This is a genomic window from Pectobacterium versatile, from assembly GCF_020166435.1.
Taxonomy (GTDB): domain Bacteria; phylum Pseudomonadota; class Gammaproteobacteria; order Enterobacterales; family Enterobacteriaceae; genus Pectobacterium; species Pectobacterium versatile.
The window spans coordinates 346,029-403,699 of sequence record NZ_JAINZP010000001.1 but is presented as its reverse complement, the minus strand read 5'-3'; the positions used below and the strand labels follow the sequence as shown (position 1 = coordinate 403,699).

Below are 57,671 nucleotides of genomic sequence, written 5' to 3'. Positions count from 1 at the left end.
TCAATCAGCGCCGCACGAGCCAGATCGTCCTTATCTTTACGCAGCGCCAGCTCGGCTTTTTCCTGCCACTGCTCCTGCTGACCGTGCGCTTGTTCAATTCGGCGGGCAATCTGTTTCTTTTCTGCCAACGCCCGCGCTGAGGTTGAACGCACTTCAACCAGCGTATCTTCCATTTCCTGAATCATCAGCCGCACCAATTTCTGCGGATCTTCAGCTTTATCCAGCAAAGAATTGATGTTGGCGTTCACGATGTCGGCAAAACGAGAAAAAATACCCATAATTACATCCTCTTCATGATTTCCAGCGTCTGATTTATCACCGTGACCAACCGAGCCAGTCGCGATCTCACTATAGATATATCAATAAGCATGCCAACTTTTAATTTCATTTAACCGACTGAAAATAAAAGAATAGATAATTTTGACTATTTTTCCCTTTCCGTTAGATTAGTCAAATATGCTAACAGTTAGTAAAAATAACACGGTGGAACATCATGCTTCAGGAAAAAGAGAACCTGCTCGGCGAAGCCAACAGCTTTCTGGAGGTACTGGAACAGGTGTCGCAGTTGGCACAACTGAATAAACCTGTGCTGGTGATTGGCGAACGCGGTACCGGTAAAGAACTGATCGCCAACCGTCTGCATTATCTTTCCCCGCGTTGGCAAGGGCCGTTCGTTTCCCTCAACTGTGCGGCGCTCAACGAGAATCTGCTCGACTCCGAGCTATTTGGTCATGAGGCGGGGGCTTTTACAGGGGCGCAGAAACGCCATCTGGGACGCTTCGAACGCGCTGACGGCGGAACGCTGTTTTTGGATGAACTGGCTACTGCGCCAATGCTGGTGCAGGAAAAATTACTGCGAGTGATCGAATACGGCATGCTGGAGCGTGTCGGTGGCCGAGATCAGCTACAGGTTGATGTGCGTCTGGTGTGCGCAACTAACGACGATCTGCCTGCGCTTGCCGCCAGCGGTAAATTCCGTGCGGACCTGCTCGATCGTCTGGCCTTTGATGTTGTGCAACTTCCGCCGCTGCGTGAACGCCAACAGGACATCATGTTGCTGGCGGATAACTTTGCCATTCAAATGTGCCGCGAATTGCATCTGCCGCTGTTTCCCGGTTTTACGTCTGCCGCGCGCGAGACGCTGCTGAATTACGACTGGCCGGGCAATATTCGTGAGCTGAAAAACGTGGTTGAACGTTCGGTGTATCGCCACGGCGACAGCGAGCAACCTCTCGATGCCATCATTCTGAACCCCTTCCGCCAAACTCCAGCTGTTCAGGAAACGCCATCGCGTACGGTAATCGGCCAGCCGGATTTACCGCTGGAGATGAAACCGTGGCTGTTGGAACAAGAGAAAGGCTTGATCGATCGGGCATTGAATCAGGCAAAATTTAACCAGCGTAAGGCTGCTGAACTGCTGGGATTAACCTATCACCAACTGCGTGGATTGCTAAAGAAACACGATATTGTGGTGAATGAGTAAGAGGCGGGAAAGAAAATGCGGGCGAATTAACGCCCGCACGATAATCAATAGCTTAATAAGTTAACAACTCACGATTACGGTTCCACACCCCATACCAGCGTGCCTTTATCGTGCACGGTGATCTTATCCCAGTTAGCGTAGCTCGTGACGTTAGCGCCGTATGAATAGTCGTTGGTTTCATTCACATTGCTCCAGTCACCGGCGTGGATACGCACCTGCACTTCACCAGTTTCCGCGCCCGGCTGAAGGGAACCGGCTCCGCTGCTGAAGGTCACCAGAACATAGCGGTTGGCTTTGTCGGTGCTGGCGGCTGGCGTCCCTGTGCTGGTCACGATGTTGTTAGGGCCGACGTTCGCCCAGTCAACAAAGAGGTTCGCGCCGGGTTTGCCATCATCATGGAAGTAGTAACGTACTTGCAGATCGCTCAGTTTGATCGGCGTACTGCCGGTATTTTTGATGTTGACGGCCATACGAATCGCATCATCGGACGGGTTGTTATCCACATTACGATATTGCAGCACGACGTCACCCGTTGTTCCGTTACCCGGGTTAGTTGGCGTGGTCGGGGTAGTCGGCGTATCGCCACCGTTATCGCCATTAGTCAGATCAGCACCCGCACGAGTCTGCTCTCTGACAAATTTGCCTGACGTAGACAGATTCTGCTCCGTCCAGCCACCTGATTTGCTCGCCCCCGGTGCCAGCGCGGCGGACGCTTCTGACTTATCGGTAAGCGACCAGTTCACCCAGCTTACGCCACGGTTATTCAGGAAATCGATCCAGGTCTGCGATTCAGGCAGGAACGGTCCGCCGTTGCCGGATGCATCGCTTGTGCCCCACTCGCTGACGAAAATCGCAGCGCCACGGCTTTGTGCATAGTCAATACGGTCGCGCAGGAACTGCCCGTGCGTACCCGCATAGAAATGCAGCGCGTAAAGGGTATTAGGATCGGGTAGCTGATTATCCGCTGCATCGTGGATATCCTGACTCCAGGTGCCCGTACCAACGATAATGAGGTTATCGGGATCTTTGCTACGGATGGTGTCAGTCACTTCCAGCGCATAAGGCCGAATCTGTCCGTTCCATGTCACGCCACCGTTTGGCTCATTGGCGATTTCATAAATCACGTTCGGCGAGCTGCCATACAGCCCAGCCATTTCGGCAAAGAAGGTTTTTGCCTGTGCTTTATAAATATTAGGATCGTTATCCGACAAGATATGCCAGTCGATGATGATGTAAACGCCGAGGCTTTGCGCCGCCGCAACGGCCTCTTTTACCTTATTGGCGAGGGAGGGATTCGAAATATAACCATCCGCCGCCGTGTACATGGCGACGCGGAATACATTAATCCCCCAGTCATCGCGCAGCCACTTCATCGAATCTTTGTTGACATAGTCGCCAAACCACTGCAAACCGTGTGAACTGACCCCTCTCAGTTGCACCCTTTTCCCCTGTTCATCCACCAGTCGCCCGTTTTCGATGGACAGCTGACCATGCGTTTCTACCGGCGTAGCGGATAATGCTGAAAAGCTGAGTGACATCCCCAGCACCGTTGTTACCACACCTAACGTCAATTTCCTGACGATTTGATTCCTTCTCATCCACATATTCCTTATCTCCATTGTGAACCCATGATCTTGGGTATAAGCATGATAAGGGAGATTTCCGTTACCGCAAATCATTTAGGAAGTATTCAAACCATATTGATTTAATTAATTATTCACAAAAAAATAGAAAGCAGAGTAAGTATTTAGCAACGTGAGTTTGGCGGAAAAAAAAGCCAGCACGTAGGCTGGCTAAAATAATACTGGAAGCAATGTGAGCAATGTCGTGCTCTCCTTCAGTGCCTGCGAGAAGCTACTGCTGAAGTGCGAAAAAGATGATAATAGTTATCAATATCACCTGTAAAGCATTTTGTTGAGAATTTTTCTCATTCCCATGCTGGTTATGGGGTTCCTAGCCGTTGCATCCCTATCGATAACGACCTTAATACCCTGCTAGGTTAAATAACCTATGGCTGTAAAAATTTGAGATCGCCTTAATCACTCCGGCTGGCTCAAACGGTTGGAAAGTCGCCAGATGCGCATAACAAGAGTGGGGGAGGATGCCAAGAGTGCGATACACTCTATATATAACCGTCTTGACTGAAAAATCCCGTATGTTCGGAAAAACCTGTTTCGCACTGGCACTCACCTGGCTGGCTTTGCCTGCACTGGCCGCACCACCGTCCGTGCCAACGCCGCCTGCTCCGCTGGAAAATATTCGCCAGAGCGGTTTTGTTTATTGCGTCAATGATGTCCTGAACACGTTTAACCCGCAGATGGCGCGCAGCGGCGTCACCATTGATACGCTGGCAGCGCAGCTTTACGATCGCCTGCTGGATGTCGATCCTTATACCTATCGTCTGATGCCAGAACTGGCTCAGCGCTGGGAAGTCTTGGATAACGGTTCGACATACCGTTTCTACCTGCGCCGCGATGTGCCGTTTCAAAGTACCGCGTGGTTCAGCCCCACACGAAATATGAATGCCGACGACGTGATATTCAGTTTCCAGCGCATGCTGGATAAAAAACACCCGTATCATGATGTCAACGGTGGCGAATACCCCTATTTCGACAGTCTGCAATTCGCCGATTCAGTGCAAAGCATTCGCAAGCTGGGCGAATACAGCATTGAGATCCGGCTCAACAGCCCTGATGCCTCTTTTCTCTGGCATCTGGCCACCCACTACGCGCCGATTCTGTCCGCGGAATACGCACAACGTCTGGCAAAAGAAGACAAGAAAGAGCTGCTGGATCGCGAACCAGTTGGCACCGGCCCTTATCTGCTCAATGAATACCGCAACGGACAATATATCCGGCTGACACGCAACGCCGACTATTGGCGCGGCCTGCCACGTATGCCGCAGGTGGTTGTCGATCTTGGCTCCGGCGGGACAGGCCGCTTATCCAAGCTGCTGACAGGTGAATGTGATGTCCTCGCCTATCCGGCAGCCAGTCAGTTGACGATCCTGCGTAACGACCCGCGCCTGCGTCTCTCGCTGCGTCCCGGCATGAACGTCGCCTATCTGGCCTTCAACGTGCGTAAACCGCCGTTGGACGACCGCCGCGTGCGGGAAGCCATCGCACTGGCGATCAATAACGACAGGCTGATGCAGTCGATCTATTACGGCACGGCGGAAACGGCGGCGTCTATTTTGCCTCGTGCTTCGTGGGCGTACGACAATGAATCGCAGGTTACGGAATATAATCCGAAGAAAGCGCGGCAAATCTTGCAGGAACTGGGGCTGACTAACCTAAACTTGCGCCTGTGGGTACCCAGTGCCTCACAATCCTATAACCCCAGCCCGTTGAAAACGGCAGAACTTTTACAGGCCGATCTGGCGCAAATTGGCGTCACCGTGACCATCGTTCCGGTGGAAGGCCGTTTTCAGGAAGCGCGGCTGATGGAGCTCAGCCACGATTTAACGCTGGCAGGCTGGGCAACGGACAGTAACGATCCAGACAGCTTTTTCCGGCCGTTGCTAAGTTGCGCTGCTATTCGCTCCCAGAGCAACTACGCGCACTGGTGCGATCCTACTTTTGATGAAGTGCTGCAAAACGCGCTCTCGTCACAGCAGCTTTCTAAGCGGATTGACTATTATCAGCAGGCACAGCGTATTCTGGCAGAACAGTTACCTGTTCTGCCGCTGGCGTCGTCATTACGGCTGCTGGCCTACCGCTATGACATGAAAGGGCTGGTATTGAGTCCCTTCGGCAATGCCTCGTTCGCGGGTGTCTTCCGCGAGGACCAACAGGCGCAGCAGAAGCCTTCTGCACCGGAAACCGTGGAGGAAGCACAGCCGTGATTATCTTTACCTTGCGACGCCTGGTGTTACTGATTGTGACCTTGTCACTGCTGACGCTGGTTGGCTTTAGCCTCAGTTATTACACGCCTAACGCCCCGCTCAACGGCGCAGCGCTGTTTGATGCCTATCACTTTTACCTCACCAGTCTGCTTCAGGGGGATTTCGGTCGTTCCAGTATTAACGGACAGGCCATCAGCGAATTGCTGAAAGAAGTGTTCCCGGCCACGATCGAGCTTTGTCTGCTGGCCTTTGCGCTCTCGCTGCTGGTCGGTATTCCGCTGGGCATTACCGCCGGCGTAATGCAGAATCGCGGCGCGGACATTGTAATTAGCACGTTGGCGCTCATCGGCTTTTCCCTACCGGTGTTCTGGCTGGCGCTACTGTTGACGCTCTTCTTCTCGCTGCACCTCGGCTGGCTGCCGGTTTCAGGCCGTTTCGACCTACTCTATCAGGTAAAAACCGTCACCGGATTTGCGCTGATTGACGCTTGGCTGTCAGATGCGCCACATCGCGGTGAAATGATCGTCAGCGCCATCCGCCACCTGATTCTGCCGATTACCGTGCTAGCCGTCGGGCCGACTACCGAAGTGATTCGCCTGATGCGCGTCAGCACTACGGAAATTATCAGCAAAAACTACATTAAAGCGGCAGCCACCCGCGGACTGTCGCGCTTTACGATCATTCGTCGCCACCTGATTCATAACGCGCTGCCGCCGATTATTCCCAAATTGGGATTACAATTTTCCACCATGCTGACGCTGACGATGATTACCGAAGTGGTCTTTAACTGGCCGGGCGTCGGTCGCTGGCTGGTGAACGCCATTCGTCAGCAGGATTTTGCTGCAATTTCTGCAGGCGTGATGGTGGTCGGCGCAATGGTCATCACAGTCAACATCCTGTCCGATATTTGGGGTGCCATGGCAAATCCGTTGAAACACAAGGAATGGTATGCCCTACGATAACGTTTATAGCGAAAAGCGGCTGCCTAGCCGACTAGGCGATACCTGGCGGGCATTCCATCAGGATATGCTGGCGATGATCGGGCTATACGGCTTTCTGATCCTGATCGGTTTGTGTCTGTTCGGCAAATTTCTCGTACCTTATGAAGTTGACCAGCAATTCTTGGGCTATCAGTTGCTGCCCCCTTCCTGGTCTCACTACGGTGAAGTCTCGTTCTTTCTCGGCACCGACGATTTAGGTCGCGACCAGCTAAGCCGCCTGCTGAGCGGTGCAGCACCGACCGTCGGTGCCTCGCTCATCGTCACCTACGCGGCAGCGCTGTGCGGCATCGTGTTGGGCGTTTTTGCGGGCGTCACACGCGGGCTTCGCTCTGCGATGCTCAACCATATTCTGGATACGTTGCTGTCTATTCCGTCGCTGCTGCTGGCGATTGTAGTCATCGCCTTTATCGGCCCTAAACTCGAACACGCGATGCTCGCCGTCTGGCTGGCGCTGTTGCCGCGTATGGTGCGCACCATCTACAACGCTGTGCACGATGAAATGGACAAAGAGTACGTGATCGCTGCCCGCCTCGACGGCGCTTCCACGCTTTATCTGGTCTGGTACGTCGTGCTGCCAAACATCGCGGCGTTGCTGGTCTCCGAATTTACCCGCGCGTTGTCGATCGCCATTCTGGATATCGCCGCACTGGGTTTTCTCGATTTGGGCGCGCAGTTACCGACAACCGAATGGGGTGCCCTGCTTGGCAACTCGCTGGAGCTGGTTTATGCCGCACCGTGGACCGTTATGCTGCCCGGCGCGGCTATCGCACTGAGCGTGTTAATCGTCAACCTGCTGGGCGACGGCATCCGCCGCGCGCTCGTTGCGGAAACGGAATAAGAGGCGACGACTCCCTATGCCATTACTTGATATCCGTAACCTGACGATTGAATTTCTGACCGCAGACGGCGCGGTAAAAGCCGTCGACCGCGTCAGTATGACGCTGAGCGAAGGCGAAATTCGCGGGTTGGTAGGCGAATCCGGCTCCGGTAAGAGCCTGATAGCTAAAGCCATCTGCGGGATCACCAAAGAAAACTGGCGCGTGACCGCCGACCGCTTCCGCTTTGATGATATCGACCTGCTGCAACTGTCGTCACGCGAGCGACGTAAGCTGGTCGGCCATAACGTCTCCATGATTTTCCAGGAGCCGCAATCCTGTCTCGATCCGTCCGAAAGTGTCGGTAAGCAACTGGTGCAGGCGATTCCCGGCTGGACGTATAAAGGCCACTGGTGGCAGCGATTTAACTGGCGCAAGCGCCGCGCGATCGAACTGCTGCACCGCGTCGGGATTAAAGATCACAAAGATATTATGGGCAGCTATCCCTATGAGCTGAGCGACGGCGAGTGTCAGAAAGTGATGATCGCCATCGCGCTGGCAAATCAGCCGCGTCTGCTGATTGCCGATGAACCAACCAACGCGATGGAATCGACCACGCAGGCGCAAATTTTCCGCCTGCTGTCGCGCCTAAACCAGAACAATAACACCACGATTCTGCTCATCAGCCATGACCTGCAAACCATGAGCAAATGGGCTGATCGGATCAACGTACTCTATTGCGGTCAAACGGTGGAAAGCGCCACCAGTGAAGATTTGATCACCGCGCCGCATCATCCTTATACGCAGGCGCTGATTCGCGCAATGCCCGATTTCGGCCGCTCGCTGCCGCACAAAAGCCGGTTAAACACCTTGAACGGTGCGATTCCCTCGCTGGAACACCTGCCGATTGGCTGCCGGCTCGGCCCACGTTGCCCTTATTCACAAAAACAGTGTATGCAAACGCCGCCGCTGCTCTCCGTTAAGAACCACTTATATGCCTGCCACTTTCCGCTCAACATGGAGGAACCGTGATGGTTGAGATGCTGCTTGAAGCCCGCAACCTGACCAAGACGTTCCGCTATCGGACCGGGCTGTTCCGTCGTCAGCATGTTGAAGCGGTGAAATCCGTCAGCTTTACGCTGCGTGAACGGCAAACGCTCGCCATCATCGGCGAGAACGGATCAGGGAAATCAACGCTGGCTAAAATGCTGTCGGGCATGATCGCACCGACGTCCGGCGAGCTGGTTATCGATGACCATCCGCTGCACTACGGCGATTACCGCTATCGCAGCCAGCGCATCCGCATGATCTTTCAGGATGCGAGCAATGCGCTTAATCCGCGTCAGCGCATCGGGCAACTGCTGGATGTCCCGCTGCGACTGAATACCGATCTCAGCGCCGAAGCGCGTGAAAGAGCGATTAATCAGGCGCTGCATCAGGTCGGGCTACGTCCCGATCACGCCTATTACTATCCGCATGCCCTCGCGCCGGGGCAAAAACAGCGTGTCGGTCTGGCGCGTGCGCTGATCCTGCAACCGAAAGTGATTGTCGCCGATGAGGCGCTGGCGTCACTGGATATGTCTATGCGGTCACAGATTATTAATCTGATGCTGGAGTTACAGGAAAAGCACGGTATCTCTTATATTTACGTGACACAGCATCTGGGCATGATGAAACACATCAGCGACCAGATTCTGGTGATGCAGGCAGGCGAAGTGGTCGAACGCGGCAGTACCGCCGATGTGTTGTCCGCCCCGCTACATGACCTGACGAAACGTTTGATTGCCAGCCACTTCGGCGAAGCGCTCAGCGCCGACGCCTGGCGACGCGACGGCGCACAACGTTAATCTCCGCGCACCACGGCAGCATCCCCGCGACGGCCACAGGACTGTGGAAAAAGGGGGATACTGCTCGGAGTACCCCTACCGTCCCCAACATGGTAGAATCGCGCGGTTTATTCATCTCGGTCGTCACTTGCCGCGTACGTTTACGGGCACAGAAGTGGCGATCGCAGCAACAATGATCACAAGGATTACTGCTATGGGTTTTCTTACCGGTAAGCGCATTCTGGTAACAGGTGTTGCCAGCAACCGTTCTATTGCCTACGGTATTGCACAAGCAATGCAGCGCGAAGGTGCCGAACTGGCCTTCACGTATCAGAACGACAAATTGAAAGCACGCGTTGAAGGCTTTGCCAGCGAACTGGGTTCCAGCATCGTTCTGCCGTGTGATGTCGCTGAAGATGCCAGCATCGAAGCACTGTTTACCGAACTGGCTAACGTATGGCCGAACTTTGATGGCTTCGTGCACTCCATTGCTTACGCACCGGGCGACCAACTGGACGGTGACTACGTTGATGCCGTTACCCGTGAAGGTTTCAGCATTTCTCACGATATCAGCTCTTACAGCTTCGTCGCGATGGCGAAAGCCTGCCGTAAGATGCTGAACCCGAACTCTGCGCTGGTTACCCTGTCCTACCTGGGTGCTGAGCGTGCTATCCCTAACTACAACGTGATGGGTCTGGCAAAAGCGTCTCTGGAAGCAAACGTACGTTACATGGCGAACGCCATGGGTGCTCAGGGCGTGCGCGTCAACGCCATCTCTGCGGGCCCGATTCGTACACTGGCTGCCTCCGGCATCAAAGACTTCAAGAAAATGCTGTCGCATTGCGAAGCCGTTACGCCAATCCGCCGTGTCGTTACCATTGAAGATGTGGGCAACTCTGCCGCGTTCCTGTGTTCCGATCTGGCTGCCGGCATCTCCGGTGAAGTCCTGCACGTTGACGGCGGTTTCAGCATCGCCGCAATGAACGAGCTGGAACTGAAATAACGTGAATAAGGAGGCAGCCTTCTTTTCAGAAGGCTGCCTTATTTCTTATACACTTCCATAATGGTGGAATAGCCTACTATAGACCAACATAGATTTAGCTATTCATCAAAATTCGTATGAATCCTCATAGAATAAGCATAAAAAATTAACGATCTTTCGTGTTCTATGAAAATATTTTTATTCATCAAATAATAAAAAATCATTGATAAGAATTTTTATAAAACAGACACCTACAATATACGTCTAAAACATTGTTCTTATGTGTAATCAGGAGAATATAATAGTAAAAAACCAAACAAATATTAAAATAACCATTAGTTAACTAACAATATCAAAAAAGGATTATTTTATGAAAACTACTGAACTAGATATAGTAAAAAAATTCTCTCCCGCTTTTTATTTTCATGAAAATGAGAAATACTTCCCTTGCTCGATAGAGCATCTAATTGAAAAAGGCACACTGAAAAAATCTGATACTACATTAATTGACATAGGGAAATGGGAATATTCCTCTAATACTATCTCGGTCGTTCCTTTCTATTTAAATGGCCACCCCCATCTTTTTGGATTAAATAGTGAAAATAATAGCGCCTCTATCAGCCGAATCAATGATGATGGACATGGTTGGACTGAAGTAGGCAATGGAAAATGGCAGTCAAATTATATAAAAACAGCAATAACAACATATGAGTTAAATGGTAAAATTTACATATGGGCGCTTAAAAATAATGATCGAGCATATATCAGCCAAATTAATGACAATGGAAATGGCTGGACTGACATAGGTAGTTGGAAATGGCAATCAGACTATGTCGCTGTCATTTCATTCTACTTAAATGGGCACCCTTATCTTTTTGGCCTAAAACGAGGAAATGATAGGGCCTATATCAGCAGAATCAACGATGATGGCCATGGATGGACTGATGTAGGCAGCTGGAAATGGCAATCAAACTATATAGGAACAGCATAACCTCATATGAACTGAATGGGAAAACTTATTTATGGGCGCTTAAAGATAATGATAGAGCATATATCAGCCAAATTAACGAAGATGGAAACGGTTGGACTGACATAGGCAGTTGGAAATGGCAATCAAACTATATCAGAACAGCAATAACCTCATATGAACTGAATGGAAAAACTTACATATGGGCGCTAAAAGATAATGATAGAGCATATATCAGTGAAATTAAGGAAGATGGAAATGGTTGGACTGACATAGGCAGTTGAAAATGGCAATCAAACTATATCGGAACAGCAATAACCTCATATGAACTGAATGGAAAAACTTACATATGGGCACTAAAAGATAATGATAGAGCATATATCAGCCAAATTAATGAAGATGGAAATGGCTGGACTGATATAGGCAGTTGGAAATGGCAATCCAATTACGTCGCCGTAACACCCTACAAATTCAACATATCTCAACTAGCCTAGATAATTATTTTCATTTCGCATTGGGTTTTCAATCCGATGCGAACCTCATTCACAATGCACACAAACCAATCATAACTTAATGAATAACACCTTTATTTATCGAAAAATAAACATAAAACAACATATAATCAATCAAAAAAATCATTATTGGATATACTAAAAAACAAAATATAGCGTTATCACTTTACGATCCAATTTAATCTAACATCATCAGGTGAGAGATTAAAAACCAATTCACTGAACAATTCATAGTTGGGGTAAGTATATCTAAATCACAGTTAATTATCAGGTAATATTATAATACCCAACTAAAACAGGCCATCGTAACCGCCTTAAATAGCCAGTTGGCTATCACAAAAAACATCTCACCTCGGCATCAACACTATAGTCATTATTGATAAAGATAAGTTTATTAATAATGACTATAGTGCTGTTAGTCTACATGAATATTGCTTGATATTTATTATCTGACATAGGAAACGTAACTGTCATCCAACAATTCAAACACATAATCCCGCTGAGAAGAAAAGATAATCTCTCGCGCTTTTGTCACAAAGATGGCTTCAATGTCCGGCTGGTGTTGTAAAAACTCAATACCCGCGTTCACGCCCATGCCATAGAGCAGCGTGGTGTAGATATCGCCGTCGAGAGAATCATTCGAGATAACCGTCACGCTGTGCAATTCATTATCCAGCGGATAACCTGTTTTGGGATCGAGAATATGGTGATAGATACGGTCATCCACGGTAAAAAAACGCTCATAGACACCGGATGTCACCACGGATTTATTCTTCACCTTAATGATGCCCAGCAGGCTATCACGATCCGCGAAAGGCTTCTGTAACCCGACGCTCCATAGCCCTTGCTCATCCGTCAACGCGCTGCCGATAGCCAGCACGTTCCCCCCCAGATTGATCAATGCATCCTGAATTGCATGTTGATGCAAAACGTCTCGAACGATATCGGCAATATAACCTTTCGCAATCGCGCCCAGATCGATCTCCATCCCTGCGCTTTCTAGCAACACAGCGTGATTCTGCTCTCTGAGAATAATGCGCTCGGGGTGCGTTAATGCCAGCGCCCGCTGTATCGATTCCTGATCAGGCACCGTACTGCCGCTAAAACCGATTTTCCATAGCTTGACGACAGGGCCAATCGCCACGTTAAAACCGCTATTTTCAATCAGGCTCACCGCTCTGGCGCGCTTAATCAGCTCAAAGACAACCGGGCTGACCGACACATAATCGTTCCCCGCCGCGTGGTTGATGCTCATGACTTCCGACTGCACCCGATTAACGGTTAGCTGGTCTTCGAGCTGCTTGATGCGTTGAAAAACCTGCCTGACGGCGGTTTCATCATGGACGAACAGTTTGAGCAGGATGGGGCTGCCCATCAGATGAACGGAGTAGACATAAGCGTTATCGACAGAAGGCATACGGTGACTCCTATGATCGAATGGCGGTACAGAGAGGAAACGACCAGACAATGGCGAGCGCCCTTTCAGACGCCCGCCATCGGCCTTACCCTTTTATCACGTTCTCTTCTATCACTTACTCTTCTACCAGCATGGGTTGATTTTCAGCCGTTTTCACCACAGCTTTCGCGAACTTTGCCTTGCGCGCCTTCGCCGGGAACGCACCAGAATGACGCGGTGCCCGCGCATAGGCCGCAGCCTGAATCCCCGCCTGAATACCGAAGATAATAATATCCGCGACAGCGTTGCCACCAATGCGGTTCGCCCCGTGAATACCACCGACCACTTCCCCTGCGGCATAAGCCCCGGAGATCGTCTCTTTATGGCGATTCAGCACTTCCGCTTTTTCGTTAATGGTCACCCCGCCCATCGTATGATGCACGCCCGGCGCCACCTTAATCGCGTAGTAAGGTGCCTGATTCAGCGGATCGCGCATCCCCGTGGTTCGGCCAAAGTCTTCATCGTTTTTGTCGGCAATAAAGGCATTGTAACGTTCGAGCGAGGCGTGCAGCGCCGCTTGTGGCATGTCGAGCGTGTCGGCCAGTTCAGCGATGCTGTCCGCGCTGACGGTCAGCCCTTGTGCGACATACTCTTCAACTGCCCGATTGCGATTTCTTACCTGCTCATCGAACAGGATGTACGCATACTCTTCCGGCAGGTTGACGATGGCAGACGAGACGTTATCCCGCGTCTCCATTTCGTTAAAGAAGCGTTCCCCGCGCTGCGATACCAGAATGGCTCCGCCGCCGCGAATAGATTCGGAGATCAGATAAGAGGTGGTCTGCTCAACCGTCGGATGGGTTTGAATTTCCCCCATGTCCACCGTATTCGCGCCAATCTGTTCCAGCAGGCGAATACCTCCGCCCGTTGCGCCCTTGTGGTTGGTGGTGACAAAGCCTTTCAGGTCTGGGCGGTATGACTCAACCATCGCCTGATTGGCACTAAAACCGCCTGTGGCAACAATCACCGCTTTTGTCGCAATCAGGCTCTCTTCGTGCTCATCATTAACGACTCTAACAGCGGTCACTTTGCCCTTCTCTTGCACAATCTCCGTCACCGACGTTTCCAGCAGCACCTCAATATTGTATTTATTGAGGTTCTTAATCAGCCCGCTGACCAAATAGCCGCCCACCGCTGCGCCATTGGCAGGGCGATGCGTTCTGTCAACGCTCATGCCGCCCGTCGTGGTGATATCGCTCAGTTCGATGTCGTGCTGCGCCAGCCAGTTAATCGCGTCAGACGCGTGATCGACGAAATATTGCACCAGCGCCGGGTTATTCTTCTGCTTTCCGCTTTTCAGGGTTTCGTTATAGAACAGCGTCTGGCTATCTTCGATGCCCCTGTTTTGTTGGAAGACGGTTCCCGCCGCATTCATACCGGCAGAGGCCTTGATGGTATTGCCGCCGATGACTGGCATCTTTTCAATGACGATAACGCGCGCGCCCTCTTCGCTCGCCTGAATGGCCGCCGCTAGCCCTGCGCCGCCGCTGCCAATCACCACCACATCCGCCTCGCGACGCGCATCCGGGTTACCGCCATCGGCGATAATAGCGTCTTTGCTGGATTTCACCATCGCCTTGGTGACGGCCTTTTTAATCGCCTCACTCTGCGCCGTTGCGCCCGTTACGGCATCGACGTGTGGGCTATTGGTATCCAGAATGCGCTCACGGATAATGTCAAAACTGATTTTCAGTGAATCATCAATATCGCTATTATCCAACGCAATGTCGGCGACCCGATTCTGCTCAAAATGAACATGAATTCGCAGTTCGCCACCTTCATCCTGAACGCGTTCCTGATAAACCCCGGATTTAAATTTCTTACCCGTTAAATTCACGTCCCGAATCATGGCTTCAACTAATGAAAAACGCCACAGCGGTTCAGGAATCGTTAATGTTTCGCGTTTATCGCTGGCAATATAAAGCTCAAGTTTTTCCTGCTCGGCAATGCGATCCGTCCAGTCTGGATAAGCAATACAGGCTCTGCCAACGGCAATCAGGTCATAACCATTCTCTAACGCCGCGTCTGCATCTGCCTGGTTGACAATATCCCCTACGCCAATCACCGGAATCGCGGCTAATGTCGCGGAACGGCGGGCAACATATTTCTTAATCAGCGGCGTCGGGTCGTTTGTTTCGACAATCGATGAACGTAGAATATTTCCCATAGAGAAGTGGACATAATCCAGCCCGCGTGCCGCTAATTTCTCCAGCAGATAGAGCGAATCATCAAAATGAATGCCGGGTTCTTCGATCTCTTCCGGCGAGAAACGATAGCCGATGATAAACGAAGGATCGGCGTATTTATCCGCGACCTCGTGGGTGATATCCAACACCGCCAGCGGGAAGGCGGCACGTTTGTCACGGCTGCCACCCCATTTATCTGAGCGCTGATTAGAGTGAGGAGAATAGAATTGCTGAATAAGGTAAGTGTTCGCACCGTGAATTTCCACACCATCGAAGCCCGCCTGAATGGCGCGATGGACGGCATCGCCAAACTTGCCGATCATGGCGTCAACCTCATCGCCCGACAGGGCAACAGGAACGATGGCTCCCGCACGCGGCGCGGCAATCGCGCTCGGGGCAACCGGCGTCGCACCACCGATAAAACGGGGTTCGACCATACGGCCGCCGTGATAAATTTGCAGGATCGCCGTCGACCCTTTTTCTTTAATCGCCGTCGCTATTTTGGTCAGTCCGCCAATTTTGTCGTCGTTGTCTATCCCTATCGCGCCGGGAAAGGCCAACCCTTTGTCATCAATAAAACAGCATTCCACAATCACGGTGCCGATGCTGCCTGCTCTGGCCTGGTAATATTCCACCAGCTCTTTGGTCACGCTCCCATCGTAAAAACCGCTACAGGTGGTCATGGGTGCCATCAGTACCCGGTTTTTCAGCATCGCGCCGTTGGGGAGAGTAAAAGCAGCAAATAAATCATGGTGACTATTCTTCATAATGAATACTCCACTTAAAATAAAATCTTGTTCGAAAAGGCCATGTTTTTCTTTTAATCATTAATTCTTCTGGCTGATAATTTGCGAACTTATTACTTACCAAGTATCTATTTTTTTTGATGTTATAAAATGTTTTCTTAGTATTTAAACTATTTTGTAGATCCGCTTTTATTAGGGGTATTGGCACAACTATTTTTTATATTTAATATTCCATTCACTTCATTAACATCTCCTTATCTTTAAAATAACCAATCGGATATTATTTATATTCTGCATAACAAAAAAAACGCCCCGGTAATAAGTCCGGGGCATAGCAGGGAAGATGAATAGAGGTAATTATTAGTGTTGATAGGTCGTCGTGCGGACACCGTTAATGTACAGCTGGCGTTGCTCGTCCGCCGGCAGGCGCAGCGTCGCGTGCCGCCAGGCGGGCTGATATCGCCCTTCCGATGTGAACGTCACGTCAATGCGCTGGCTATCCGCACGGATTTCCCAGCGTAGCCACAGCGCGTTTCCTTCACGCCATTGCCACGTCTCGCCATCGTCCTCAAACAGCAGCCCGCAATCCGTACCGCCTGCGACAGGCGGAAAAAGCAGGAATTCACGCTGGTCATCTTCATGCGGGCTGACGTGCGCCGTTCGCCCCGACAACGGAATCATCGCACCGGCTCTGACCAACAGCGGGAGACGTTCCAACGGCGCATCCAGCACGATAGTCTGCCCACCGCTGAACCATTGGCCGGAATGAAAATCGTACCAGCCCGATGTATTCGCTGGCAGGTACACCGTACGCTGGCGCTGCCCCTGCTCGACCACGCTGGCGACCAGAATGTCTCGCCCCAGCATGAAATCGTCGGTTTCTTCCAGCGTCGCGCTGTCCTGCTCGTGGTCGAGGAACGTCGGGCGCAGCATCGGTTCATCGTCCGCGCTGGCCTGCCACAGCAAAGTATAAAAGTACGGCAACAGGCGATAGCGCAGTTCGATGGCGCTGCGAATCGCAGGCGTTACCGCGGGATACATCCACGGTTCGTTTACCGTCTGGTCGTCATTCCAGGAGTGAATGGTGAAACGCGGGTGCATCACACCGTTTTGAACCCAGCGCACAAAAAGTTCGGCGTCCGGCTTGTCGCCCGAAAACCCGCCGACGTCGTGTCCGACATTAAACAGGCCGGACAGGCTCATCCCGACTCCCATCCGGGTGTTGTAGCGTAGCGTCTGCCAGTTGGTGCGGTTATCGCCGCTCCAGGTCTGCACATAGCGCTGCATTCCCGCACAGCCGGAACGAGAGATCAGATAAGGGCGCAGCGTCGGGGCAAAGCGCTGCTGTGCCTCCAGCGAGGCGCGCATCATCAACAGCGGCATCAGCGGGCGAATGTGTTTGATCGCCATCGTTTCGCCGAATCCGTGACAGCGGGCTTCACCATCCCAGACTTCATACTCGTTATTGTCATTCCACGTCGAATCAATCCCTTTCTCCAGCAACTGCCGGGTGACGTTCTCCTGCCACCATGCCACCGTTGCCGGATTGGTGAAATCAAGGTGCGAACCTTCATCGTCCCAAAAGCTGGAACGCTCTGGTACATCGGATTCAGAATCACGGATAAATAGCCCCTGCGCCGACACCTCGTCGTATTTCGGGTGATCTTGCAGTAAACAAGGTTTGATATTGGCCGCCAGTTTGAGACCCGCCTCGTGGAAAGCCTGCGACATCACTTCCGGTTGGGGGACTTTGTCGTTATTCCAGTTAAACACATAGCGCTTATTGTTGATCGACGTGTAGCCCGACGAGAGTTGGAACGAATCACACGGGATATGATGTTCCCGGCACAGCGCGATAAATTTCATCAGCTGCTGCTGCGCATCCGGTGCATCGGTGTAATGCATGGTGGAACCGCTGTAGCCCAAGCTCCATTTTGGCCCAAAGAGCGTTTTCCCCGTCAGACGCACGAACGCTTTCGTCACATCCAACACCCGCGGCCCGATGAACAGGTAATAGTCGAGATCGCCCGCCTCCGCCTGATAGCGCCGATAAGCCAGATGATAATTATCGATCTCATTGCCGAGATCGAGCCAGGTCGTGCTCAGGTTATCGTAAAACAGGCCGAAGCTGACATCGTCGCGTCGGGTAATGGTAAACGGAACATGCTTATACAGCGGATCGGTGCTCGCCGCGTTGTAGCCCATCGAGTCCAGATTGCGGAACTCAAACCGACGTCCGGTGCGTTCAAGGTCGCCCGCTTTTTCACCCAGCCCGTAATAGCGCTCCGTCGGGAAACGGCGCTGATAGTGCGCCACGCCGTCACCGTGTGGATTGAGAAGATAGGCACTGGTGGGTCGATCGGCGGCAAACGGCTGCCATTCGCCCTGTTCATCGCAATATTCCCACGCCAGCCACAGCGGCTGATGAATCGTAATTCGCATCCGTGCGGTGCTGATACGCAGCGCATTATCCAGCTGTTCCAGTGAGAATTCTGGCAGGCTGAAACCTTCGCTACTTTCGCGGCTGCGCCCCTGCCAAGGGACATCCTGCTGCGGCGCGATGCTCCAGGTGCGATTGAGCTTCAGCTCGCCATTCTGTTTAACCAGCACGCGGGCCAACATCGGTTCCAGCACGTATAGGCAAAACACATGTTTGTCGTCCACCAACAGTTCAACATGGTCGGCGCTCTGATGACGGAACACCCAATTTTTCAACGTTTTCATACAGCGTCCTTTTCAGGAAAAAGTAAATGAGCCGTTATGCCTGCGACCGCGTTTTCCCACGACGTTCAGCAATAAATGCGATCAGGAAGATGGCACCGATCAGATCGAAGAATCCCATCGCGACAAACAGCGGGTTGAACCCGATTTTGTCGGCAGTGACGCCAATCAACAGCGAGAACAGGAAGCTGGCAATCCAGGCAAATGAACCACGCATCCCGTTCACCGTTGCCATCTGGCCTTTATCAAACGATTCCACCACCAGTGCGCTCAACATGCAGGAAATCACCTGATGGCCAAACCCACCGATGGAAATCAGCAGAATCGCCACCCACGGATCTTTACTGACAGCGACCAGCGCCAGCGACAGCATCAGAAACGCGCCCGTGACCGAACTCGCCACAATCGAGTTAACGCGCGAACAGCCGAACCAGCGGGTATAAAGTCGGGTGAGATAGCCACTGGCGATACTGCCGAGATCGGCAGCAAGAAACGGCAGCCACGCGAACATCGCAATTTGCTTCAGATCCATACCGCGTTCATTCGCCAGATAGAGCGGTACCCAAAAACTGAGCACGGCCCACGCGGGCTCTGCCATAAATGCTGGAATCGCGATACCGTAAAAGCGTTTGTTTTTTGAGACAGTTTTCAGTGCGGTGAAGAAAGGCAGTTTGACCGGCGGTGCCTCGTTGTCCTGACGGATGAAATCCAGCTCCTCGCGGCTTAAATTGGGGTGGTCTTCGGGGTTGTGATAGAACAGCCACCACAGAATCACCCACAGCAGCGCCAGCCCACCGCTGAACATAAACGCACCCTGCCAGCCTAGATAGGCATGCGCCACAACGATAATCGGCGGTGCCAGCATCGCGCCGATAGAGAAACCAACACCAGCCCAGCCTGCTGCAATCGGGCGTTCCTTTTTAGGGAACCACTCGCCCAGCGTTTTGGCATTCGCCGGTGTCGCCGCCGCTTCGGACGCACCCATAAAGAAACGCAAGATCGCCAGATGCAACCAGCTTCCCGCGCCCGCGTGGAAGATGCACATCAGCGCCCAGATCACCGCGCAGATCATAAAGCCAATTTTCAGACCGATAACATCGATCAGCCAGCCGCAAATCGGCTGAAAAATGGTATACGCCAGTTGGAATGCACCGACAATCCAGGAGTATTGCTCGGTGGTGATGCCCATACTGGTTTTCAGTTCTGGTGCCAGAATGCCCAGCGAATTACGGGTGATGTAATTCACGGTAACGCCGAGCAGGAACAGGCTCAGCACCCACCAGCGTAAATTTCTGAATGTCCGTTTACCTTTGGTAGCGATGGAGGACGAATTGATGTCGAGACTCATGGTGACTCCTTTACAGGAAAGTAGGGTTACATTGGTCTGATATCTCGACGGCATTTTTGTATTTATAGCCTATCGAGTAATCAAACCATTTTCATATCATTGTATTTATTGAGTTAAATCCTTTTTTATTCCATCTAATCACTGAAATTGGTTTACCAAAATGAGAGTAGAACAATTGAAAATCGTGAAACACTCACTTTTTTGAAAACATTTTCATGCTATGGTCAAAATCAAGGCAAAAAACGGTCTATAGCGCCTGAAAATAGGTAATAGATAGCAATGAAAACTTTGTCATTTTCGAAGGTGAACGGGATCACAAAATGAAAGGAAACCTGAAAATACGCGAAATTGCGCAGCGGACGGGCTACTCGATCAGTACGGTCTCACGCGTGCTGTCTGGTCAGTCCAATACCAGCGAGCAGGCAAAAACGGACATTCTCAACTGCGCCCGCCAGTGCGGCGTACTGGCCGATCTCGCCAACGGCCGCCTGCTCTTGAATGGACTCACTATTTTCGCCCCGCCGCGCGCGTTTGATATTCGGTCCGACATCTTCTATCACAAGGTGGTACAGAGCATTATTGATGCCCTGAAGCCACACGATGTGCGAGTGCGCTACTGCGGGCTGGAGGAAAATGACAGCGATGCGGCGCTATTTTTAGACAAAATGCGCGATCCGGCTACGGAGGCGGCGCTGCTGATCGGCATCGACGATCCCTATATTCACGCGCTGGCGGCGGACAGCGGTAAGCCCTGCATATTGATTAACTGTATTGACCGCAAGATGCGCTTACCGGGTGTGGCCCCCGCGCACCGGCTGATTGGCGAGTTCTCCGCCCACTATCTCTTCGAACAAGGTCACCATAACGTATTGACTCTGCTGTGCCTGCGTCGCTACACGATGGAGTTACGTCTGGACGGGATTCGGGATGCCTATCAGCACCATAATCTGCCGTTTTCCCCCGAGGACAACTTGCTGGCATTAGATAATTTCAGCACGACGGACGCCGAACAGACGATGACGGCCTTTTTAGCCCGCTGTCCGCAGGATAAACGACCTACAGCGATTTTGGCAGGTGGTGATTTCATCGCGGTTGGGGTGGTCAATGCTTTGACCAAAGCAGGATTGCGCGTGCCGCAAGATGTCTCGGTGATGAGCATGGATGGATTCAATCTCTCAGCCATTCACGACGTGCCGCTCACATCGGTACATGTGCCGCGTGAGGCGCTGGGCGAAGAGGCGATAAGGCTGCTGCAATATCGTCTAATCCGCCCCGAAGCCCCGGTTGGCAACCTGCTACTAAACGGTACGCTGGTGGTTCGTCAGTCCGTCAGGCGACTACGCGCCAGTAAATCAGTTGCGCCGATACAGGATGAAAGCCTTTACGACTGAGCCTGCAACCACGCCTGCGCAGCATCAAAGAAGTTCTGCGCCAGCGGCGTTGCTCGGCCAGCCTGTGCAACAACGACGGCAGCGCGGCGGCGCATTGGCGGAAACAGCAGCGGTCGCAATTTTAACGCGGGCGTCATGTCTGGGATCAGGCTGCCGTGAGGCACAATGCCGCACCCAAGCCCGACATAGGTGCTTTGGATCAGTTGCAGGACGGAAGCGCTTTCCACCTTAACCCACGGCGAAACCCCCATTTCGCGGAAATGGCTATCGAGATAGCGACGGAAATAGCGGCTGGCCTCCGCCAGACAGAGCGGAACCTCAGAAAGCGCATCGAGAGGCAGCGGTGTCTCTCCCACCAGTTGTGGAAAATGGTGCGGATGGAACAAGAGATCAACGCCCTGCTCCTTCAGCGGCGACGCCTGAAAGTGCAGTTCCTGTAGCGTCGAGAATTCAAAAAAGCCAATGCCGACATCCACCGAATGCGCATTTAACGCTTCCAGCAGTTGATCCGCACTGAACAGCGAGATCTGAAAATCCAGCTGCGGGTAAACCTTGTTCACCGCCGCCAGCAGGCTCGACAGCGCGATACTGCTTTGCGGCACTGCGCCGATGCGCAATACGCCGCTCACGCCACGTTTCAGCGACGCGACTTCAAGCTTTAGCCCCTGATAAACCGAGACGATTTCCCGCGCCCAGGCCAGCACGCGCTCACCTTCGGCTGTGAAGCCTTCAAAATTATTACCCCGATTAATTAACGCCAGATCCAGCTCTCGCTCCAGATTTTTCAACCGCATGGAGAGCGTGGGCTGACTGACAAAACTGGCTTCCGCTGCCCGGCCAAAATGGCGCTCTTTCTCCAGATTGCACAGGTATTGCAGTTGCTTAATATCCATCGTCAGACTCTGTAGTAGGTAAGCGGCAAGTATACCCTAAATAATTCGAGTTTCAGGAAGGCGGCAAGTGAGGGAATCCCGATGAGCTTACTCAAGTAAGTGATTCGGGTGAGTGAGCGCAGCTAACGCACATGCAACTTGAAGTATGACGGGTATCCCATCGATAAATCGCCTCTATCCCACCATAGCCGCATTTGATTAGACGCGATCGCCGACGGCACCTAAACTTCCCTTAAGAGCAAATATTTAAAATTTTGTTCACATAAAAAAAACATTATCACCTGCGGAACGTATATGAAATTCAAACCATCCATCAAGCCATACCGCAATGCGGCTGGCGGCTGGGGCTCGTTGGAAGCCACCACGCGTTTTGTTCTCGACAGCAAGCAAGCGCTGAAAAATATCCGAAACTTGTTGCGGGTCAATAAATCGAAAGGATTTGACTGCCCCGGCTGTGCCTGGGGTGATGACAACAGCAGCACGTTCAGCTTCTGTGAAAACGGCGCGAAAGCGGTCAGTTGGGAGGCAACGCGTAAAGCAGTCGATCTGGATTTTTTTGCCGCTCACAGCGTTACGACGCTGCGTCAGCAGAGCAACTATTTCCTTGAGTATCAGGGCCGCTTAACCCACCCGATGCGCTACGACCGTGCCAGCGATCGCTATGTCCCTATCAGTTGGGACGCGGCGTTTGCGCTGATCGCTCACCATATCGGTAACATGGCACACCCTAATCAGGTGGAACTTTATACGTCTGGGCGTGCCAGCAATGAAGCCTCTTATCTGTATCAGCTTTTTGGTCGCATGCTGGGCACCAACAATTTCCCTGACTGCTCGAACATGTGCCATGAAGCTAGCGGAATCGGTCTGAAACAGAGTATCGGCGTGGGTAAAGGCACGATCCGGCTGGATGATTTCGAACACGCTGACGCAATTTTCGTCTTCGGGCAGAACCCCGGCACTAATCACCCGCGTATGCTGCATAGCCTTCGTCATGCCGCCGATCGCGGCGCGCACGTCGTCTCGTTTAATACGCTACGCGAGCGCGGTCTGGAGCGTTTTGCCAATCCGCAGAATCCACTGGAGCTGCTCACGCCGCTGTCTGGCACCATTAGCGAAACCTACCTGCAACCCAATTTGGGTGGCGATATGGCTGCCGTGCGCGGGATGGTAAAAGCCCTGCTGGAAACGCATCGCCAGCGCCTGTCTGCCGGGGACGCCGGTTTATTCGATCAGGATTTCCTGTCCACGCATACCCAGCAGATGGACGACTACCTTACTGTGGTTGATGCCACAAGCTGGCAGAAAATTGAACAGCAGTCCGGCCTGAGCGAAGCACAATTGCGCTATGTCGCGGCGATTTATCAGCAGTCGCCGCGTGTAATTTGCACCTGGGCGATGGGGATTACCCAGCACAAACACTCTGTCGCCACCGTGCGGGAAATCGTGAACCTGCAACTGCTATTCGGGCAGTTGGGAAAACCGGGCGCGGGGCTATGTCCAGTACGCGGTCATAGTAATGTGCAGGGCAACCGTACCATGGGGATCGATGAGAAACCGACGGCCGCCTTCCTCGATCGTCTAGCAGCACATTATGACTTCACACCGCCTTACACCGCAGGCCACAACACGGTAGAAGCGCTGGAAGCGATGCTGCGCGACGAAATAAAAGTACTGATCGCGCTGGGCGGTAACCTCGCCGCCGCTGCACCCGATTCGGCCCGTACTGAAGAAGCGCTCAGCCGCTGCGATCTGACCGTACATATCAGCACCAAGCTCAACCGCAGCCATCTAATTACTGGCAAGGTCGATGCATTGATTCTGCCGACGCTCGGCCGTACCGATCTCGATATGCAGGCCAGCGGTGCGCAGTTTATTACCGTCGAAGACTCCTTCAGCATGGTGCACGCGTCACAGGGCGTCGGGCAGCCCCTTTCGCCGTTGCAGCGCTCGGAAACAGCGATTGTTGCAGGGATTGCCAATGCGGTGCTCGGCCATGAAAAACTCGACTGGCTGGCGCTGGCGGACGATTATTCACGCATCCGCGACCATATCGCCGCCACCCTTCCCGGCTTTACGGATTTCAATGCCAACTGCGACCTGCCAGGCGGATTCTATCTTGGTAACGCGGCCGCTGAACTGCACTTCAATACGCCCAACGGGAAAGCGCAATTCAGCCATGCCGCGCTGCCCGACACGCTGTTTCCGCAACTACAAGGCAGCGACGTGCCTTTTACCCTGCAAACCCTACGTTCACACGATCAGTACAACACCACGATTTATGGTCTGGATGACCGCTATCGCGGCGTCTATGGTCAGCGGGAAGTGCTATTCATGCACCCGGATGATATCAGTGCGTTAGGGCTGGAAGACGGCGATAGGGTCGATATCGAAACGCTGTGGAACGACGGCATTACCCGCATCGTCAACGGATTCAAGCTGGTGAGCTACGCGATTCCGCGCGGTAATCTGGCCGCCTATTATCCCGAAACCAACCCGCTGGTGCCGCTGTCCAGCTTCGGGGATGAAACGCACACGCCGACCTCTAAATCCGTGCCGGTTAGCGTTCGTCGTAGTACGCAAGCCGAGTCTCTGCTGCGTATCGCCTAAGAATCTGTCCACCAGGCTATTTTATTTGCCATTTTGAACCTGGGCAGTGCTCAAAATCCTCACGTACTACGTGTACGCTCCGGTTTTTCCGCGCTGTCCGTGTCCAAACTGGCTGCATCAATAACGCCTAGTGGAATAGATTCCGCTTGATAACTCGTGCCGTGAGGTCAATCGCGTGCACGGCAGGTGGATACATTCGAATCAGCGTTGACTTTACTCAGATTTATCCGCGCTTCTGCTACCGATCTGCGCCTACGCCACCCCCGATTATTCTTGCCGCCAGCACCCGATTCGAGTAAAACTGTGAACTGCTAATTGGGCTACTCACAACCGTATTTCTGGACGCTATGTTTCAAGATAATCCGCTGCTTGCACAGCTAAAACAGCAACTTCACTCTCAGACACCGCGTGTTGAAGGTGTCGTCAAAGGTACCGATAAAGGATTCGGCTTCCTTGAAGCTGACGGACAAAAAAGCTATTTCATTCCCCCTCCGCACATGAAAAAAGTGATGCACGGTGACCGGATTACCGCCACCCTGCATACGGAAAAAGAGCGGGAAATTGTCGAGCCAGAAACGCTGATCGAACCCTTCCTTACTCGATTTGTTGGGCGCATCCATAAAAAAGACGATCGTTTATCCATTACGCCTGACCATCCGCTGCTGAAAGATGCCATCCCTTGCCGCGCCGCGCGCGATGTCACACACGATTTTCAGGAAGGCGATTGGGCCGTAGCCGAAATGCGCCGTCACCCGTTGAAGGGCGACCGTGGATTTCATGCTGAACTGACGCAGTACATCACCACGGGTGATGACCCGCTGGTACCGTGGTGGGTGACATTGTCACGCCATAATCTGGAGCGCTCAGCCCCAGAGGTTGAAACGACTGAGCGCCATGACGGCGAACTCGTCCGTGAAGATCTCACCGCACTGAGCTTTGTCACTATCGACAGCGCGAGCACTGAAGATATGGACGATGCGTTGTACGTGCAGGACAACGGGGATGGTTCACTGCAATTAACCATCGCGATTGCCGATCCGACCGCGTATGTCGCTGCGGGTAGCGAGCTGGACAACATTGCACGTCAGCGCGCCTTCACCAACTATCTGCCCGGCTTCAACATCCCGATGCTGCCGCGCCCGCTGTCGGACGATATCTGTTCCCTGCGCCCGGAGGAACGTCGTCCAGTGCTCGCTTGTCGCGTGACGATTGCCGCCGACGGTGCGTTGGGTGACGACATTCACTTCTTTGCCGCCTGGATCGAATCCAAAGCCAAATTAGCGTATGACAACGTCTCCGATTGGCTGGAAAATCAAGGCGAATGGCAGCCGCCAAGCGACGCAATTGCCGAACAAATTCGCTTGCTGCATCGCCTTTGCCTGACACGCAGCGACTGGCGCACCACGCATGCGCTGGTATTCAAAGATCGCCCGGATTACCGCTTCCTGCTGGGTGAAAAAGGCGACGTATTGGACATCGTGGTTGAACATCGCCGTATCGCCAACCGTATCGTTGAAGAATCCATGATTGCCGCCAACGTTTGTGCGGCCATCGTGCTGCGCGATAAACTGGGCTTCGGCATCTATAACGTGCACAACGGCTTTGATCCTGCCTCGATTGAACAGGCAGTTGCCGTGCTGGACACCCACGGGGTTCAGGCTGATGCGCAAGTGCTGTTGACGCTGGAAGGCTTCTGTATGCTGCGCCGCGAGCTGGATGCCCAGCCGACACAGTTTCTGGACAGCCGCATTCGCCGTTTCCAGTCTTTCGCGGAAGTGAGTACCACGCCGGGGCCACACTTCGGTCTGGGGCTAGAAGCCTATGCCACCTGGACATCGCCGATCCGTAAATACGGCGATATGGTGAACCACCGTTTGTTGAAAGCGGTTATCACCGGGCAGGTCGCGCAAAAACCGCAAGACGACGTCACGGTTCAGTTGGCAGAACGCCGTCGCCTTAATCGTATGGCTGAACGCGATGTCGGTGACTGGCTCTACGCTCGCTACCTCAAAGATAAAGCCGGTACGGATAATCGCTTCAATGCGGAAATCATTGACGTCACACGTGGTGGCCTGCGCGTTCGCCTGCTAGATAACGGCGCAGTGGCGTTTATCCCGTCTTCCTTTATCCACGCCGTACGCGATGAGCTGGTGTGCAGTCAGGAAATGGGCACTCTGTCAGTGAAAGGCGAAGTGGTTTATCGTCAGGGGGATACGCTGGACGTCGTCATTGCTGACGTTCGTCTGGAAACCCGCAGCATCGTGGCAAAACCTGCCGCATAGCCGTCATACCGCCGAGTCATCTCGGCGGACAGCATCTCCGCGCGGGCATTCACGCGAACTGACCCGCGCGTCATCACGCGTTTATTCCGCGACATGCTTTATCAACGATATCGCCACGCCTGATCCGTTTTAAGCGTCATCGACGACAGACGTGCCCCCCTAATAACAGGAGCGTTCCCGATGGAGAAAATGACAATCGGTACATCCGCGATACAGGCTTCCAACATTGCGTTGGGCTGTATGCGAATGGCGAAGAAAAGCACGAGTGAAGCGGCTGACATCCTCAATGCATCCGTCGAGGCAGGCATCGATTTTTTCGATCACGCGGATATCTATGGTTCCGGCTTGTCGGAAGAGATTTTCGCTGCCGGTTTACAGAAGACATCTATCCACCGGGACACGATTTTTCTCCAATCCAAATGTGGCATTCGTAAGGGATTTTTTGACTTCTCGAAAGCTCATATCATCGCCTCCGTTGAAGGCAGTCTACAACGTTTAAAAACGGACTATCTCGATACGCTCCTGCTGCATCGCCCGGATACATTATTCGAACCCGATGAAGTGGCCGCCGCCTTTGATGAGCTGGAAAGCAGCGGGAAAGTGCGCTATTTCGGCGTCAGTAATCAGAATCCGTTGCAAATTGAGCTGCTGAAAAAATCCGTACGCCAGCCGCTTATTGCCAACCAATTGCAGTTCAGCATCATGCACACGGGCATGATTGATGCCGGCTTTAACGTGAATATGACGAACACGGCATCGGTGAATCACGATGGCGCGATTCTGGAATACAGCCGCCTGAATACCATGACGATTCAGGCCTGGTCGCCCTTCCAGTACGGCTTTTTTGAGGGTGTTTTCCTCGATAGCGAGAAATTCCCTAAGCTGAACGCGACGATTAATCACATCGCCGAGCAGCATCACGTGACCAATACCGCGATCGCCACCGCGTGGATCTTGCGCCACCCCGCCGCCATGCAGGTGATTATCGGCACCATGAGTCCAGAACGTATCCGTGACATCGCGGCGGCGTCTACCCTGTCGCTCAGCCGCGAAGAATGGTATGAAATTTACCGCGCCGCCGGAAACGTTCTGCCTTAAGCGCATCGGCCCTGCCATTCTCTGAATTTTCCCCAGCAGGGCCATCTTGTTTTTACCGCACCTATTTTTACCGCGTTAGCGCGTTAACCCTTGTTTACGCTTTAAGTTTCTTTACAAAAATTCACGTTCGCTCACATTTTCTCATCCATTCCCTTCTCTTCGCCATTAAACCCACTATTGTTAAATTGCATTAACACCCGCGCTATATACCTCAAATAATTCGAGTTGCAGGAAGGCGGCAACCGCATGAATCCCCAGGAGCTTACACAAGTAAGTGACTGGGGTGAGTAAGGGAAGCCAACGCACATGCAGCTTGAAGTATTACGGTATACCTTTTCTGAATAACGAAGGAGCCGTTGTTATGAGTAACGTAAAGAGCATTGTGATCTGGCTGCTAGTCGGCCTGGCGGGCGCCTTTTCGTTCGCCACGCTGGCGCTAAGCCGCGGTGAACACGTCAATGCCGTGTGGTTGGTTATCGCTGCGGTATCGTGTTACAGCATCGCCTATCGGTTTTACAGCCTGTTTATCGCCAAAAAAGTGTTTGAGCTCGACGATCGCCGACTGACACCGGCGGAACGTCATAACGACGGTCTGGATTACGTTCCCACCAATAAATGGGTACTGTTCGGCCACCACTTTGCCGCCATCGCCGGGGCCGGGCCGCTGGTCGGGCCGATTCTCGCCGCACAGATGGGCTTCCTACCCGGTACGATCTGGATTTTGGTCGGCGTGATGCTGGCGGGTGCCGTGCAGGATTTTCTGGTGCTGTTTATCTCAACCCGCCGAGACGGTCGTTCTCTGGGTGAGATGGCAAAACAGGAGCTGGGTACATTCGCGGGTATTATCACGATGCTCGGTGCGCTGGGCGTGATGATCATCATTCTCTCGGCGCTGGCGCTGGTCGTCGTTAAGGCGCTGGCAGAAAGTCCGTGGGGATTGTTCACGATTGCCGCCACCATCCCTATCGCGCTCTTCATGGGCGTTTACATGCGCTTTTTACGTCCGGGCAAAATCGCTGAAGTGTCCATCATCGGCTTTGTGCTGATGATGCTGGCGATTGTCTACGGCGGCAACATCGCTGTACACCCTTACTGGGGGCCGTTCTTCACGCTGAAAGGGACGTCACTCACCTGGGTACTGGTGATTTACGGCTTCGTGGCATCCGTTCTGCCCGTCTGGCTGCTGCTGGCACCGCGTGACTATCTCTCTACGTTCCTGAAAATAGGGGTTATTGTCGGGCTGGCCTTCGGTATTGTATTCGCGATGCCGGAAATGAAAATGCCTGCCGTTTCTCGTTTTATTGACGGCAGCGGCCCGGTCTTCTCCGGTACGCTATTCCCCTTCCTGTTTATCACCATCGCCTGCGGCGCGATTTCCGGCTTCCACGCACTGGTTTCCAGCGGCACCACGCCGAAGTTGATTGAACGAGAAAGTCATATCCGCTTCATCGGCTATGGTGCCATGCTGATGGAATCCTTCGTGGCGATTATGGCGCTGATTTGTGCCTCGGTTATCGAACCGGGTATCTACTTCGCCATGAACTCACCCGCCGCCTTGATCGGCACCACGGTTGAGAGCGCATCATTAGCCATCAATAACTGGGGATTTGTGATTACCCCGCAGGAATTGAGTGCCATTGCCAATGACGTTGGCGAAGCCTCTATTCTTTCCCGCGCTGGCGGTGCACCGACCTTCGCGGTGGGTATGGCCTACATCATCACGGAAATTTTTAACAGCCGGGCGATGATGGCATTCTGGTATCACTTCGCGATTCTGTTTGAAGCGCTGTTCATTCTGACCGCCGTTGACGCCGGGACGCGCGCCTGTCGCTTCATGGTGCAGGATCTGGTCGGTATTGCGATTCCCAGATTAGCGAACAGCCGTTCCTGGCTGGGGAATCTGGCCGGTACGACCGTTGCCGTTTCCGGCTGGGGATTCTTCGTCTATCAGGGCGTGATCGATCCGCTGGGCGGGATCAATACTCTCTGGCCGCTGTTCGGTATCGGTAACCAGATGCTGGCCTCGATGGCGTTGATTCTCGGCACCGTGGTGTTGTTTAAGATGAAAAAGCAGCGCTATGCGTGGGTGACTATCGTGCCTACCGTCTGGCTGTTTATTACGTCGATGACGGCGGGTTGGCAGAAAATCTTCCATGAAAAACCGAGCATCGGCTTTCTGGCTCAGGCGAAACGCTTCGCGGCGGGTATTGAACAGAACACGCTGATTGCACCGGCCAAATCGATTAAAGACATGGAAACCATTGTCTTCAGTAACCAGATCAACGCCGCGCTGTGCGGGTTCTTTATGCTGGTTGCGGTAACAATGCTGGTTTCCGCATTCTTCGTCATTCGTCGTGCGATGAATAGCGATGTCCCAACGGCAAAAGAGAGCCCGATTGTCTTACGAGACGGCGCTCAACCTTAAGCATCATCGACACATCTTCGCCAATCCCTCCCTCGCGGAGGGATTTTTTATGGCCGCAACCCTTACGGATTTAGCACGGAGCTTGTGCCGTTCAGGAGCGAGGTCATCAAACCGCACAAATAACAATAACGCCGCAAATGCGGCGCTATATGGCTTAAAGGTCATAAGGAAGGAATCGCTGCGGTTTATTGTCCGTAATAGGCGTTCTTGCCATGCTTGCGTAAGTAGTGTTTATCCAACAGCGTTTGCTGCATCTCACCCAACTGAGGCGTTAACTGGCGTGAGAAAATCCCCATGTAGGCAAGCTCTTCCAGAACAACGGCGTTGTGCACCGCGTTGTCTGCATCTTTCCCCCAGGCAAAGGGGCCGTGCGAGTTAACCAATACGGCAGGGACATCCACCGGAGAAATGCCACGCTGGCGGAAGGTTTCGACGATCACCCTTCCCGTTTCCCACTCATAGCGACCGTTGATTTCCTCGTCCGTCATCAGACGTGTGCAGGGAATCGGGCCATAAAAATAGTCCGCATGCGTTGTTCCCCAAGCGGGGATATCTTTACCGGCTTGCGCCCAGATCGTGGCATGACGGGAATGGGTATGCACAATACCGCCGATATCGGCAAATTCCAGATACAGCACGCGGTGGGTATCGGTATCTGACGACGGTTTCTTCGTCCCCTCAACCACCTTGCCACTTTCCAGCTCAACGACAACCATGTCCTCCAGCGTCATGGCAGAATACTCCACGCCGGAAGGTTTGATCACCATCAGGCCGCGCTGTCGGTCCACCGCGCTGACATTTCCCCAGGTAAACGTCACCAGATTGTGCTGCGGCAAGGCCAGATTGGCTTCCAATACCTGTTTTTTTAGCGTTTCTAACATAATCAGCCTCCATCGGCGCGATAACACCATTCTCGCGGCCTGACGAGTTCGTCGCTATGGGCTAAATCGCTAAAGACCTAGCGGTGTTCTGCTATGGGAAAAAGAAAGAGACACTCCACAGGGTTGATTAAAAAACAGCCAAATTTATCAATTGTTGCTATCGTTAACATAACGCAGGGGAATTAAGATTTTTTACCTGTTGCCGTTTTTCCCGATGATTATACTTGTCATCAAGCGGTAAAAGGCTCGGTTTCTTTATTTAATACCGTAAAAAGCACATTGTTCGATATTTCCTCACAAGAAACGTGAGACCAAGAGCAGAAAGGGGAAAAAGATGAAATTAAACAAACGTTTTGCAACAGCCGCTCTGGCAATTACGCTTGCTGTAACGCTTGCAGGCTGTTCAAACATGTCCAAACGTGACCGTAATACCGCGATTGGTGCCGGTGCGGGTGCAGTAGGTGGGGCTATCTTAACGGATGGCGGAACATTAGGAACACTGGGCGGTGCAGCTATCGGCGGGCTGATTGGCCGTCAGGTCGATAAATAACGAATTTGTGGGCAGCAGGTTCACGGGAGTAAACCTGCTGCTTTTATACTTGTCATAGTTCAAGCCGCATGTGCTTTAGCCGCCAGCCAACTTAACCTTCATTCCTTTCGCTTCCAGCAGCTGTTTTAGCAGGTCGCGCTTATCTCCCTGGATTTCGATCACGCCGTCTTTCACTGAACCGCCACAGCCACATTTTTTCTTTAATTCAGCCGCCAGCTTATCCAGCGCAGCATCATCAAGATCGAGACCGCTAATCAGGCATACGCCTTTTCCTTTGCGCCCGCTGGTCTGACGCTGGATGCGCACAATGCCGTCGCCTTTTGGCCGAGCTACTTGTTCTTCTTCCGGCTTAATACGCCCAGTTTCCGTGGAGTAAACCAACTGGCTATTTTCGTCACGACGCATGTTCATGATGCCGCACCGTTTAGCAATGACGCGCGAATCTCACGCAGTGTCTGTGCGGGGTCCGCTGATTGGGTGATCGGACGTCCAATCACCATATAATCGACGCCAGCCTGCTGTGCCTGAATCGGCGTCATAATACGGCGCTGATCGCCGACGTCGCTGCCAGCGGGACGAATTCCTGGCGTGACCAGCTTAAATGCCTGCCCGCATACCTGCTTCAACCGCTGCGCTTCATGTGCGGAACACACCACGCCATCCAGCCCGCTGTTATGCGTTAGCACGGCCAGCTTTTCCGCCTGCTCTGCCGGGCTAAGCGTAATGCCAAGCCCGCGCAGGTCATCTTCGTCCATGCTGGTTAACACGGTTACGGCAATTAGCAGCGGCGCATCGTTACCAAACGGCACCAGCGCTTCTTTCGCCGCGATCATCATGCGCGAACCACCGCTGGCGTGGACATTGACCATCCACACGCCAAGATCGGCGGCGGCCGCAACGGCGTGAGCGACAGTGTTCGGAATATCGTGGAATTTCAGATCGAGAAACACATCAAAGCCGCGCTGTTGCAATGTCTGCACGAACTGTGGGCCGAATAAGGTAAACATCTCTTTGCCTACCTTCAAACGGCAATCCTGCGGATCGATACGGTCAACAAACGACAGCGCCGCCTGCTGATTGGCATAGTCCAGTGCGACCACAATCGGGGATGATACCGTTTGATTCTTTTGCTGTAGATTCTCGTTTTTCATTCGTCACCCAGTCTCTTGCGAAGCCAAAATTCCCGCCGCATTCTACATGCCCCGTCTCTGAAATCCCAGCCGCCTGAAGACCAATGGCGTTAAAGAAGCCTGCTGAAACGGAAATCACATACAATTATTAGTATGTTGTAACTAAAGTGCATTAAAAAATACCCACTCGATATCGTGAGAGGTTATTGCCCGTCTAATCCACGGATTGGCTTTACGCTAGCCCAGGTGCGGCAGGAAGGACATTGCCAATAGAGTGATTGTGACGTGAAGCCACATTTGCGGCAGCTATAGCGGGGTTTGGTGCGAATCTGTTCGCCCACCATGTCGCGTAATCCCTGAAGATTTTCTTTTGTTCGTCCGTCTTCCGCTTCATGCAGGTGAAAATCCATCAGGCGATGGAACACGCGCATCGTGGGGTGGCGTTGAAGCTGACGGTTAATATAAGCCTGTGCAACTTCCGCCCCCTCTTCTCTTTCGAGGATGTCGGCCAGCATCAATTCGGCCGTCGCACCGGTATTTTCTTCTACGCAGCGTCTGAGGAAATTCGCCCAATCCAAAGGTTTATCTAAATGCTGATAGCACTCTTGCAGCATCGGCAGCGTTTCGCTAACCAGCTCTTTATCCTGATCGAGAACCTGTCGCAAGGCCTCCACGGCACGCGAATAATCCTGCTGCGCCATGTAGATGCGCCCCATCATGATAGACGCACGGGCGCACTGACTGTCCGCCGTCGCCCCTTTTTTCAGGAGCGTTAGCGCCTTATCCAGATCGTCGCTGCCCATCGCCAACAGCGCCAATTCACAGTAAAAATGCGCGATGTCCACGCGGAGTGGGTCTTTTCCCATCTTGACCAGTTTTTCCGCCACATCGATTGCTGTCGGCCAATCGCTGGTCGCCTGATGAATCTGCAAAAGCTGCTGTAAGGCACTGCGCCGAAAATCTTCTTCGTCCACCAGTTGATTGAAACTTTCTTCGGCGCGGTCATACAGCCCAGCGGCCATGTAGTCACGGCCCAGCTGTTGCACCGCCAGCAGGCGCTGTTCAAAGGTTAACGATGCGCTTTCGGTCAAAGCCTGATGGATGCGAATCGCACGGTCAACTTCGCCGCGCGAACGAAACAGGTTACCGAGCGTGAGGTGGGCTTCAAAGGTGTTGCTGTCATCCTTGAGCATGTCGAGGAACAGCTCAACCGCCTTATCCTGCTGATTGGACAACAGGAAGTTAACCCCGGTGACATACTCACGGGACAGGCGGTTGGATTCCTGCTCTTTGTCCTGCTGCGCACTTCTGCGCCCCATGTACCAACCGTACGCGGCGGCCACGGGCAGCAACAGAAACAGCAGTTCTAACATAGAGAGAATTCCTTAGTGGGTGACCGTCTGCACTGGCGCCACGTTCTCCTCGGTGGAGGTAGAAAGCTGTTGTTCCAGACGCTTGATTTTACGTTGTGCACGGCCAAGCGCAATGCGCTGACGAAGATAAAACAGACCACAGATAACCCAGCCAAGAGCAAAACCCAAGGCAAACAGCGTGGCGAGCAGTGTGGAGATACGATACTCCCCCTGTGCCAGCAGGTAGTTAAATGTCACAACCTGATCGTTGTGCGCACCCAGTGTGACAGAAATGATGAATATCGCCAGCACGAGTAAAAAAATCAGCAAATATTTCACATTGTCCTTCCTGTGATATCCATTAACCGGATGAATTATGCCAAATTTTGGCGAAAAACCCCATTAAATTACCATGTCCGGCGCAGACAGGGAAATCAAGAACCGCACTCCACTGCCGTCTGCGCTTGTTATTTATTCTGTGCTGAATAAAAATGACAGCAGCAAGCTAGCAAGGGGAAAAGTCATGTCAAAGCAAGACGAACAGCGATTATTGGTCAAGATCGCTACGCTCTATTATAGCGAAGGGATGAAACAAGCAGAAATTGCCGCCTCACTCCATTTGTCACAGTCTTTTGTCTCCCGCGCTATCACGCGCTGTGTTAAAGAAGGTGTGGTCAAAATCAGCGTAATTCAACCCCCGAACATGTTCATGGGGCTGGAAGCGGCGATTCAGAAGCGTTACAGCATCGATCAGGCTATCGTGGTGGATGTCGCCGATAACGCCACGCTGGCGCAAATCAAGCAGGCGATTGGTTCTGCTGCCGCACACTATGTCCAAACCAGTATCCGCCCTGACGATCTGGTCGGCATTTCCTCCTGGAGCAGCACGCTGCGGGCGATGGTGGACAGCCTGCATCCGCAAAGCGTCAAGGCACAGGGCGTCATCCAATTGTTAGGTGGCGTTGGGCCGAACGGCAACGTGCAGGCAACGATCCTGACGCAAACTTTAGCCAATCAGCTCAGTTGCCCCGCTTACCTTTTGCCCGCGCAGAGTATCGAACGGTCGGTGGAAGATCGCGCCCGTTTGGTGACCAGCGATGAGGTTTCTAGCGTGGTTGATAAGTTCAGCGAGGTGAGTCTGGCGCTTGTCGGTATTGGCGTGCTGGAACCGTCGCAGTTGCTGAAAAACTCCGGCAACTATTATCACGAAGCGATGCTGCAACAGCTGGCCGAACGCGGTGCCGTCGGGGATTTATGCCTGCATTACTACAACGCGGAAGGTGAACCGGTGCTACAGGACGATGAAGATCCGGTGATTGGTATGGCGTTGCCACAGCTGCGCCAGTGCCCACGCGTGGTGGCGCTGGCGGGCGGTATCGAGAAAAGTGCAGCTATTCGCGGCGCGCTAACGGGGCACTACGTTGATGTGTTGATTACCGATCGATTAACCGCCGAGACGCTGATCTAATTCGTTTATCGCTAGCGGTTAGCGGTAATGTCAGACGCAGAATGATTCCCCTGCTCTGCGCCTGACGAACGGTGGTGGGATTACTCGCTAACGTTAATGGATGACAGTAGCGCGTCCTGCACAATCCGCTGCGCCTGTAACGGGTTTTGTGCTTCCTGTGCCGCCTGAAGCGCTGGAATATCCAGCTTGTCCAATGCGCGATAGATGTGTTTTAGGAAGCGGATAGACAGCTGTGCCGCCTCAATGTGGTTCTCACGGAACGGGAACTGATCGAGCTGCCAGACACCCTGCCAGTTGTTGATTTTCAGCACGTAGAAGAATTCGAAGATCTCGGTCATATGCACGGTGCCAACCACCAGATCGTCATCCCAGCCGCGCAGGTTATCGTTCACATCCATGCCGAACAGACGACCGCGATCGATAATCAACTGGGCAGAATCGGCCGGTGATTCGCCGCCATACAGCGCATGCCCGAAGTCCAGCAGCACGCCCACGTTATCCAGCCCGATATCTTCAATACCCAGCAGCGTTCGCGCAGCAGAATCCCAGGTCATTTTCACGCGCGGTTCACGCGGCTTGTACTCGATAGCGAATTTCACATCAGGGTTAGCGCCCGCCAGATCGCGCATGCCATCAACCGCCAGCTTCCACAGGTTTTTATGGCTGACCTGGAATGGATAATCCCAGCCATCCTGACCCGGCCAGACCTTGACGTAATTCGCGCCCAGTTCACGCACAATACCGGCAGATTCGTGCATTAACTCGAACGCCGCCGCTCGAGCCGCCGGATCGGGGTTGGTAAACGCACCGCGCGACCATTTTTGCAGATAAATTTCCGGCGTGATGCCAATCGCCTTCAGTCCCGCATCTTTCAGCGCATCTTTTACTTCGCTGAGCGTCACGCCCGGCGTGAAGGGATAAGGCAAGTCGACATAGGAAAGTTCGCCAACCTCTTTCGCCGCTTTGATCTGATCGATTGTGCTCAATGCCGGGCCGTAGCCGTCTACAGCGTAGCGGTCGATATAATTCGCAAAATGCCACAAACCGGCACCAAATTCAGGGTAGTTATACGTTGCCATAAAAGTCACCTCATTGATTCGTAATAGTGTTGAGCTGCTTATCTTTCGTATCGGATAGGTTCTTACTGCTAAAAATGTCTTACGGTTAAAAATGGTTATGACTCGGGCCGCAGACGCGCACGCGCGACCGCTGTGCGCCACTGTTGATAGCTCTCGAAAATCCCGTGATTAGTCGTCGACGGCTCGATGATCTCGACTTCTCTGGGCAGCGCGGCGATCTGTTCGCTGTGTTCCCACCACCCCAGCATTTTTCCGCCCAGATAAGCGGCTCCCAGCGCCGACACTTCCGCGTTATGGTTGCGAATCAATGGGCGCTGCAAGAGATCGGCCTGAAATTGCATCAGCCAGCGGTTTTGTGTCGCGCCGCCGTCAACACGCAGCGCGGGTAACGCGGCCTGCGATGCCTGCTCCATCGCGAAAAAGACGTCGGCAATCTGGTACGCAATGGCTTCAAGCCCCGCGCGGGCGATGATGGCAGGCGTGGTGGCATCGCATAATCCACACAGCAGGCCACGCGCTTGCACATCCCAATAGGGCGCGCCCAGCCCGGATAACGCAGGAACGAAGAAAACGCCCTGATTAGACTCAGCGCTGAGCGCCAGTTCGGTGAGTTGTGTAACGGAAGGAATGCCCAGCATCTGACCAATCCAGGCAAATCCCGAACCAGTGTGGGTAATGTTGCCTTCCAGTGCGTAGCGTACTTCACCATCGTGCCAGGCGATCGTGGTGCTAAGCCCTGCGGCCTGTTGATGCGGCGTGTTGATGGTCGTCATTAGCGACGAACCGGTACCATATGTCGCCTTGATTTCACCGCTTTGGGTGATGCCCTGACCGTACAGCGCCGCATGAGAATCACCAATCAACGCCACAATCGGTACACCAGCGGCAAGCCCCTTGATGCCCGTCACGCCGGTGTGACCATGTAACGCCGAGGACGGCGTAACGGCAGGCAAGCACACACTGGGAATACCGAACAGCGCCAGCAGATCCTCATCCCAACAGCCGCGGTGGATATTAAACAGCTGGGTTCTCGCCGCATTGGAATAGTCGGTGGAATACGCCCGTCCACCGCTAAACTGCCAGTTAAGCCAGCAATCCACCGTTCCGATGCACAGCTCCCCCTGCATCGCCCGGGCGATACCGTCCGGCAATTCCGCCAGCATGGCATGAAGTTTGGCGGCGGGAAAAAGCGGATCAACCTGTAGCCCGGTGCGGGATTCAATCAGGCGCGCCTCCGCACTGCCCTGCAAGGCCTGACAGAATTTCTCCGCGCGACGATCTTGCCAGCTGACCAACGGCGTCAACGGCTTTCCGGTTCGCCTGTCCCAAATCAGCACCGACTCGCGCTGGTTACTGATCGCCACCCCCACCACCTGAACCCGGTGTAATGACGACAGGCAGGCCTCCGCCGCCTGACAAACCGCACGCCAGATCGCCATCGCATCCTGCTCGGCTCTGCCCGGCTGCGGGTGCGTCACCTGCAAAGCGACCGCCGCTTTAGCCAGAATGCGCCCCCGCTCATCGACGGCAATCGCTTTAGCGTTCGTCGTCCCTTCATCGATTGCCAAAATAACCGGCGTAAACATCATCAGCCTCCCGGGCAAAGACGCAGTGCCGCGTTGACAATGCCCGTCGCGTCCAGCCCGTGATGCGCCCGCATCGCGCTCCGATCGGCGGCAATCGCGTATTGGCCGTCGGGAATACCTAACCGTACGAGAGGAATTCCGCTGCCCGCTTCTGCCAGCACTTCCGCTACCAGACTGCCTGCACCGCCGTTGACGTTATGTTCTTCTACTGTGATAACGCGAGGTGTTTCACTCAGAATTTCAAGCAATTGCTGAGTATTACACGGGCGGATAGAGGAAAGATTAACCACCGTAGCGGCAAGTCCTTTTTCTGCTAATAATTCAGCCGCCGTCACAATTTCATGCACGGTCGACCCCAGCCCGACCAGCGTGATATCGCAACCTTTGCGCAGCACATCGATCTGCCCCGGCACAAAGCGATACTGCTCATCGTGCAAAGCAGGCAGCGGTTTACCATCGAGGCGAATATAGACTGGCCCCTGATGTTCAAACGCATAGTCGATAATCTGGCGGCACTCTTCCGGGCTAGACGGCGCGTAGATCTCAATATTGCCAAACCCTCTCAGCACCGCGATGTCGTCGATACTGTGGTGCGTGCTGGCAAGTGGACCGTAGCTACAGCCAGCATTTAGCCCAAACAGCTTAACGTTGCTGTTGTTGTAACAGACGTCGACTTTGAGCTGTTCATTCGCACGGGAGATCAAAAACGGCGCCGCGTTACAGGTCACCGCAATCTTGCCGCCAATCGACAGCCCTACCGCCGTCCCCACCATGGTTTGTTCTGCGATCCCCACGTTGACGATGCGGTCGGGGAAACGCTGTATGAAAGGCGAAATCTTCGCCGTTGAGCTTGAATCCGCCAACACCGGAACTAAATCAATCCCCTGTTCGACGGCCTTGATGAACTGCTCAACCATGACGGTTGCCAGATGCTCTGCGTTACTCATCTTTTAATTCCTCCAGCGCCAGTGCAATTTCCTCGCCTTTCGGCACCCGGTGGTGCCATTCAGCCCGTCCCTGAATGAACGACACGCCCGCGCCTTTCTCCGTATTCGCAATCACCACGTTCGGCTTGCCGTTGCGCGGCAGATTCTCCAGCGTTTCCACCACTGAACGCATGTCATTGCCCGCGCATTCCGTGACCGCTAAACCAAAAGCCTGCCACTTCTCCGCCAGCGGATCGGTGTTCATGATGGAACTCGTCGGCCCTGCCAGTTGCAGCTTGTTCTTGTCGTTGATGATGATCAGGTTATCCAGTTGGTAATGCGCCGCCGCTAGCGCCGCTTCCCAGTTGCTGCCTTCCGCCAGTTCACCATCGCCCGTCAGAACGAACACCCGACGCGGGCTGTTATCGCGCTTCGCCGCCAGCGCAATACCGACGGCAACCGGCAGCCCGTGCCCTAGCGCACCGGTGTTCAGTTCAATCCCCGGCGTCTTGTGCTTGACCGGATGCCCTGGCAAATGCGAATCGGGGTGCTGATAGGTTGCCAGCCACGATTCTGGGAAATAGCCGGCCTCAGCCAAACAGCAGTAATAACCGCCAACCGCATGGCCCTTTGACTGGATGTAAATGTCCCGCTGCGGATCCTGAAGGCGCTCCGGCGCACAGTTCAGAATGCGAAAATACAGCGCCGTCAGAATCTCAACCTGTGACAGATCGGCACCCGTGTGCCCGCCAGCCGGGCTATTGGCATTCAGATGAATAATGCGGCGACGAATGGCGCGGGCTTTGTGCGTCAGCGCCTCCACCGACAATGCGTACGGATTCATACTTCACCTCGCTTGAATTTTTACTCAAAAACGAATATTTATTCATATCGAATCAAAAAAAATTGCGTTCAAATCGGGCCTCGGTATACCTACCGACATCAATCCCGCCGCGACTCAACGCCCCGTGCTAGTTACGCTTAATTCACCACGCGACTGCGTACCTTCATTAACTAGGTTCCTTCCGCCGCGGCCTTTTGTGACACAATTGCGGCTTTGTGCTGCATCCGGTTTTGCATCTGGTCGATAATCACCGCCACAATGATGACGATACCTTTAATCACCATCTGCCAGAATTCACTCACGCCCATCATCACGAGTCCGTCGGCAAGAATCCCGATAACAAACGCCCCAATCAGCGTGCCCAGAATCGTGCCGCGCCCGCCAGCCAATGACGTTCCGCCGAGTACCACCGCAGCGATCGCGTTCATTTCAAAGGCGGTGCCGGTTGCCGGATGGCTGGCGACCAGTTGAGAGGACACCACGATGCCCGCGATAGCCGCACAGAAGCCGGAAATGGTGTAGACCCAGACTTTGACCTGACGCACTTTGACGCCGGAAAGCTCAGCGGCACGTTCGTTGTCACCAATCGCATAAACATGACGACCAAACGGCAGGCGACGCGCCACATAGGCAATCACCACGGCCAGCACCAGCATCAGCCAGATAGCCAGCGGTAGCCCTAGGATCGTAGCGGAGCCAATCAGCTCAAAACCGGTATTGCCCAACTGCGGGTTACCGCCCAAGCCGGGGAACGTCTCCCCGCCAGAAATCAGCATCGATGCCCCTCGCACGATGTACATCGTTCCGAGCGTGCAGATAAAAGGCGCAACGTTATACCGCGTGATGATCCAGCCGTTGATGGCCCCGATGAGCGCGCCAATCAGCAGCACGACAGGCACGATGACCCACACGCTGGGGAAAATCGCGACGCCGAACATCGGCAGCACAATCCCCTGAGTAATCATGTAGCCCGCTACCATGCCACACAGCCCCAACGTAGCGCCGATTGAGAGATCAATCCCCGCGGTGATGATGACAAACGTGATCCCCAGCGCCAGAAACGCATTGATGGCAATGTGCTTCACCATGATGATCAGGCTACCCGTCGCCAAAAACCCAGGCACAGTGAAGGCAAAGAACCCCAAAATCAGGAACAGCGCGATAAACGTGCGCAACCGGAGAATCAACAGCAGGATGCTCTCTCGTGAGCGTACAAACTTACCCGGTGATAGCGCGCCTGACGCCGCCGGAAGGTGAGTCGTTTTCATGTCAGAACCCTTGTGCACTTGCCGAAACCAATGCCGACTCGCTGGCCGCTTGACGCGAAATATTCGCCGTCAGTTTGCCATTCGACATCACCAAAATGCGGTCCGATACCGCCATAATTTCTTTCAGATCCGAGGTGGAAAACAGCACGCCGATGCCCTGTTCGGACAGCCCAACCATCATTTCAAACACATCGGCCTTGGCACCGACATCAATGCCCCGCGTTGGCTCGTCCAGCAACAGCACTTTGGGACTGGTCAACAACGAGCGGCCAATCACCACTTTTTGCTGATTGCCACCGCTGAGCGCCTGAATTTCGACGTCGGGCGAAGAGACTTTGATCGCCAACTGCCCAATCGTGCTGGCAACCACTTCCTGCTCCTGTCGCTGGAAGATCGCCATACCGTATTTCAGCCGTCGCCACAGACTGGCGATGGTGAGATTGGAGGCCACCGACGACAGTGGAAAGATGCCGGTTTTTTTGCGATCTTCCGGCACCAGACTCATGCCCATACGAATGCGCAGTGCGGTAGCAAGGCGCGGATTCACCGGTTTGCTATCGAGATAAATCTTGCCCAGATAATCATTCTGAATACCCAGCAGACACTCAAAGAGTTCGGTGCGTCCCGCGCCCATCAGCCCGTAAATGCCGACGATCTCCCCTTCACGCACCATCAGCGACACATCATTAACCACCTGATGCCCGGCATCGTTGAGACAGGTAAGGTGCTCCGCTTCCAATATCGGCGCGCCGAACGTTCTGCCCGGATGCAGGAAGCTGGTGACAGGGTCACCGCCGAGCATTTCCCGCACGATCCACGGCACGTCGATGTCGCTGACCGCAGCTTCCGCCTGAAAACAACCGTCACGCAGGATGGTGATATAGTCACCAATCGCCATCAGCTCTTCCAGCCGGTGCGAAATGTAGATGATGGAAACATTCTGGCGAGTCAGCTCGCGGATCACGCGAAACAGAATCTCTACTTCAGTTTTGCTCAGCGCGGAGGTCGGTTCGTCCAGAATCAGAATGTCAGCCTGATCCGCCAGCGCTTTAGCAATTTCCACCAGTTGTTGCTGGCCGACTTTCAGGCTGGCGACTTCGGTGCGCGGCGAAATATCCTGATCGAGACGCGCCATCAATTCCGCCGCAATCCGCTCCTGCGCCAGATAATCGATAGGCGCAACGCCCTGTTGCAGCTCCCGCCCCAGGAAGATGTTCTCCGCCACGCTCAGGTTCTCGGACAGGTTAAGTTCCTGATGCACCATGCCGATGCCTTTCGCCGCCGCATCGCGGGTATCTGCTATACGTACGGCTTCGCCATTCAGCAAAATCTGGCCGGACGTCGGCTGCTGCACGCCAGCCAGAATCTTCATCAGCGTCGATTTACCCGCCCCATTTTCACCAATGATCACGTTGACCTTGCCGCGATAAACGTTGTAATCGACGTTATCCAGCGCTTTGGTGCCGGGAAACAGCATGGTAATGCCACGGGTCGCCATGACGATATCGGGTCGGCTCACCGCGTCTGGCTGTAGCGAGACGTCTGGTTTTTCCATCATTTCGCCCCTCCGCTACTCGTTTCGTTCAGGTTTAACGTCATCGGTACCGCCTCGCTGATGCCCTGTTTGGTCACCACCAATGCCGCCAGTACGTTAACGGGCTTACCCTGCACGCCCGCATCCAGCTCCGGCAGCGACGCGAGGGCTTTGTTATTCAACGCGCGAGCCAGTTGGGCAAACTGAACCTGATTTTTAAAGTCATCAAAGCGAATAAACCCAGCGGCATCGCGGATGGCATTGCCTTTGACGATGGGCCCTAATTGAAGCGTGACAGCGTCACCTTGCACATCAAGCATCAATTTCCCTTCACGACTTGCCCGGTCAATCCCACTGACCGTGCCCTGAAGCCGTGCGTAGACGGCTTTACGCGCTGAATCCTCCAGTGCTGCCTGCGTTTGCTTCACTTCATCCCAGGACAGCGCCTGCTGCTGCGCTGTTGGGAGCAGTTTTGACTGCCACAGCGCTGTCGCGATGTTCTCTGGCGTCATGGTGCTATAGCCCGGCACAGAAGCTGGGTCGACCGGAATGATCGGCTTACCGTTTTCATCCAGATCGACCACCGTACAGGCCGACAGCAGCAAGGCGCAGAGCCCCACCCAGCAGGCGCGATATCGTTCATCAAACAGCATAACGACTCCTCTATCAGCAGGAGCAGGCGCTCCCGCCGCCTCGATTACAGTTTCAACGCAAAGGTGTTGAGTTTGGTCGCGTTAGATTCGTCGATCAGAATGCAGTCCATCAGCTGTTTTTCTTCATGCTGTGCCTTGCCGTTCTTCAGGTAGTAATCCGCCTGTTCAACTGCCATCTGCGCCTGTTGCCAGCCGGGTTGCAGCACCGTGGCCTTGATATTGCCTTTATTGATGATGGAATCACGCACGTAGTCGCTGCCGTCAAAGCCCACCACAATCACGTCATGACGCCCCGCCGCTTTCAGCGCCGCTTCGGCCCCCAGCGCCATGGTGTCGTTGCCGGAAATCACGCCGGTGATATCAGGGTTTGCCTGCAAGATGGCTTCCATGCGGGTAAAGGCTTCCGTCTGGCTCCAGTTCGCCGTTTGTCTGGCGACCCGCTTCATGTCGCTATATTGGTCGATCACATCGTGGTAGCCCTGCGAGCGGACGTGCGCATTGGTGTCTGACTCGCGGCCAATCAGCTCGACGTACTTGCCTTTCTGCCCCATCAGCTCGACGAATTTCTCCGCACCGAGCTGCGCGCCTTGATAGTTATTGGAAACGATCTGCGCCACGGCCACGCCGGTTTCATTGATTTCCCGGTCGATCAGGAAAGCGGGAATACCAGCGGCTTTCGCCTTTTTCAACGGGCCAATGGTGGCATCGGCCCCAGCATTATCCAGAATGATGGCTTTCGCCTTGCGGGCAATGGCGGTTTCAATCAGCTGATTTTGTTTGCTGACGTCATCGTCATGCGACGCCACCAGCGTGGTGTAACCCAGTTCGATGGCTTTGGTTCTGGCGCCTTCGGCTTCCGCTTTAAAAAATGGGTTGTCGTGTGAAGGGGTAATAATGGCGATCAACCCGTTATCTGCGGCAAACGCACCGGCAGAGAAGGAAAGCATGATAGCCAGCAGGGAGGATTTCAGACGGTAAGGTTTCATTGTTATTCTCCTGTTTGAATATATATTCAATATTGAATTAACATTCAAATGAAGTTTTACAACCAACCGAAAAATTGTCCAACAACAAAAACAGGAATAGCGAAGCAGCTCACAAATTGTTTACATTTTGCGCGAGGCGATAGCGGTGATAATCGGGAAGAAACAGAGACGAGAGAAATTTTTAACGTTGTGTCAGCAACGGCCCGCAGGGTGACGGACAAGGAGGTCCGACATAAAAATGCGGATGACGAATGCCATCCGCAGGGTACGTACTACAGGGGATTATCTATGGAGTACGATCGACAACAGGAACAACAACTCAAGGGCTACGAGGATTTATTTTCGGCGGCATCCTCCTCCGCCTGTTCTTTGATTTCTTCATACTGGAGCGAGAGCGGGCCGCACCAGCGCTGTGCCAGCCAACTGGCCACCACCACCAGCAGCCAGCTAATTAACGTCGCCACCACCAAATCCTGCGGCCAATGCATGCCGAGTACCAGACGGCTACCCATCACGCCGCTGGCCCACAGCATCAGGATCACCACCGTTTTATAATGCCGACGCGCCCACAGCAGCCCGACGCCCAGCAGCGCCCAGGTTGCGGCAAACATAGTGTGGCCAGAGGGGAAAGCAAAGCCGGTTTCAAACTGCCAGTGGCTGCGCAGCCATTGTGGAATCTGCGTTTGGTCCTGCAACTGTGTTTTCACCAGTTCCGAACGCTCCTTGCGCGGCAGCGAGTAGAAATAGCTGTCGTCCACCTGATGATTTTTCTCCAGCCAAACAACATAGGGCCGTGATTCCTGCACCCACTCTTTAATCGCCGATTTGATGCCCTGCCCAATCAGCACCGTAATCGCCATGATGACCAACAGACCGAGCGCGGGCTTCAGGCGGAAACGCAGACACCAGAGAAACCAGAGACCTAGCACGATGCTGGTCAGAATGCCCCACGGCGATGTCACCGTTTCTGTAATCCAGAAGAGTACGCGTAACCAGAGCCCGTCATACTCCGGTTGCCACTGCCAACCGCTCATCCAGATAATCATTGGCATAATCAGTAATAACGCTGCGCCGATGGTTGTTCGTTTGGCTATTTCGTACATAATTTCTTCCCATAATTCAGTATGATGCTTTGCAACAAAACTTTCACAATTCTATCAGAAAATCCGACACGGACTGTCAGTATGGCGTAAAATAGCACTCAGTTCTGTCAACGAACCTGAAACCAGACGGCAGTCAGGCCACGTTGTAATTCAATTTTTATGACGTTCTTAAACAGGCTTTTTTGCTGGTCAAGCACGATAGGCAGCAGTAGGATTCGCCTCAGCATTCTTGTTTTTTGAACATGGTTTTTTGGACACAGATTTTTTGGATACAGATTTTTTGGAGAAAAGTATGCAGCTAAAACGGGTGGCGGAAGCCAAGTTACCCACTCCGTGGGGCGATTTTCTGATGGTGGGTTTTGAAGAGATCGCCACGGGTCACGATCACCTTGCATTGGTCTATGGTGATATTTCCGGTTCAGTTCCCGTACTTGCTCGCGTGCATTCCGAGTGCCTGACAGGGGATGCCTTGTTTAGCCTGCGCTGTGACTGTGGTTTCCAGCTTGAGGCTGCATTAGGCCACATCGCCGAAGAAGGTCGCGGCGTGCTGTTATACCATCGTCAGGAAGGCCGTAATATCGGGCTGCTCAATAAAATCCGCGCGTATGCGTTGCAGGACCTGGGGGCTGATACGGTAGAAGCGAATCACCAGCTTGGGTTCGCCGCCGACGAGCGCGATTTCACGCTGTGCGCTGACATGTTCAAGCTGCTCGACGTTGATGAAGTTCGCCTGCTGACCAATAACCCGCAGAAAGTGAAAATACTCAACGAAGCAGGCATCAATATCGTTGAGCGCGTGCCATTAATCGTCGGGCGCAACCCGAAGAATGAGAACTATCTGGCGACCAAAGCCGCCAAAATGGGGCACCTGCTGGATATGAAATAACGATCCCATTTCGCGTCAGGATCGTTTCTTTCAATGCTGACAGCCGGTTTTTAACCGGCTGTTTTATTGGGATCAGTGCTTGAGGATATACATGTCTTGCGTGTAATAATCACCACGCACATTGGGAGAAAAACCGCCAATATAGGTCTTAACCATCTGTGGCTGAACATAGTAGTAGATGGGCAGTAATGGAATCGTGTTATCTAAAATATCCGAGGCTTGTTGATAAATCGCCTCTTTCTCCTGCTTATCCTTCACCGTCAGCGCTTTTTTCAACAACGCATCATACTGTGCATTACTGAATTTACCGTTGTTGTTGCTGTCATTCGTTTCCAGAGTATTCAAGAACGTACTGGCTTCGTTGTAATCCCCCGTCCAGGACTGTCTGACCACCTCAAAGTTACCGGTACGTACGGTATCCAGCATCGTTTTCCACTCCTGATTTTGCAGCGTCACTTCCAACCCAAGATTCTTCTTCCACATTGAACTGGCGGCAATAGCTACGCGTAAATGCGACTCGGAGGTGTTGTAAAGCAGGTTGAATTTCAGCGGATGTTTTTCATCAAACCCAGCCTCTTTCAACAGTTTCTTCGCTTCATCATTACGCTGTTGCTGTGTCCAGTTTGCCCACTCAGGCTCCTTGCGCTGAAAGCCGCTTACATTTTTGGGAATCAAACTGTAAGCGGGCGTCTGCCCCATACCGAGTACGTTGTTTGCGATGATATTTTTATCCAAACTGAGATCCAGTGCGCGACGGACGCGTGGATCGTCAAAAGGGGCTTTTTTCATATTGAAGCGATAGAAATAGGTAGCCAGCAGCGGCGAGACTTTCACCTCCAGTGGATACTCTTTTTGCAACGATGCGAATTGAATCGGTGACAAGATGCCCGTGACATCAATTTCGCCGGATTTATAGCGATTCAACTCCGCCGCCTGCGAGCTGATTGGCAGGTACGTCACTTTGTTAATCACGGTATGCGCGTTATCCCAATACTGGCTATTGCGCTTGCCGACGATGCGTTCGTTAACCACCCATTCGCTCAGCGTATAAGGACCACTGCTGACAAAATTCCCGACCTGTGTCCAGTTATCAGGGTGTTTTTCGAGAACCGCTTTCGGCAAAGGGACCAGAATATGGTAAGCCGACATTTCCAGGAAATACGCAAGCGGGTGTTCCAGCGTAACTTCAACCGTGTGACTATCCAGCGCTTTCACACCCAGCGAATCCGGCGCTTTCTTGCCTGCCAGAATATCCGCCGCGTTCTTCACATACATACTGGCAACGTAGGTGCCGTAAGGCGACAGCGTTTTAGGGTCGCTAAGGCGTCGCCAGCTGTACACCACATCGTCAGCAGTAATCGGTGAACCATCGGACCATTTGGCATCAGGCCGCAGGTGGAATGTCCACACCGTATTGTCTTTATTATCCCAGCGCTCGGCCAATCGCGGCTGAATGGTACCGTCATCGCCCACACGTACCAGATTATCGAAGAAGTCATTGATAATGTGACCTTCGACATCGCTTTCCACCTTATGCGGGTCCAACGAGGCTGGTTCTGACCCATTGCCTCGCACCAGCTCTTGCTTTTCCGCCAGCGCCGTCCCAGCAGGGACCTGTGCCGCAAAAGCCGATGTCATCGCCCCTGTTGCACACAGTGTGAGAAGCAGCAGCGAATGTTTAAAGCGTTTTTTGATCAACTCATTCATATAACCTCCTGTTATATCTCTGTCATCCTTCAAGCTACATTGGCAATAGTGCCTCGCTCGTCTCGTCTGGAGCTTGCTCATGGAAAGTCCACGCGGCACCGAGTAAAGACGACGGCGTGTTGTCTTGCAACCTGAACGATGAGGACATGGCTGGGCAATAATTTTTACTTATTCCCCATGTAGTTAGCATCACTACAACATAACCATAATTCGCCTGAGGATACGAGAGTTTAATGTGGGAAAACGTGCGCTGGTGCATCAGGGTTAATGTATCTTTCTTAGCCGCCTGGAATGAACGTTACACTGCTGGGATTAACGCTTCATTTTTAACCGTCAATAGTCCAAGCTATAAGCCTACGTAGCGATAACAAATGGAGATTGTTATGGACAATCAAAAAGAAGGGAGCTTGCGATTGCTTACGTCTGGTGAAATCAGGCTGGCTAAATCTATTTTTGGTGATTCAATCCACTACCACAAAGTTTGGATTCATCACGGCAGTTACCTTCCTTATCAAAAAACCATGCAGTTCTTTCCCTGGAATTAACGATGACATTTACTGCAAAATTGTCTGCGTTTCTGCTTATAGTGACGAGTTTTCTTCTTGTCGGTTGCCCCGGTTCGGGCGATCGCCTGAAGCCAGACGAATTGACATCAGTCAGACAAGTGGGAAGCGATCTCTGCTTTTTAGTTAGCGATGCTCGGGATTACCAACCCACTCTTATTGCGATTAATACAAGAGCCGCTCAGCCACAGGAATGGACGCTGTATGAAAATCCCAGCGTAATCGTTACACAGGGCGAACTGTGCATTCCTCCTTCTTTTTACCGCTTTTTAGACGACAGCACATACGTCGTCAGGTATATCCTGCAATCGAAAAAATACGGTGATTTACGAAGAAGCGTCGTGTCTGCGATAGCGTTTACCAACGGCAGTGTCCGAAGCGTACCGCTTAGAAAGGATGAAGCCGCTTATTATTGATGTACCCGTTATATTTCGAATTGAGTGAATCCACCGAGAGCAGGCTTTCTGCCCTCGGTGGCGAGACATAAAATTACAGCATATTGCGGATAACGTAGTGCAGAATGCCGTCGTTCTGGTAGTAGGTCAGTTCGTTGCGGGTGTCGATGCGGCAGCGGGTCTTGATCGTCTGCGTATTGCCATCAGCATCAGTGATATTCACCTCGACCGTTGCCCCCGGCGTCAGCTGATTTAATCCCGTAATCGAAATCTGCTCGTCACCAGTTAATTGCAGCGTTTTACGCGTCACACCATCGGGAAATTCCAGCGGCAGAATCCCCATCCCGATCAGGTTAGAACGGTGAATACGTTCGAACGATTCAGCAATCACCACGCGAACACCCAGCAAGCGCGGGCCTTTTGCTGCCCAGTCACGGCTGGAGCCGGAGCCGTATTCTTTCCCGGCAAACAGCGCCAGCGGGACATTGTCGTCCTTATAGCGCATCGCCGCGTCATAGATCGTCATCTCATTCTGCGACGGGATATGACGGGTATAGCCGCCCTCTTTACCCGGCACCATTTCATTACGGATACGGATGTTGGCAAACGTCCCACGCATCATCACTTCGTGATTACCGCGCCGTGAACCGTAAGAGTTGAACTCCGCCGTTTCGACGCCGCGCTCCAGCAAATATTTTCCTGCCGGGCTATCGCGCTTGATGTTGCCTGCTGGTGAGATATGGTCAGTTGTCACCGAATCGCCCAGCATCGCCAGAATGCGCGCGTTGTGGATATCCTGAACTGGCTCAGGTTCTTTCCCCATATCCAGGAAGAAAGGCGTCTGGCGGATATAGGTCGATTCTTCCGGCCATTGATAGGTAGGATTGTCGTCGACCTCAATATCTTGCCACTCCTGCGTACCTTCAAACACGGCGGCATACTGTTTGTGGAACATTCCCGCGCTGACGTTCAATACTGCGTCTGCCACCGCTTTAGTCGACGGCCAGATATCTTTCAGGTAGACGGCTTTTCCATCACGATCTTCACCCAACGGTTCTTGCGTCAGATCGACGTTCATATTCCCTGCCAACGCGTACGCGACCACCAGCGGCGGTGACGCCAGCCAGTTCGTCTTCACCAGCGGATGAATACGGCCTTCAAAGTTGCGGTTGCCTGACAGCACGGCCCCGACTGTCAGATCGCCTTCTTTTATCGCCGCTTCAATCGCATCCGGCAGCGGGCCGGAGTTACCGATACAGGTAGTACAGCCGTAGCCCACCAGATTGAATCCCAGTTCGTCGAGGAACGGCGTCAATCCCGCTTTATCATAGTAATCGGTTACGACCCGCGAGCCCGGTGCCAGCGAGGTCTTAACCCACGGCTTGGTTTTCAGACCGCGCTCAACGGCATTTTTTGCCAGCAGCCCGGCCGTCATCAGCACGCTCGGGTTGGAGGTATTGGTGCAGGAAGTAATCGCGGCGATCACGACGGCCCCCTGCTGTAAACGATGCGTCTCGCCTTCCAGCGTGAATTCTTCATAGTCAGAACGGTTCTTCACCGTGCTGACTTCCAGCTCCCGGCTGGCTTTAAAGGCTTCTGGCACGCCAGCTAAAGGCACACGATCCTGTGGGCGTTTCGGCCCTGCCAGACTGGTTTCCACCGTTGCCAAATCCAGCGCAAGTTGGCTGGTAAATACCGGTTCATCACCCGCATTACGCCACAGCCCCTGCTGCTTACTGTAGGCTTCCACCAGCGCAATTTGTTCTTCTGCACGGTTGGTCAACCGCATGTAGTCCAGCGTGATTTGATCGATGGGGAAGAAGCCACAGGTCGCACCATACTCGGGTGCCATATTGGCGATGGTCGCGCGATCCGCCAGCGGCAGCGAATCCAATCCATCACCGTAAAATTCCACAAATTTGCCGACCACGCCGTGTTTACGCAGCATCTGCGTGACCGTCAGGACCAGATCGGTTGCCGTGATCCCTTCGCGCATCTTGCCGCTTAGTTTGACACCAACAACATCAGGGATCAGCATCGAAACAGGCTGCCCCAGCATCGCTGCCTCAGCCTCTATCCCGCCAACGCCCCAGCCGAGCACGCCTAAACCGTTAATCATCGTGGTATGCGAATCGGTTCCCACCAGCGTATCGGGATAGGCAAACTGTTTGTCGCCCTGCTTTTCGTACCAGATGGCCTTGGCGAGATACTCCAGATTCACCTGATGGCAAATCCCGGTTCCCGGTGGCACGACGCTGAAGTAGCTAAAGGCATTTTGTCCCCAACGCAAAAACTCATAACGCTCACGGTTACGCGCCATTTCGAGCTGCGTGTTATCCGTGAGTGCCTGACTATCGCCGAAGTGGTCCACCGTCACCGAGTGGTCGATAACCAGATCGACCGGCGACAGCGGGTTCACCTTATTCACATCGCCGCCCAACCGTTTCACCGCCGCTCGCATTGCCGCCAGATCGACCACGGCGGGCACGCCGGTAAAGTCCTGCATCAAGACGCGTGCGGGACGATAGGCAATTTCCCGGTCAACGTGGCCCGTTTTCAGCCAGTCGACGACCGCCTGAAGATCGTCCTGCTCTACCGTGTCGCCGTCCTGATGACGCAACAAATTCTCCAGCAGCACCTTGAGCGATTTCGGTAATTTATCGATGTTGCCAAGCGTTTTCGCCGCCTTCGGCAGGCTGTAATAATGGTAAATCTGCTTCTGTACCGTCAGTGTGTCCAGACAAGTGTCGCGAAGGTGTGATGACATGCTTCCTCCCAAATTAACTTGCTATTCGTTATTCTGCATCGGGCGATTAATGAATAACCAGCCTGAGCTTGCGGTCTTATTTAAAGATAACACAAACAAAAAATAACGTTTTTGCAACAATGCGATATGAATGCAACGATAGCCATTAGCTATTGAAAAGAGGCAAATCAGAATGAATGCCAATGGGGACGTGAAGGAGATGGAAAGCAGTCACGATAACGTACGGAAGAGAGCGAGGAGAAGAGAGAAGAGAGAAGAGAAAAACGGCCCGAAGGCCGTCTGTCTCAGTGCATTAACCTGACGTTAATTTAGACATTGCCGGCTGCCATCACAGGTGCTTCTTCGTCGGCATGGTCTTGCTCTTCCAGATCATGGTTTCGTTCCAGTTTAGCAACAACAGCGGTCGCCATACCGTTACCAATCACATTGGTCGCCGTGCGGCCCATATCCAGGAACTGATCGATACCAATAATCAGTAAAATGCCCGCTTCGGGTAAGCTGAACATCGGTAAGGTGGCAGCGACCACCACGACCGCGGCACGTGCCACGCCGGCCATACCTTTACTGGTGATCATCAGCGTCAGCAAAATCAGGGTCTGCTCTGTCAGGCTTAAATGGATATTGTAAGCCTGCGCGATAAACAGAATGGCGAAAGCCTGATAGATCATGGAGCCGACAAGGTTAAAGGAATACCCCAACGGGAGTACGAAGCTGGTGATTTTTTTGGGAACGCCGAATTCGCTCAGCGCTTCCATCGTTTTCGGGTAAGCCGCTTCGCTACTGGCGGTGGCAAATGCCAGCATACTGGGTTCGCGCAGCAGTTTGATCAGGCCCCAGGTTGCTTTCTTACCGAGGAACAGCGCGCCAGCCCCGAACATAAGTCCCCATAGCAACGCCAGCCCAAGGTAGAACTCACCAATCACCTTGCCAAAGTCGAGGAGCAGCCCCAGGCCTTCGGTCGTAATAGACGACGCCAACGAGGAAAATACTGCAAGAGGCGCTAACCGCATGACATAGTCCGTCACTCGGAACATCACTTTCGCCAGTTCCTCTATCATCGATTCCATCGTGACGGCATGTTTATTCTGGCCTTTCACAAAAGCCAGCGCGGAACCGAAGAACATAGAGAACACCAAAATCTGCAATATTTCGTTATTCGCCATCGCTTCGACGATGCTACGTGGAAATATATGGGCAATGAAACTTTTCAGTGTAAAGCCACCGGTATTCACGCCGGTCTCTACCGCTATTGGCGTACTGGGAATGGCGAGATTCATTCCAACGCCTGGCTCGAAGATATTGGCTAACATCATGCCAATAAAAAGGGAAACCACGGAAGAACAAATAAACCACACCATCGCCTTCAGCCCTATTCGGCCGACAGAAGAAGAATTCCCCATGCTAGCAAGGCCGGAGACCAATGTGGCGAAGACCAATGGCGCAATGATCATTTTTATCAGGCGCAGAAAAACATCGGTCACTAAATTAAAGTAGGATACGACCTCTTTGGCTTCCTGCGCCGTTAATAAAGCATGACAGGCCCCGCCGACAATAATCCCAAGAAGAATAGCCAAGGCTATAAAAAACAATAACCTGTTCTTTTTCATAGTAACCTCATGATAATGAATAGAATCAGACAATACGCATTATTAGCAAACATGAGCCGCCTAACGCACTGGCGTAAGCAACTTATGGCTTATCCGATTTTTTTCGGCGTATTCTCTATGTCTTGATGTGATGATAATAGTTACTCGGGAAGCGTATTTACTTTTCTATCCGTGATGGAAGAAATGTCGACGAGACGTAACGTATAATTGGAAATATCGCCATGCATTAATATTGCGTACGCGCTACGGAAACCTTTTGACATAACTACCCCTCCTTTATTACATGCGATAAATAAAGGGGTAGTGTAATCAACTTCACTTTGAAATAATTCCCCTTCATACCTTTTCCTATTTTTCTTTTAAATATCCATTAGACGCTAACCATGGGGAATAACTTAAATCGACGTTATCATGAAAAATACGAAATCAGTCACTAATGAAATTTTTCTTATCAAGAGATTTAGTAATGATTAATTAACCGCTATAAATCATGCGTCGAAAAACGCCTCCCAGACCTATCCTTTCTCCCCTCTGCCTATCGCGCCCAGAAGTTGTCTTCACAATCCGTAACGCTGCTGTTTCTACCCCAACCAATAAGCGGCCTAGGTCACATGCTACATAGCTTTATCAATCGTCTTCGTTAAAATCAGCAAGATCGCCCCGGAATGACGTATAAAAATTTGGTTTTGCACCGCAAAAATCGCCAAAATTTCACGCGGAAATCATACATAAGGAGTATTTTGCAAGAGGCCTCACACTCTCCCGTTACGTTTTGTTGTAAAAAAACGACATGTCGTTATTCAACAATCATCAGCGCATGTGTTGATGGAAAAATAATAATAGGAAGGGGTTTCCATGAAACTGTTTTACAAAGCTGAAAGCAGTTCTCTTTTTACACACATTGTTTTGATCGAATCCAAATTGGAATTCAAGCTGGAGAAGGTCAATCTGCGCACGAAAAAGACAGAGCGTGGCACCGACTATACGTTCATCAACCCGAAAGGGATGGTGCCCGCGTTAGAGCTAGATGACGGGTCTGTTCTGACTGAAGGTGTCGCTATCGCCGAGTACATTGCCGATCTGGTTCCACACTGTAACCTTATCGCTCCTACCGGCAGTATGGCGCGCTACCATACACTCGAATGGCTGAATTACATCTCTGCTGAGTTGCACAAAACGTTTACGCCGCTCTTCCGTCCTGGTACGCCGGAAACGTATAAAGAGCTACTGATGGAGTATTTGCAGGTCAAATTCCGTTATATCAATCTGGTGTTAAGTGAACAGAACTATCTGGTCGCCAACCGCTTCAGTATCGCCGATGCGTATCTGTTTACCGTAATGCGCTGGGCGCAGTCGCTAAAACTGGATATGTTCCGCTACCCTGCGCTGGCGGCTTACCTCGACCATATTGCCGAGCGCCCTTCCGTCGTTACCGCGCTTAAGGTTGAAAGGTTGAAAGGTTGAAAGGTTGAAAGGCTAACATGCAATAACGCCCCGGTATTCGGGGCGTTATACGTTTTACGACAGGCGAATCGCCTGGAAGTGATGACGCGGATTGACAATCCCATCCTGAGCTGCAACCAGCTGTAGCTCATATTCATTCATCTCTTTCGTCACCAGCATAACCTCATAGACCGCCGCCGTGGTGTGCTCCAAGGCTTTATCCAACGCCACACCCTTCAGCAAGTTCACCAACAGTAATCCACTGGTCAAATCGCCCACGCCTACTGGTTGACGTTCAAACTCCACCAGCGGGCGGCTGATGTGCCAGGCATCCGTCGGCGTCACCAACAGCATTTCAAAGCTATCTTCACGCGTGGCCGCTCGGCTAAGGTGCTTCACCAGAACGATTTTTGGCCCTTTTGCACACAGCGCACGCGCAGTCTCTACGGCTTCCGTCACGTTATGCACGGTACGACCGCCAAGCAGTTCCAGTTCAGGCAGATTCGGCGCAATAATGTCGGCCGCTAGCAGCGACTGCTGACAGTGGAAATCAGACACGCCGGGCGCGACGATGCAGCCTTTCTCCGGCGTACCCATCACGGGATCGCAGAAGTACAGCGCATCCGGGTTGGCTGCTTTAACCTGACGAACAATACCCAGAATATGCTCCCCTTGATCGGCGGAGCCGATATAGCCGCTCAATACTGCATTACAGGTCTTCAGCTTGTCGATGTTCGCAATTCCCTGCACCACGTCGGTCAGATGGCTGGCTGGCATCACACACCCCGTCCAGTGACCGTATTGGGTATGGTTCGAGAACTGCACCGTATTCAACGGCCAAACGTTTGCGCCCATCCGACGCATCGGAAACTCTGCCGCACTGTTACCGGCATGACCAAAAACGACATGTGATTGGATGGAAAGTATATTTTTCATTAGCTATGACTCAAATCCTTGCCAGCGCCTGTGCGCCTCAACTTACAAGAAGAAAGGGAGCTGACGCTCCCTTATCGGTGATGCTTATGCTTTCCAGCAGATCAGGCAGTAGTGCTTTTTGCCGCGACGCAGCAAGGTGTAGCGATCAAACAGACGGTCGGAATCGCTGAAGGTGTATTCAGGATCGGCCTGTTTTTCGCCGTTAATGGTTACCGCATTCGAAGCGATCATCGTACGAGCCTGACCGCGTGACGGCACCAGCTCAGCGCTGACCAGCGCCTGTTGTAAATCCGCGCCGTTTTCCAGTTCGATAATCGGCATACCATCCTGTGCCAGCTGCGCAAAATCGTCCTGAGTCATATCCTGCAATGCGCCAGAGAACAGGCTTTGTGTAATACGACGAGCCGCTTCCAGACCCGCTTCACCATGAACCATACGAGTTACTTCTTCCGCCAGCACATACTGCGCGCGTGGAGCTTTGCCGCTGTTTTTGTCTTCTTCTTCCAGGGCATCGATGTCTTCAAGGCTCATGAACGTGAAGAATTTCAGGAAGCGGTACACATCGGCATCTGCCGTGTTGATCCAGAATTGGTAGAATTTGTAAGGACTGGTCTTGCTGGCATCCAGCCAGATTGCGCCGCCTTCCGTTTTACCGAACTTCGTCCCATCAGATTTAGTAATCAGCGGTACGGTCAAGCCGTAAACCTGTTTCTGGTTCATGCGGCGCGTCAAGTCGATACCGGACGTGATGTTACCCCATTGGTCAGAACCACCGATTTGCAGTTCGACATCATGCTGCTTGTTCAGCGAGGCAAAGTCGTATCCCTGCAACAGGTTGTAAGAAAACTCGGTGAACGAAATACCGACGTCATCACGGTTTAAACGCTGTTTGACGGCTTCTTTGCTAATCATCTGATTAACGGAGAAGTGTTTGCCGATATCACGCAGGAAATCCAGCACGTTCATATTGCCGAACCAATCGTAGTTATTGGCGGCGATCGCGCTGTTTTTGCCGCAGTCAAAATCCAGGAATGGAGAAACCTGACGACGAATTTTCTCTACCCACTCACCCACGGTTTCAGCCGTGTTCAGCTTACGCTCGGTGGCTTTAAAGCTTGGGTCACCAATCAGCCCCGTGGCACCGCCAACCAGCGCAACCGGCTTGTGGCCAGACAGTTGGAAGCGTTTCAGGCAGAGCAGCGGCACCAGATGCCCCAAATGCAAGCTATCAGCGGTGGGATCAAAACCGCAATACAGTGCAATTGGCCCTTGCGCCAGCCGCTCTGCTAACGCTTCCTCATCCGTCACCTGGGCAATCAAGCCCCGCTCTTGCAATTGTTTAATCAGGTTACTACTCGCCATCGATAACTCCATTTTTATAAAAATAGGCCGTTACGTTCCCATTGGGTTTACGCACAATGCCG

At 52.8% G+C, this 57,671-nt stretch carries 45 protein-coding genes and 1 pseudogene (1 of these 46 only partly in view); 20 read left to right on the top strand and 26 right to left on the bottom strand.

What is annotated here, in order from left to right:
- Positions 1–278, bottom strand: partial view of a phage shock protein PspA gene (pspA, locus tag K7X24_RS01785; protein ID WP_010295838.1) — the beginning only. The gene continues 388 nt to the left of window position 1, outside the view; only the first 278 of its 666 coding nucleotides appear in the window; the start codon lies at positions 276–278; its stop codon lies off the left edge, out of view.
- A gap of 215 nt (positions 279–493) precedes the next feature.
- Here pspA and pspF point away from each other — a divergent pair, with 215 nt between their 5' ends.
- On the top strand, positions 494–1,483 hold the full coding sequence (pspF, locus tag K7X24_RS01780; RefSeq protein WP_224552527.1) for a phage shock protein operon transcriptional activator: 990 nt from the start codon (positions 494–496) through the stop codon (positions 1,481–1,483).
- A gap of 74 nt (positions 1,484–1,557) precedes the next feature.
- Here the strand turns inward: pspF and K7X24_RS01775 are convergent, their stop codons facing one another.
- A complete protein-coding gene (locus tag K7X24_RS01775; RefSeq protein WP_224552525.1) occupies positions 1,558–3,087 on the bottom strand; it encodes a cellulase family glycosylhydrolase in 1,530 nt (509 codons plus the stop codon).
- A 551-nt stretch (positions 3,088–3,638) separates the two neighbouring features.
- Here K7X24_RS01775 and sapA point away from each other — a divergent pair.
- From sapA to K7X24_RS01735, 8 genes are all read left to right on the top strand, one after another.
- Positions 3,639–5,327 carry an ABC transporter substrate-binding protein SapA gene (sapA, locus tag K7X24_RS01770; protein ID WP_224552523.1) on the top strand — a complete coding sequence of 563 codons (1,689 nt, stop codon included), beginning with the start codon at positions 3,639–3,641 and terminating at the stop codon, positions 5,325–5,327.
- A complete protein-coding gene (sapB, locus tag K7X24_RS01765) occupies positions 5,324–6,289 on the top strand; it encodes a putrescine export ABC transporter permease SapB (protein WP_224552521.1) in 966 nt (321 codons plus the stop codon). Before sapA ends, sapB begins: the two co-directional genes overlap by 4 nt.
- The gene (gene sapC / locus K7X24_RS01760; protein ID WP_107332760.1) at positions 6,276–7,166 is read left to right on the top strand and encodes a putrescine export ABC transporter permease SapC; all 891 of its coding nucleotides are present in this window, start codon (positions 6,276–6,278) and stop codon (positions 7,164–7,166) included. The genes sapB and sapC overlap by 14 nt, the downstream gene beginning before the upstream one ends.
- Positions 7,167–7,182: 16 nt before the next feature.
- The gene (gene sapD / locus K7X24_RS01755) at positions 7,183–8,175 is read left to right on the top strand and encodes a putrescine export ABC transporter ATP-binding protein SapD (RefSeq protein ID WP_224552519.1); all 993 of its coding nucleotides are present in this window, start codon (positions 7,183–7,185) and stop codon (positions 8,173–8,175) included.
- Positions 8,175–8,990 (top strand): putrescine export ABC transporter ATP-binding protein SapF, encoded by an 816-nt coding sequence (gene sapF / locus K7X24_RS01750; protein WP_010276730.1) that lies wholly within the window; start codon positions 8,175–8,177, stop codon positions 8,988–8,990. Before sapD ends, sapF begins: the two co-directional genes overlap by 1 nt.
- 193 nt (positions 8,991–9,183) lie before the next feature.
- Positions 9,184–9,972 carry an enoyl-ACP reductase FabI gene (gene fabI, locus K7X24_RS01745; RefSeq protein ID WP_010276729.1) on the top strand — a complete coding sequence of 263 codons (789 nt, stop codon included), beginning with the start codon at positions 9,184–9,186 and terminating at the stop codon, positions 9,970–9,972.
- A 349-nt stretch (positions 9,973–10,321) separates the two neighbouring features.
- Positions 10,322–10,942, top strand: a complete 621-nt coding sequence (locus K7X24_RS01740; protein WP_224552518.1) for a hypothetical protein — start codon at positions 10,322–10,324, stop codon at positions 10,940–10,942.
- Entirely contained in the window at positions 10,912–11,202 is a 291-nt protein-coding gene (locus K7X24_RS01735; RefSeq protein ID WP_224552516.1) for a hypothetical protein, read from the top strand. The genes K7X24_RS01740 and K7X24_RS01735 overlap by 31 nt, the downstream gene beginning before the upstream one ends.
- Before the next feature lie 673 nt (positions 11,203–11,875).
- Here the strand turns inward: K7X24_RS01735 and K7X24_RS01730 are convergent.
- The 4 genes from K7X24_RS01730 to K7X24_RS01715 form a co-directional block, all read right to left on the bottom strand.
- Positions 11,876–12,847 carry an FAD:protein FMN transferase gene (locus K7X24_RS01730; protein ID WP_224552514.1) on the bottom strand — a complete coding sequence of 324 codons (972 nt, stop codon included), beginning with the start codon at positions 12,845–12,847 and terminating at the stop codon, positions 11,876–11,878.
- Between the two features lie 115 nt (positions 12,848–12,962).
- On the bottom strand, positions 12,963–15,839 hold the full coding sequence (locus K7X24_RS01725) for a flavocytochrome c (RefSeq protein WP_224552512.1): 2,877 nt from the start codon (positions 15,837–15,839) through the stop codon (positions 12,963–12,965).
- Positions 15,840–16,178: 339 nt separating this feature from the next.
- Entirely contained in the window at positions 16,179–18,542 is a 2,364-nt protein-coding gene (locus K7X24_RS01720; protein ID WP_224552510.1) for a TIM-barrel domain-containing protein, read from the bottom strand.
- 34 nt (positions 18,543–18,576) lie between these two features.
- Positions 18,577–19,887, bottom strand: a complete 1,311-nt coding sequence (locus K7X24_RS01715; protein WP_103860512.1) for an MFS transporter — start codon at positions 19,885–19,887, stop codon at positions 18,577–18,579.
- A gap of 320 nt (positions 19,888–20,207) precedes the next feature.
- On the opposite strand from K7X24_RS01715, the gene K7X24_RS01710 reads away from it, so the two are divergent.
- Positions 20,208–21,278: a LacI family DNA-binding transcriptional regulator gene (locus K7X24_RS01710; protein ID WP_224552508.1), complete on the top strand. Its 1,071-nt coding sequence runs from the start codon at positions 20,208–20,210 to the stop codon at positions 21,276–21,278.
- Here the strand turns inward: K7X24_RS01710 and K7X24_RS01705 are convergent.
- A complete protein-coding gene (locus tag K7X24_RS01705) occupies positions 21,269–22,171 on the bottom strand; it encodes a LysR family transcriptional regulator (RefSeq protein ID WP_224552506.1) in 903 nt (300 codons plus the stop codon). The genes K7X24_RS01710 and K7X24_RS01705 overlap by 10 nt on opposite strands.
- 294 nt (positions 22,172–22,465) lie before the next feature.
- On the opposite strand from K7X24_RS01705, the gene K7X24_RS01700 reads away from it, so the two are divergent.
- The 4 genes from K7X24_RS01700 (at position 22,466) to K7X24_RS01685 (ending at position 30,583) form a co-directional block, all read left to right on the top strand.
- Entirely contained in the window at positions 22,466–24,778 is a 2,313-nt protein-coding gene (locus K7X24_RS01700) for an FdhF/YdeP family oxidoreductase (protein WP_224552504.1), read from the top strand.
- Positions 24,779–25,125: 347 nt separating this feature from the next.
- On the top strand, positions 25,126–27,060 hold the full coding sequence (locus K7X24_RS01695) for an exoribonuclease II (protein ID WP_224552502.1): 1,935 nt from the start codon (positions 25,126–25,128) through the stop codon (positions 27,058–27,060).
- 180 nt (positions 27,061–27,240) lie between these two features.
- On the top strand, positions 27,241–28,158 hold the full coding sequence (locus K7X24_RS01690; RefSeq protein WP_224552500.1) for an aldo/keto reductase family oxidoreductase: 918 nt from the start codon (positions 27,241–27,243) through the stop codon (positions 28,156–28,158).
- 361 nt (positions 28,159–28,519) lie between these two features.
- Entirely contained in the window at positions 28,520–30,583 is a 2,064-nt protein-coding gene (locus K7X24_RS01685) for a carbon starvation CstA family protein (protein ID WP_103860505.1), read from the top strand.
- Between the two features lie 185 nt (positions 30,584–30,768).
- Here the strand turns inward: K7X24_RS01685 and araD are convergent, their stop codons facing one another.
- On the bottom strand, positions 30,769–31,464 hold the full coding sequence (araD, locus tag K7X24_RS01680; RefSeq protein ID WP_127032000.1) for an L-ribulose-5-phosphate 4-epimerase: 696 nt from the start codon (positions 31,462–31,464) through the stop codon (positions 30,769–30,771).
- Positions 31,465–31,798: 334 nt separating this feature from the next.
- Here araD and osmB point away from each other — a divergent pair, with 334 nt between their 5' ends.
- Positions 31,799–32,014, top strand: coding sequence for an osmotically-inducible lipoprotein OsmB (gene osmB, locus K7X24_RS01675; RefSeq protein ID WP_010276685.1), 216 nt, complete (start codon positions 31,799–31,801; stop codon positions 32,012–32,014).
- Between the two features lie 75 nt (positions 32,015–32,089).
- Here osmB and yciH read toward each other — a convergent pair whose 3' ends face one another.
- From yciH to K7X24_RS01655, 4 genes are all read right to left on the bottom strand, one after another.
- Positions 32,090–32,425: a stress response translation initiation inhibitor YciH gene (gene yciH / locus K7X24_RS01670; protein ID WP_010306267.1), complete on the bottom strand. Its 336-nt coding sequence runs from the start codon at positions 32,423–32,425 to the stop codon at positions 32,090–32,092.
- The gene (gene pyrF, locus K7X24_RS01665) at positions 32,422–33,165 is read right to left on the bottom strand and encodes an orotidine-5'-phosphate decarboxylase (protein ID WP_224552498.1); all 744 of its coding nucleotides are present in this window, start codon (positions 33,163–33,165) and stop codon (positions 32,422–32,424) included. The genes yciH and pyrF overlap by 4 nt, the downstream gene beginning before the upstream one ends.
- A 182-nt stretch (positions 33,166–33,347) precedes the next feature.
- On the bottom strand, positions 33,348–34,517 hold the full coding sequence (gene lapB, locus K7X24_RS01660) for a lipopolysaccharide assembly protein LapB (RefSeq protein ID WP_180744727.1): 1,170 nt from the start codon (positions 34,515–34,517) through the stop codon (positions 33,348–33,350).
- A 12-nt stretch (positions 34,518–34,529) separates the two neighbouring features.
- Entirely contained in the window at positions 34,530–34,835 is a 306-nt protein-coding gene (locus K7X24_RS01655) for a LapA family protein (protein WP_010276674.1), read from the bottom strand.
- Positions 34,836–35,019: 184 nt separating this feature from the next.
- Between K7X24_RS01655 and K7X24_RS01650 the strand changes: the two genes are divergently transcribed.
- Positions 35,020–35,964, top strand: coding sequence for a sugar-binding transcriptional regulator (locus K7X24_RS01650; protein WP_103860500.1), 945 nt, complete (start codon positions 35,020–35,022; stop codon positions 35,962–35,964).
- An 80-nt stretch (positions 35,965–36,044) separates the two neighbouring features.
- On the opposite strand, the gene K7X24_RS01645 is transcribed toward K7X24_RS01650, so the two are convergent.
- The 9 genes from K7X24_RS01645 to pgpB form a co-directional block, all read right to left on the bottom strand.
- Positions 36,045–37,043, bottom strand: a complete 999-nt coding sequence (locus K7X24_RS01645; protein ID WP_224552496.1) for a sugar phosphate isomerase/epimerase family protein — start codon at positions 37,041–37,043, stop codon at positions 36,045–36,047.
- Positions 37,044–37,138: 95 nt separating this feature from the next.
- Positions 37,139–38,629: an FGGY-family carbohydrate kinase gene (locus K7X24_RS01640; protein WP_224552494.1), complete on the bottom strand. Its 1,491-nt coding sequence runs from the start codon at positions 38,627–38,629 to the stop codon at positions 37,139–37,141.
- Between the two features lie 2 nt (positions 38,630–38,631).
- Entirely contained in the window at positions 38,632–39,576 is a 945-nt protein-coding gene (locus K7X24_RS01635) for a transketolase family protein (protein WP_224552492.1), read from the bottom strand.
- Positions 39,569–40,399, bottom strand: a complete 831-nt coding sequence (locus K7X24_RS01630; RefSeq protein WP_103860497.1) for a transketolase — start codon at positions 40,397–40,399, stop codon at positions 39,569–39,571. The genes K7X24_RS01635 and K7X24_RS01630 overlap by 8 nt, the downstream gene beginning before the upstream one ends.
- A gap of 170 nt (positions 40,400–40,569) precedes the next feature.
- Positions 40,570–41,667, bottom strand: coding sequence for an ABC transporter permease (locus tag K7X24_RS01625; RefSeq protein WP_039481026.1), 1,098 nt, complete (start codon positions 41,665–41,667; stop codon positions 40,570–40,572).
- A 1-nt stretch (position 41,668) separates the two neighbouring features.
- Positions 41,669–43,222 carry a sugar ABC transporter ATP-binding protein gene (locus tag K7X24_RS01620; RefSeq protein ID WP_224552830.1) on the bottom strand — a complete coding sequence of 518 codons (1,554 nt, stop codon included), beginning with the start codon at positions 43,220–43,222 and terminating at the stop codon, positions 41,669–41,671.
- Positions 43,222–43,854 (bottom strand): DUF2291 family protein, encoded by a 633-nt coding sequence (locus K7X24_RS01615; RefSeq protein ID WP_224552491.1) that lies wholly within the window; start codon positions 43,852–43,854, stop codon positions 43,222–43,224. The genes K7X24_RS01620 and K7X24_RS01615 overlap by 1 nt, the downstream gene beginning before the upstream one ends.
- Before the next feature lie 44 nt (positions 43,855–43,898).
- On the bottom strand, positions 43,899–44,840 hold the full coding sequence (locus tag K7X24_RS01610) for a D-ribose ABC transporter substrate-binding protein (protein ID WP_224552489.1): 942 nt from the start codon (positions 44,838–44,840) through the stop codon (positions 43,899–43,901).
- A 326-nt stretch (positions 44,841–45,166) separates the two neighbouring features.
- Positions 45,167–45,943 (bottom strand): phosphatidylglycerophosphatase B, encoded by a 777-nt coding sequence (gene pgpB / locus K7X24_RS01605; RefSeq protein ID WP_103860494.1) that lies wholly within the window; start codon positions 45,941–45,943, stop codon positions 45,167–45,169.
- Between the two features lie 292 nt (positions 45,944–46,235).
- On the opposite strand from pgpB, the gene ribA reads away from it, so the two are divergent.
- Positions 46,236–46,829 (top strand): GTP cyclohydrolase II, encoded by a 594-nt coding sequence (gene ribA, locus K7X24_RS01600; RefSeq protein WP_010302319.1) that lies wholly within the window; start codon positions 46,236–46,238, stop codon positions 46,827–46,829.
- Positions 46,830–46,901: 72 nt separating this feature from the next.
- Here ribA and K7X24_RS01595 read toward each other — a convergent pair whose 3' ends face one another.
- Positions 46,902–48,536, bottom strand: coding sequence for an ABC transporter substrate-binding protein (locus tag K7X24_RS01595; RefSeq protein WP_109224655.1), 1,635 nt, complete (start codon positions 48,534–48,536; stop codon positions 46,902–46,904).
- Positions 48,537–48,919: 383 nt separating this feature from the next.
- On the opposite strand from K7X24_RS01595, the pseudogene K7X24_RS01590 reads away from it, so the two are divergent.
- Together K7X24_RS01590 and K7X24_RS01585 are read left to right on the top strand one after the other, a co-directional pair.
- Positions 48,920–49,048 (top strand): annotated as a pseudogene (locus K7X24_RS01590) (type IV secretion protein Rhs); the annotation flags it as partial.
- A gap of 35 nt (positions 49,049–49,083) precedes the next feature.
- Positions 49,084–49,515: a putative T6SS immunity periplasmic lipoprotein gene (locus tag K7X24_RS01585; protein ID WP_224552487.1), complete on the top strand. Its 432-nt coding sequence runs from the start codon at positions 49,084–49,086 to the stop codon at positions 49,513–49,515.
- 73 nt (positions 49,516–49,588) lie between these two features.
- On the opposite strand, the gene acnA is transcribed toward K7X24_RS01585, so the two are convergent.
- Together acnA and K7X24_RS01575 are read right to left on the bottom strand one after the other, a co-directional pair.
- The gene (acnA, locus tag K7X24_RS01580) at positions 49,589–52,261 is read right to left on the bottom strand and encodes an aconitate hydratase AcnA (RefSeq protein ID WP_224552485.1); all 2,673 of its coding nucleotides are present in this window, start codon (positions 52,259–52,261) and stop codon (positions 49,589–49,591) included.
- A 308-nt stretch (positions 52,262–52,569) separates the two neighbouring features.
- The gene (locus K7X24_RS01575) at positions 52,570–53,868 is read right to left on the bottom strand and encodes a dicarboxylate/amino acid:cation symporter (protein ID WP_039544846.1); all 1,299 of its coding nucleotides are present in this window, start codon (positions 53,866–53,868) and stop codon (positions 52,570–52,572) included.
- Positions 53,869–54,723: 855 nt separating this feature from the next.
- Here K7X24_RS01575 and gstA point away from each other — a divergent pair.
- On the top strand, positions 54,724–55,332 hold the full coding sequence (gstA, locus tag K7X24_RS01570) for a glutathione transferase GstA (RefSeq protein WP_010276635.1): 609 nt from the start codon (positions 54,724–54,726) through the stop codon (positions 55,330–55,332).
- A gap of 54 nt (positions 55,333–55,386) precedes the next feature.
- Here gstA and pdxY read toward each other — a convergent pair whose 3' ends face one another.
- Both pdxY and tyrS read right to left on the bottom strand, forming a co-directional pair.
- Complete coding sequence (gene pdxY, locus K7X24_RS01565) at positions 55,387–56,247, bottom strand: pyridoxal kinase PdxY (RefSeq protein WP_224552483.1); 861 nt, start codon at positions 56,245–56,247, stop codon at positions 55,387–55,389.
- A gap of 84 nt (positions 56,248–56,331) precedes the next feature.
- Positions 56,332–57,609: a tyrosine--tRNA ligase gene (tyrS, locus tag K7X24_RS01560; protein ID WP_010302304.1), complete on the bottom strand. Its 1,278-nt coding sequence runs from the start codon at positions 57,607–57,609 to the stop codon at positions 56,332–56,334.
- Between the last annotated feature and the right edge of the window lie 62 nt (positions 57,610–57,671).

Bases quoted from the DNA above. Each gene is read 5' to 3' on its own strand.
- gstA (WP_010276635.1), top strand. From the start codon at position 54,724: ATGAAACTGTTTTACAAAGCTGAAAGCAGTTCTCTTTTTACACACATT.
- pspF (WP_224552527.1), top strand. From the start codon at position 494: ATGCTTCAGGAAAAAGAGAACCTGCTCGGCGAAGCCAACAGCTTTCTG.
- K7X24_RS01720 (WP_224552510.1), bottom strand. From the start codon at position 18,542: ATGAAAACGTTGAAAAATTGGGTGTTCCGTCATCAGAGCGCCGACCAT.
- lapB (WP_180744727.1), bottom strand. From the start codon at position 34,517: ATGTTAGAACTGCTGTTTCTGTTGCTGCCCGTGGCCGCCGCGTACGGT.
- pyrF (WP_224552498.1), bottom strand. From the start codon at position 33,165: ATGAAAAACGAGAATCTACAGCAAAAGAATCAAACGGTATCATCCCCG.
- pgpB (WP_103860494.1), bottom strand. From the start codon at position 45,943: ATGTACGAAATAGCCAAACGAACAACCATCGGCGCAGCGTTATTACTG.
- sapF (WP_010276730.1), top strand. From the start codon at position 8,175: ATGGTTGAGATGCTGCTTGAAGCCCGCAACCTGACCAAGACGTTCCGC.
- K7X24_RS01575 (WP_039544846.1), bottom strand. From the start codon at position 53,868: ATGAAAAAGAACAGGTTATTGTTTTTTATAGCCTTGGCTATTCTTCTT.
- K7X24_RS01700 (WP_224552504.1), top strand. From the start codon at position 22,466: ATGAAATTCAAACCATCCATCAAGCCATACCGCAATGCGGCTGGCGGC.
- K7X24_RS01725 (WP_224552512.1), bottom strand. From the start codon at position 15,839: ATGAAGAATAGTCACCATGATTTATTTGCTGCTTTTACTCTCCCCAAC.
- K7X24_RS01690 (WP_224552500.1), top strand. From the start codon at position 27,241: ATGGAGAAAATGACAATCGGTACATCCGCGATACAGGCTTCCAACATT.
- K7X24_RS01685 (WP_103860505.1), top strand. From the start codon at position 28,520: ATGAGTAACGTAAAGAGCATTGTGATCTGGCTGCTAGTCGGCCTGGCG.
- sapD (WP_224552519.1), top strand. From the start codon at position 7,183: ATGCCATTACTTGATATCCGTAACCTGACGATTGAATTTCTGACCGCA.
- pdxY (WP_224552483.1), bottom strand. From the start codon at position 56,247: ATGAAAAATATACTTTCCATCCAATCACATGTCGTTTTTGGTCATGCC.
- K7X24_RS01650 (WP_103860500.1), top strand. From the start codon at position 35,020: ATGTCAAAGCAAGACGAACAGCGATTATTGGTCAAGATCGCTACGCTC.
- K7X24_RS01715 (WP_103860512.1), bottom strand. From the start codon at position 19,887: ATGAGTCTCGACATCAATTCGTCCTCCATCGCTACCAAAGGTAAACGG.
- sapA (WP_224552523.1), top strand. From the start codon at position 3,639: ATGTTCGGAAAAACCTGTTTCGCACTGGCACTCACCTGGCTGGCTTTG.
- araD (WP_127032000.1), bottom strand. From the start codon at position 31,464: ATGTTAGAAACGCTAAAAAAACAGGTATTGGAAGCCAATCTGGCCTTG.
- K7X24_RS01585 (WP_224552487.1), top strand. From the start codon at position 49,084: ATGACATTTACTGCAAAATTGTCTGCGTTTCTGCTTATAGTGACGAGT.
- K7X24_RS01735 (WP_224552516.1), top strand. From the start codon at position 10,912: ATGGCAATCAAACTATATAGGAACAGCATAACCTCATATGAACTGAAT.
- ribA (WP_010302319.1), top strand. From the start codon at position 46,236: ATGCAGCTAAAACGGGTGGCGGAAGCCAAGTTACCCACTCCGTGGGGC.
- fabI (WP_010276729.1), top strand. From the start codon at position 9,184: ATGGGTTTTCTTACCGGTAAGCGCATTCTGGTAACAGGTGTTGCCAGC.
- K7X24_RS01610 (WP_224552489.1), bottom strand. From the start codon at position 44,840: ATGAAACCTTACCGTCTGAAATCCTCCCTGCTGGCTATCATGCTTTCC.
- K7X24_RS01730 (WP_224552514.1), bottom strand. From the start codon at position 12,847: ATGCCTTCTGTCGATAACGCTTATGTCTACTCCGTTCATCTGATGGGC.
- K7X24_RS01625 (WP_039481026.1), bottom strand. From the start codon at position 41,667: ATGAAAACGACTCACCTTCCGGCGGCGTCAGGCGCGCTATCACCGGGT.
- acnA (WP_224552485.1), bottom strand. From the start codon at position 52,261: ATGTCATCACACCTTCGCGACACTTGTCTGGACACACTGACGGTACAG.
- K7X24_RS01630 (WP_103860497.1), bottom strand. From the start codon at position 40,399: ATGAATCCGTACGCATTGTCGGTGGAGGCGCTGACGCACAAAGCCCGC.
- tyrS (WP_010302304.1), bottom strand. From the start codon at position 57,609: ATGGCGAGTAGTAACCTGATTAAACAATTGCAAGAGCGGGGCTTGATT.
- K7X24_RS01740 (WP_224552518.1), top strand. From the start codon at position 10,322: ATGAAAACTACTGAACTAGATATAGTAAAAAAATTCTCTCCCGCTTTT.
- yciH (WP_010306267.1), bottom strand. From the start codon at position 32,425: ATGAACATGCGTCGTGACGAAAATAGCCAGTTGGTTTACTCCACGGAA.
- K7X24_RS01775 (WP_224552525.1), bottom strand. From the start codon at position 3,087: ATGTGGATGAGAAGGAATCAAATCGTCAGGAAATTGACGTTAGGTGTG.
- K7X24_RS01705 (WP_224552506.1), bottom strand. From the start codon at position 22,171: ATGGATATTAAGCAACTGCAATACCTGTGCAATCTGGAGAAAGAGCGC.
- K7X24_RS01615 (WP_224552491.1), bottom strand. From the start codon at position 43,854: ATGCTGTTTGATGAACGATATCGCGCCTGCTGGGTGGGGCTCTGCGCC.
- K7X24_RS01645 (WP_224552496.1), bottom strand. From the start codon at position 37,043: ATGGCAACGTATAACTACCCTGAATTTGGTGCCGGTTTGTGGCATTTT.
- K7X24_RS01620 (WP_224552830.1), bottom strand. From the start codon at position 43,222: ATGGAAAAACCAGACGTCTCGCTACAGCCAGACGCGGTGAGCCGACCC.
- K7X24_RS01640 (WP_224552494.1), bottom strand. From the start codon at position 38,629: ATGTTTACGCCGGTTATTTTGGCAATCGATGAAGGGACGACGAACGCT.
- K7X24_RS01695 (WP_224552502.1), top strand. From the start codon at position 25,126: ATGTTTCAAGATAATCCGCTGCTTGCACAGCTAAAACAGCAACTTCAC.
- K7X24_RS01635 (WP_224552492.1), bottom strand. From the start codon at position 39,576: ATGAGTAACGCAGAGCATCTGGCAACCGTCATGGTTGAGCAGTTCATC.
- osmB (WP_010276685.1), top strand. From the start codon at position 31,799: ATGAAATTAAACAAACGTTTTGCAACAGCCGCTCTGGCAATTACGCTT.
- sapC (WP_107332760.1), top strand. From the start codon at position 6,276: ATGCCCTACGATAACGTTTATAGCGAAAAGCGGCTGCCTAGCCGACTA.
- K7X24_RS01595 (WP_109224655.1), bottom strand. From the start codon at position 48,536: ATGAATGAGTTGATCAAAAAACGCTTTAAACATTCGCTGCTGCTTCTC.
- K7X24_RS01710 (WP_224552508.1), top strand. From the start codon at position 20,208: ATGAAAGGAAACCTGAAAATACGCGAAATTGCGCAGCGGACGGGCTAC.